Raw genomic sequence first — 56,787 nt, forward strand, 5'->3', positions numbered from 1 at the left:
CGCTCGTCGTCGTCATGACCTTTATAGCCGTGCCTGTTGGGCGACCTCGCGCTACGGCCAGAGTCGGTGATTGGGCGAGGAAGCACCTGGGTAAGTCCTTCGGTGCCGCAACCTCACAAAGTGGCCGCGGCGGGCCGGCAAGGCCAGCGGATAGCCAAGGAGGGCGACAAAGTGGGTATCGGTGGAAGTATCTTCCTCATCGCGATGGGCGCGATCTTCGCGTTCGCGGTGGACGTCGAGCTGGGTTGGCTCGATCTCAGCGTGGTCGGCTGGGTGCTGATGCTCGCCGGTCTGGTGGGCCTGATCATGACCGCGTGGCTGTGGCAGAGCCGCCGTCGTACGGTCGTCACCACTCCGGTCGAGGACACCCGAATCGTGCCGGTGCGCGACGACCGGGTGGTCGAGGAGTACCGCGAGGTGCGTCGCCCCGGCCACCCCATCTGAGCCAACCGGATAACCGGGTCCCGGGCCGACCGGTAATACGGCCCGACCCACCCCCTCGTAGCCGGCGCGGACCGTCCCCCCACGCGGTCCGCGTCGGTTACCCGTGTCCGAAAGCGGGATCCCGTCCCGCGAAGCGACGCTCAGGCGTACAGGGCGAAGTAGATCGCCACGTGGTGGCAGATCGCGGCGATCAGGGTGCAGGCGTGGAAGAACTCGTGGTGCCCGAAGACGGTCGGCCACGGGTTGGGGCGGCGCAGGGCGTAGAAGACGGCACCCACGCTGTACGCGAGCCCCCCGGCGACCATCAACACCAGTGTGGGCACGCCGCCGTACCGCAGGATGTCCGGGAGGACCGCGACGGCGACCCAGCCGAGACCGAGATAGAGCGGGGCGGAGACCCAGCGCGGCGCGTGCGGCCAGACCAGTTTGACCGCCACCCCGGCGAGCGCACCGGCCCAGACGATCGTGAGCAGGATGGTCGCGCTGCGCTGCGGCAGCAGCAGTACGCAGAACGGGGTGTAGGTGCCGGCGATGAAGATGAAAATCATCGCGTGGTCGAGTCGGCGCATGACCTGGAAGCCGCGTTCCGTCCACACCCGACGGTGGTAGAGCGCACTGGTGCCGAAGAGACCACAGACCGTGACGCTGTAGATGGCGCAACTGACCAGCGGTGCCCAGCCGGGCCGGGTGGCGGCGAGCGAGCAGAGCACCACCCCGCTGACAAGGGCGACAAAAAAGGCGTACGTGTGCAGCCAGCCCCGCATCCGGGGCTTGCCGATGTCGGCCGGTTTGATCCGCGCCGAAGCCGAGGTGGTCACCGCACCAGGCTACGGCAGCGTAAGTTACCTATGGGTAGTGGATTGGATCACTCCCGCGTGCCGGCCGGTTCACCGTCGCGTCCGGCAGGATGGGCGGATGCGAATCCGCCCGGTCGGCACCCACGCGCTGCTGCTCGAATGCGCGGACGGCGCCGAGGTGGAGCGGTGGCGGGCCGAGGTGTGGCGGCGCCGCGACGCCGGTGACCTGATCGCCGTGGACGTCGTGCCGGCCGCGCGTACCGTCCTGGTGGACGGCGTACCGGAGCCGGACCGGGCGGCGGAGCTGATCGCCGGCTGGACGCCACGGCCGGCCGCCGGTGCCGAGGACGGGCCGCTGCTCGACGTGCCGACGGCGTACGACGGGGAGGACCTGGCGGCCGTCGCGCAGCTGTGGCGAGTGGACGTACCGACAGCGGTCGACCGGATCAGCGGCACCGAACTCCGGGTCGCGTTCTGCGGTTTCGCCCCCGGCTTCGCCTACCTGACCGGGCTGCCCGAAGCGTGGGCGGTGCCCCGGCTACCCAGCCCCCGACCCAGGGTGCCGGCAGGGGCGGTCGCCCTCGCCGGCCCGTACGCCGGGATCTATCCGACCGCGTCGCCCGGCGGCTGGCAACTGGTCGGCCGGACCGAACTGACCCTGTTCGACGTACGCCGCGACCCGCCCGCCCGGCTGGTCCCGGGCACCCGCGTCCGGCTGGTGCCGGCATGAACACCACCGGGACGGTGCAGGTGGTCCGGGCGGGTGGACTCACCACCGTGCAGGACCTGGGGCGACCCGGCTGGGCGCACCTCGGCGTACCGCGAGCCGGTGCACTCGACCCGGCCGCCCTGAAACTGGCGAACCGGCTGGTCGGCAACCCGGAGCCGGCGGCCGCACTGGAGACCACGATGACCGGGTGCGCCCTGCGGCTCGCGCGAGCGGGCACGATCGCCGTCACCGGCGCGTGCGCCGTACTGCGGGTGGACGGGCGGGCGGTCGACACCGGCGGGCCGGTCGCCGTACCGGCGGGAGCCCTGGTCGAACTCGGGACCGCCCGGCACGGCGTACGCAACTACCTGGCCGTGGCCGGCGGGATCGCGGTCGAACCGGTGCTCGGCAGCCGGTCCACCGACACCCTCTCCGGACTCGGACCGGCCCCGCTGCGCAACGGCGACACCCTGCCCCTCGGGCCGGTGACCGCCCCACCGGCACCGGTGGACTTCCTGCCCGTCGGGCCCCCACCTGCGCAACTCGACCTGCCGGTACGACTCGGCCCCCGGCACGACTGGTTCACGCCCGCGGCCGTACGCACGCTGCTCGGCACCGCGTACACGGTCGGTGTGATGAGCAACCGGGTCGGTGCGCGGCTGGCCGGTGCGGCCCTGCCCCGTGCGGTGGCCGGCGAACTGCCGAGCGAGGGCGTGGTGCTCGGCGCGATCCAGGTGCCGGCCGACGGCCAGCCGCTGATCTTCCTCGCCGACCATCCGACGACCGGGGGTTACCCGGTGATCGCGGTACTGGACGACGTGCTGCCGCTCGCGCAGGCCCGACCCGGGACTATCGTGCGATTCCATGGACCGACCGCGCTCGATTGACCTGAACGCCGACCTCGGTGAAGGGTTCGCCATCTGGCAACTCGGCGACGACGAGGCGTTGCTCGACGTTGTCACCTCGGCCAACGTCGCCTGCGGCGGCCACGCCGGTGACCCCGGCACCATGCGCCGGGTCTGCATCGCCGCCGCCGAGCGGGGCGTCGCCGTCGGAGCCCAGGTCGGCTACCGCGACCTGGCCGGCTTCGGACGGCGGCGGATCGACTACGCCTTCGCCGAACTACGCGACGAGGTGACCTACCAGCTCGGCGCGCTCGACGCGTTCTGCCGGGTCGCCGGCACCCGGATGCGGTACGTCAAGCCGCACGGCGCGCTCTACAACGTCGCGGCGGTCGACCACACCCAGGCAGCGGCGGTGGTGGCCGCCGTCGCCGAGTACGACGCCGACCTGCCCGTACTCTGCCTGCCCGGATCGATGCTCGCCGAACTGGCCCGCGAAGCCGGACTCCGCCCGGTCGCCGAGGGCTTCGCCGACCGGGGGTACCAACCCGACGGCACCCTGGTTCCGCGTACGGCGCCGGGCGCGCTCGTCACCGCCGCCGAGCAGGTCGTGCAACGGGCCGTACGGATGGCCGTCGAGCAGGTCGTGGTGGCCGTCGACGGCAGCCTCGTACCCTGCCCGGTGGAGTCGATCTGCCTGCACGGGGACACGCCGGGGGCGGTGACCATGGCCCGTCAGGTACGGGCCGCGCTCCTCGCCACCGACGTCGAACTCACCCCGTTCACGTGACGGAGCGGCCGGTCGGGCTCACCCCGTTCACGTGACGCCGCGGTCGGTCAGTCGTCCAGGCCGCGCAGGATCAGCGGCAGCCGGTTCGCGCCGTCCGGGGTGATCCGCAGCGGGACGCCCCAGTCCTGCCGGGTCAGGTGGCAGGCCGCGTGCTCCGCCTCGGCGTCACAGGTCGCCGCCTGCGCGGTGATCTGCAGGACCCCGGCCGGCACCTCCGGGTTGAGGACGAGCTCGCGGGACAGGTCGGTGCTCACCCCGGCCCCGCCGAGCAGCAGCTCCGGCGGGGACGCGGACACCACCACCCGGGTCGACGGGCCGAACGACTCGTCCAGCTTCTGACCGGGCGCGGGCGTGAAGATGACGTCCAGGGTGATCGACCCGGCGGCCAGGTCGGTCGGCGGGCGTTCGGTCCGGTGCCGTTCGCCGCTGACCGTGCTCGCCCCGGCGGCCGAGAGGGCACCGGGCGCCAGCCGGGTCAGCCGGTGCGCCGCCGACTCGACCACGAGCACGTCGCCGTCGCCGGTCAGCAGCACGTCGCTCGGTTCGGCCAGCTCGTCCGCGACGGTGCTGACCAGCCCGGTCACCGGGTCGAACCGGCGCACCGCCCCGTTGTACGTGTCCGCGACCAGCACCGAACCGTCCGGCAGCGCGCACACCCCCAGCGGGTGCTGCAACAGTGCCTGGTCGGCCGGACCGTCGACGTGACCGAAGTCGAAGAGTCCCTGACCCACCGAGGTGTGCATCACCCCGTCCTCGATGTAACGCAGCGCGCTGGTCTCACTGTCCGCGATCCAGAGCCGCCGCCCGTCCGTCGACACCGACAGCCCGGACGGCTGCGCCATCCACACCTGGTCCAGGGGCCCGTCCTTGAGCGCCTCGACCGTGGTGCCGGCGTACATGCCGGCGGTCCGCTTGATCGGGTCGAACCACCAGAGCTGGTGGATGCCGGCCATGGCGACGATCACCTTGTCGTCGTACCAGGCGAGATCCCAGGGGGAGGAGAGGTCGATCGAGACCGCGTCGTGCGGGTGGTCGTCGACGGTCGAGCGCCACTGGCGGCCGGTGCCGGCGACCGTGCGTACCTCGCCGTTGTCCAGGCGTACGCCGCGCAGCAGGTGGTTCACCGTGTCAGCGACCACGAAGTCGTAACCGACCACCTCGGCCACGTGCGCCGGCAGCGGGCAGATCCCCTGCGGTTCGGCGAAGCGGGCATCGGCCGGCCCGCCGTCGGCCCGGCCCCGGTCACCCGAACCGATCCGGCGCAGCAGCGTCTCGCCGTCGGCGGCCAGCTCGACGATCGAGTGCCGGGACGAGTCGGAGACGAGCAGGGTGCCGCCGTCGAGCACCACGGCCTTGCCGGGGAAGCGCAGGCTGGTCGTCGGTTCGGCGGGCGGGACGTACGGGCCGTCGCCCCGGTGCAGGGTGCCCTTCGCCTCGTGGGTGGCGATCAACTCCTCGATCAGCCGGCCCAGCCCCTCGGCGTGCCCCTCGCCGGCCATCATCGCGACGACGTAACCCTCCGGGTCGACCACGGAGAGCGTCGGCCACGCCTTGGCCGCGTACTGCTGCCAGGTGTGCAGTTCGGGGTCGTCCAGCACCGGGTGGTGCACCTCGTACCGTTCGACGGCGGCGGCGAGTGCGTCGGCGTCCCGTTCGTGTTCGAACTTCGGCGAGTGCACCCCGACGACCACGAGTACGTCGCCGTACTTCTCCTCCAGCGGCCGGAGCTCGTCCAGTACGTGCAGGCAGTTGATACAGCAGAAGGTCCAGAAGTCGAGCAGGACGATCCGTCCCCGGAAGTCCTTGATCGAGTAGGACTTGTCCCCGGTGTTCAGCCAGCCACGACCCTGCAACTCTGGAGCACGGACCCGGGCCGTACGTATCTCAGCCATGCCCCCATCCTGCCCGACCCCCTCGCCCTCACCCTCGTTCCCCCCGGAACCCCTGCCATCCCGCAGGTACGACGACGTCCGGCGCCCGCCCCGGAAATCGGAGCGGGCGCCGGACGTTTTTCGACCTGCCTGACCTGTGCCGGTGCCGGTCAGCCGCCAGAGGCGGGCCGGAGGCAGAGCACCTGCTGCTTGCCGTCCTCGGTGGCGATGATGACTTTCGGTAGCGCCTGGTCGGCGCACTCCGCCTCGCTGGCCACCTTCGACACCACGGTGAACGAGCCGGGTTCGGTGCACGCGACCCCGATCGCCTGCTTACCGGACTGCTTGACACACTCCCCGACGGCGGGGTTGAACACGGGCTCGCTGCCGCCCTGGCCGATGAACCACAGCGCGCCGAGCGGGATGGCGAGCAGCAGTACCGCAGCGGTCAGCACCATCAGCAGTACCCGACCGTTGCGTACCTGGGGGGTCGGCGCCGGCTCGGGTTTCGCCTCGGCATCCGGCTTGAACGCGTCGAACCGGTTCTGCTCGGGCTCGCTCGGTGCCGCCTGGGTCGGCCAGGCGGCGGTGCCGGCGGAAGCCGGGTGGGGCGGCGGCATCGGCGGTAGCGCGGGAGCGGGCACCACCGGGGAAACGCTGGTCCGATCGTCGAGCCCGTCCATGCCGGCACGCCCGGACATGCTCGGCTGACCGTACTGCCCGGGGCCGGACGGGCGGGCCGAACCGGTTGCCGGACTGCCCGGCATCGCGTTCGGGCCCTCGCCGAGCAGGTCGCCGAAGGGCGCGCCGCCTGTGCCCGGGTACTGCGCCGGCTCGAACCCGCGCGGCTGGTTGTCGTAGCCCGTGGGCGGTCCGTCGAAGGCGCCCGGCGCCGGACCGAACCCGCCGGGTGGCCCGTCGAATCCGGTGGATGCCGGTGCGAATCCGCTCGGTGACCCGTCGAACCCGGCCGATGGTGGCGGGAACCCGCCGGCCGGCGGGTCGAATGCGGAGGGCGGGGCGTCGAATCCGGGCGGCGGGGCGTCGAATCCCGATCCCGGGGGCGGGGCGACCCGAGCGGCTCCGCTGGCCTGCGGTGCGGCCGCCGGGGAGACCGGGTGCTCGGCCGCCTCCTGGGGAACCGGCTGGACGGCCGCCGCCCCGTACGTGGTGGGGCCGCGTCGGGGTGCCGGCTCGGGGTACTCGGCCGGCTCGGTGTAGCCACCGGCGTCCGGGTGTCCGCTCGATGCCGGGGCGAACCCGGTCGGCTCGGCGTAGCCGGTGGGCTCCGGGTATCCGTTGTTCGGTTCGGGGTACTCGGCGGGCTCCTGGAAACCACCGGGCGCACCGTACGTGGTGGAACTCCGGCGGGCCGACGGGTCGTTCGCCGACCGGTTCGGGTCTGCGGCGACCTGCTGGTCGGGTTGCCCCACCGGGTCGGCGTCGACCGGCCGGCCGTACACCCGTGGCTGCGGGGCGGGTATGGCCGACGACCTGACGGCCTGGTCCGTCGGCGGCATGACCCGGCTGGCGAGTGGGACCGAGGCGCTACCCGAGACGGCCGCGCTACCGGAGACGGCGGCGCTGGCCGGGACGGCCGTGCCGGCCGGAACAGCGGCACCGGCCCGGATCTCGATGGGGTCGACCTCCTGGATCGGCTCCGGCTGCTCCAGACGGCTCAGGGACGGCATGGACACCCGACCGGAGATCCCCGACTCGGTCGACGTGCGGGGCTGCGGGACGACGGGAGGCGCCGGGGACTGCGGGGATTCGTCGCCACCGGGTCCGGAGTAGCCCTCCGGTGCCCAGGGCTGCGCCGACGGGACGTCCCGGCCGTCGTTGGACGGCTGGCCGTAGTCCGGTCCGGCGCCGTACCCGGCGCTGCCGCCACGACCGCCGCCGTTGTCCGGGTCGGGCCCGCCGTAACCGCCGGTCGCCGGAAAGCCGCTCTCGACGGCGGGCGGGTTCCCATAGGACGGCTCGACGGCGGGCGGGTTCCCGTAGGACGGCGGCTCGGTGGCGGGCGGGTTCCCGTAGGACGGCTCGGCGGCGGGCGGATTGCCGTAGGACGGCGGCTCGGCGGGCGCCGGGTTCCCGTAGGTCGGTGGTTGGTCGTAGTTGAGCTGCCGGGGGTAGCCGGGCGACGGCGGGAAGTCGATCTGCGCCGGGGCGTCCGGATAGTCGGGGGCCTCCGGGCGGCCGGGACGGTCGGCGTGCGGCGCCGGGCCGGTGGCCGCGGGGAAATCGTCGGCCGGCGGGTAACCGGACGCCGAAGCCCATCCGGTCGGTGCCGGATAGTCCGCCTGTGCCGAATAGTCCGGGCCGGCGGCCGGGTAGTCCGGAGCGGGCGGGGGGAAGCCGCCGGGTGCCGGGTAGCCGGCGGGCGGGGCCCAGTCGCCGGGGGGTGGGGCGTACTCGGCGGGTTGGGTGTAGTCCGAGGGCGGGGCGAAGTCGGCCGGCGGGGACGCGGCCAGGCTCGCGCCCGGAACCCGTGGCTCCTGCGGCGGCAGCGGGACCGCACCGGCGGGCGAGATGCCCGGCCCCGGAGCCGGCTGGTAGATCGGAGTCGGAGATCCGCCCGGTTGGGCGCCACGGTCCGGCGGCTCGCCCCAGGCCGGACGGCTCTCGGTGCCGGGATCCGGTGGGAACTGGTCGGCCGGGAAGGTCTCGGCCCCGAACCGTGCCCGTTCCCGTTGCGGCAACTCGGGCGGGGCGGCGCCTGGCTGGGGCACGCTGGCCCGGCCGGGCTCGGAGGCGCCCCAGGCCTCGCCGGGTGCCCACGGCTGGGCACCGGCGACCTCCGGCGGCAGTGGTGGCGGAGTCGGGCGAGGGCCCGCCGCCGCGCCACCCTGGGCACCCCAGCCGCCGGTCGACTCGGGCTGGGCCGGACCGGGCGGGTTGCCCGGCACACCCCACGGGCTGCCGGCGTCGGGACGATCCGGTCCGGGTGTCGCGCCCCAGGGGGTGGTCGCGGGGGATCCGCCGGTCGGCGCGGGCGGCGCCCAACCGGTGTCGTATCCGGGTGGGGCCGCGGGCGGGCTCGGATACCGCTGCGGGGGGTGTTGTTCGTGGCTGCCCTGCGGCGCTGGTCCCGCGGGGCCCGGCGCAGCCTGGTCCGGCTCCTGGCCGGGATGCTGCAGGTCCTCGGACGTCATGCGCGCGTCTCCTCCATGACATGTCGGCCGTGCCGACGCCGTCCGGACGTCACCGGCGTGCGGCCGGGGCGCCGGCCGGGGCGGCCGTGCAAGCTTCCCGCACGGTAACCGGTCGAGGCCGGTGCCGCCCGGTCAGCGCCGGCCGTCGGGCCCGGGCTGCCGGCGGGGAGTCGAGTCGGGTCTACCTACCCAGACATCCCGTCCGGCCCGGTCGGGTGACGACCGAGCCCAACCGTACCGGGCGCGTTGATGCGTGGTTATCCCGGTCTCGTGGCCGCGCGACGCCGATGACTGGGCGTGAAACGCCGATGACCCGCCTGGGTGAACAGGCGGGTCATCGATCTGGGAGGAAGAGGAGAAGGTCTGGTGGGCGTCAGCCGTAGTAGCGCTGCGCGATCGTGAGGATCTCGTCGCGGACGGCCGGTGAGTTGGCGGAACGGAGCGCGCGCTCGATGGCCCGTGCGCGGCGTGCGGCGTCCCGGCGACTGCGGAATTTGTCGATCATGCTCATGGTGTGCCCCTCTGGCTGGTTGTCCCCAGCCGTTGCGTACCTCCATTAAAGCGCACCGCCGAGCCGGCGACCAACGATTAGTAGGTGAGCTGAGACACTGGCCGAACAATCGAAGGCTGCGAGGCTATTGTGCTGACGTTTCGTGTTGCCTGACGGACACGGCCGGTGCCCCCGGGATTAACCCCGGGCACACCGGCCGGTTGGCTCGGTACCGCTCTCGCCGGGGCCGGATCGGACATCGGGTTCGATCCGGCCCCGGTTCGGGCGTCGGTCAGGTCCAGGCGAGCAGCGTCGCCTCCGGGTCGGCCAGGAAGGCGCCGATGTCGCGGAGGAACTTCGACCCGAGCTCGCCGTCGATGATCCGATGGTCGAAGGAGAGGCCGAGGGTGGTCACCTGGCGCACCTTGATCTTGCCCTTGTGCACCCACGGGGTGTCCCGTACGGCACCGAAGGCAAGGATCGCCGACTCACCGGGCGGCAGGATCGGCGTACCCGTGTCGACGCCGAACACCCCCACGTTGGTGATCGTGAGCGTGCCGCCGGACATGTCGGCCGGTGCCGTACGACCGGTCTTCGCGGTCTGGACCAGCGCGGTCATCGCGTCCGCCAGCTCGCGCAGGGAGAGCCGACCGGCGTCCTTGATGTTCGGCACGATCAGACCGCGCTCGGTGGCCGCCGCGATGCCCAGGTTGACGTACTCCTTGACCACGATCTCGTCGCCCGCCCAGGTCGAGTTGACCATCGGGTGCCGGCCGACGGCCAGCAGAACCGCCTTGGCGACCAGCAGCAGCGGGGAGATGCGTACCTCCCGCCACTCCGGCAGCGCCCGCAGCCGGTCGATCGCCTTCATCGAACGGGTCACGTCGACGGTCAGGAACTCGGTGACGTGCGGTGCGGAGAACGCCGACGCGACCATGTTCGCCGCGGTCAGCTTCCGTACCCCCTTCACCGGGATCCGCTGCTCGCGGTCGGGTCCGAAGGCCGGGGCCGAGGACCCCGCCACCGTCGCGACCACCGGCTCGGCCAGCGCCGGGGCACCGGCCGAGGCCCGGTGTACGTCATCGCGCGTGATCGAACCGAGCGGTCCCGACCCGGTCAGTACGGTCAGATCCACGCCCAGGTCCCGGGCGAGCTTGCGCACCGGCGGCTTCGCCAGCACCGGTCCACCGTTGACCAACGCGTTCGCCGCCCGAGCCGGCGCCTCCTGCACCCGTGGAGCGGGCGCCGGAGCCGGAGCGGGAGCGGGCTGGCGTACCGGGGCCGGAGCGGCCGGCGTCGGAGTCACCGCGCCCACCGGCTCGGCGGCGGCAGCGCCCTTGCGCGGCCTCCGCTTCGCGGCACCGGTCTTCGGCCCGTAACCCACCAGCACGGCGGTACGCCCACCCGGCGCCGGACCACCGATCAGGCCGGGCTCGATCGCGCCCTCGGCCGGGGCGATCTCCACCGCGGCCAGGGACTCGGCCGACGGCACCGGCAGACCGCCGTTGCCAGCGGAGCCGCCGTTGTCGCCGGAGTCGAGCGGCCCGGCTCCGGGCTGGGTGTCGATCTGGATGATCGGCGCGCCGACCTCGACCACGGCACCCTCGGCCTCGAAGATGGCGTGCACGACGCCACCCCACTTCGCCGGGATCTCGACCGCCGCCTTGGCGGTCTCGACCTCGACGATCGGCTGGTTCAGCTCGATCGTGTCGCCGACCGAGACCAGCCACTTGAGGATCTCGCCCTCGGTCAGGCCCTCGCCCAGGTCGGGCAGGTTGAACTGTTCGATCCGTGGCATCTCAGCTCACCATCCGAAGGTGCGGTCGACGCCGTCGAGCACCCGGTCGAGGTTCGGCAGGTAGTCCTCCTCGACCCGGGCGGCCGGGTACGGGGTGTCGTAGCCCGTCACCCGCAGCACCGGCGCCTCCAGTGAGTAGAAGCACTCCTCGGTGATCCGGGCGGCCAGCTCCGAGCCGAGGCCCAGGTTGCCGGGCGCCTCGTGCACCACCACGCACCGACCGGTCCGGCGGACCGAGTCGTAGACCGGGCGCAGGTCCAGCGGGGAGAGCGAGCGCAGGTCGAAGACCTCCAGGTCCCGGCCGTCCTCCTCGGCGGCGGTGGCCGCGTCCAGGGCGGTCCGGACCATCGGCCCGTACGCGAGCACGGTGGCGTCCCGACCGGCCCGTACCAGCCGGGTGGCGTGCAGTGGGTACGCGTCGGCGAGCGGGGCGTCGACGTCGACCGGACCCTTCTCGTAGTAGCGCCGCTTCGGCTCCAGGAAGACGATCGGGTCGTCCGAGAGCACCGCCTGCTGGATCATCGCGTACGCGTCCTGCGGGGAGGCGCAGCTCACGACCTTCAGTCCGGCGGTGTGCGAGAAGTAGGCCTCCGGCGACTCGGAGTGGTGCTCCACCGCGCCGATGCCACCGCCGTAGGGGATCCGGATCACGATCGGCAGTTTGACCTTGCCCTGCGACCGGTAGTGCATCTTCGCCACCTGCGACACGATCTGGTCGTACGCCGGGTAGACGAAGCCGTCGAACTGGATCTCGCAGATCGGCCGGTAGCCACGGATGGCCAGGCCGACGGCGGTGCCGATGATGCCGGACTCGGCGAGCGGGGTGTCGATGATCCGGTTCTCGCCGAAGTCCTTCTGGAGGCCGTCGGTGATCCGGAAGACGCCGCCGAGCTTGCCGACGTCCTCGCCCATGATGACGACCTTGGGGTCCTGCTCCAGCGCGCGCCGCAGGCCGAGGTTGAGTGCCTTGCCCAGGGTGAGGGTTTCGGTGGCCATCAGTGCGCACTCCCTTCGAACGACTCCAGGTACCGGGCTGCCTGCTCGCGTTGCGCGTCGAGCAGCGGCGAGCCGTGGGCGTAGACGTGGTCGAAGAGGGTCAGCGGTTCCGGGTCCGGCATGGCGAGCACCCGCTCGCGCAGGTGCAGGGACTCCCGCTTGGCCTGCTCGTCGATCTCGGCGAAGAACGCCTCGTCGGCGATCTGCTGCTTCTCCAGGAAGGCCTTGACCCGGGCGAGTGGGTCCTTGGCCCGCCACGCCTCGACCTCGCTGGCGATCCGGTAGCGGGTGGGGTCGTCGGTGGTGGTGTGCGCGCCCATCCGGTACGTGTACGCCTCGATCAGGGTCGGGCCCTGTCCGTTGCGCGCGTTGTCCAGCGCGTTGCGGGTGACGGCGTACGTGGCGAGCACGTCGTTGCCGTCGACGCGTACGCCGGGGAAGCCGAAGCCGGCGGCCCGCTGGTAGAGCGGGATCCTGGTCTGGCGCTCCAGCGGCTCGGAGATCGCGTACTGGTTGTTCTGGCAGAAGAAGACGATCGGTGAGTTGAACACACCCGACCAGACGAATGCCTCGTTGACGTCACCTTGTGAGGTGGCCCCGTCACCGAAGTACGCGATGACGGCTTCGCCCTCGTCGCCGCCGATCTTGCCGTCCATGGTGATGCCCATGGCGTAACCGGTGGCGTGCAGGGTCTGCGCCCCGATCACGATCGTGTACATGTTGAACTTGAACTCGTTCGGGTCCCAGCCGCCCTGGTCCACGCCCCGGAAGAGCCCCAGCGGCATGATCGGGTCGATTCCCCGGCAGTAGAGCACGCCGTGCTCTCGGTAGGTGGGGAAGGCCATGTCCTGCGGGCGCAGGGCCCGACCGGAGCCGACCTGGGCGGCCTCCTGGCCGAGCAGGCTGGCCCAGATGCCGAGTTCGCCCTGACGCTGGAGCGCGGTCGCCTCCGCGTCGAGCTTGCGTACCAGGACGAGGTCGCGGTAGAGCCCGCGGTACTCCTCGTCGGTGAAGTCGACCCGGTACTCGGTCCCGTCCGGGCCGGTCACCGAGTCGATCCGCTCACCCTCGGGGGTGAGCAGCTGCACCAGGTTGGGATCGCCCTTACGCGTCGCCCCCGGCTTTGCCGCCTTGGGCGCGGCCCGCTTGCCGCGGGCCGTGGCCCCGCCGTCGCCTCTCGCCATCCGTCTCTCCCTGTCGTGTGTGCGTCGGCCTCGGGGGTTTCCCGACCGCGCAGCTCAAGCGCCCGCCCGGCTGCTGCCGGACCGGGTAGTGGCCGCCACGCCTAGCCCCGGTGGGGGTTGCCGCGCGGCGTGAACCGGATTCTGGCCGAACCAGGTTCGGGAGTTGCCGGCGTCGAGCCGCGCCTGCCGCGGGGTACGCGGAGACCTTGGCTGCGTTGCCGTCAGGTCCATATTTGCAGAGGTGGTGAGCGCGCCCACAGGTCGGCCTCGCTCAGTGATCGACCGGCGTCGTCTTCATGAACTCCTGTCCCTTTTATGGTTATCGAGAGCGTCGACACCAAACTTCAAAAATTGACACGCTGTGGGGGGCTAGCCAACAAAGCGTTACTACGTCACTGTATGTGGCGGTGCTACCGCTGCGGTAGGGAGAACCTTCCCTGCCGCCCCGCCCGGTTGACGCCGCCGCACGTCGGCACCGGCGATGTCGCATGACCTCGATGTCGCCGGTGCCGGCGTCAGGCCTCGGGACCGGTGCGACCGACGGGGCCGACGAGGACGAGGCCGACCGGGACAACGAGGACGAGGAGAACGCCGGTGCCGAACCACGGTGTGGACCCCGTACCGTCGCTGCCGCCCCGCCACCGACGGTCCGGCCGTACGCCCGCGCGTCGGCGTACCGCCGGGGCGCACCGCGCCGAGGGGCTGGCCGGACCCACCCGGCGCTACCTGTTCATCGTCACCCTGCTGGCCAGCACCTCGTCGTTGCCGATCATCGCCGCGATCGGCGCCGGCTCGGCCACCGTCGGCACCACGCCGACCGGTACCACCCCGTTCATCGCCCCACCCTCGGTCGGGCCGGTCGTCCTGCCGCTGCCGCCGACGGCGCTGCCGGGCACCCTGCCGGCCGGTGCCGAGGCCCGGATCACCCCGTCGGTGCAACGACAGCCCGACCCGGTGGGCCCGGTGCCCCGGGGACCCGGACCGGCGCGGCCCGCCCGGCCCGAGCCGGGTCATCCGCCCCGGCCGGCACCGCCGCCGACCCGCCCGCCGGCACCGCCGCCCGTGCTGCCACCCAGCCCGCAACCGAGCGGGTCCGACCCCGCCCCGCAGCCGACCCCGACCGGGCCGCCCGATCCGACCCCCGGCCCGACTCCGGAACCGACGGTCAGCCCGGACCCGGAGCCGACACCCAGCCCGGATCCGACCGCCAGCCCGGCGCCGGAGCCGAGCGCCGAGCCGACCCCGGAGCCGACCGCGACCAGCACCCCCGACCCGACGCCGGAGCCGACCGGCAGTCCCGCACCGGGCCCCACGCCGGGCCCGACCCCCGGCCCGACCGAGAGTGACGCGCCGGGTCCGACGCCGGGTCCGACCATGAGCGGCCAGCCGGGTCCCACCGTGAGCGGCCAGCCGGGTCCGACGCCGGGTCCCACCGTGAGCGGCCAGCCGGGTCCGACGCCGGGTCCCACCGTGAGCGGCCAGCCGGGTCCGACGCCCGCACCGACCGGCACCGGTACGCCCGTACCCACGCCGTCCGCCCGGCCGACCCCGACCCCCGCGCCGCCTTCGCCGTCCCGCGTCGTGCCGATGCCGCGTCCGGCGCCACCCGTTCCGGCGCCCGCCGCGGACACCCGCTCCACGCCCTCGGCCCGCCCGGTCACCCCCGCCCGGCCGAGCCCGATCCCGTCCGCACGGGCAGCGGTCACCGGGCCGCCGGCCGTACCGGCCCAATAGTCCTGAGTGGACCGACGAACGGTGTGAAGTCGCGGGTCAGGGCACCGGAGAACGCTTCCGGTGCAGCACCGAAGCTGTCGGTTCGGCCGAGCGCCACACGGTGACGACTGACTATGCTGACCTCCTTCGATTGAACCCGGGATACCCCGGCGACTCGAACGGGAGGGCAGTGTGGCTCAATCCAGTCGTACCTGGCGTCGTCGTCTCCTGGCGGCCGGCACCGCGTTGGTGGTGGGTGTGGTCGTGGCGGCACCGCCGGCACAGGCCACCGGTGGGTCGTCAGGAGCGTTCCAGTCCTGGCTACTGCGCAAGGCGGTCACCGCCAACGGCGTCATGCACCATCTCAAGGAACTCCAGAAGATCAGCGACCGCAACGGCGGCAGCCGGGCCTCGGGCTCGCCGGGCTACGACAAGTCCGTCGCGTACGCCGAGAAGGTCCTGCGCAAGGCCGGCTACCGGGTCACCCGGCAGGCGTTCGACTTCCAGACGTTCCTCATCAACACCCCCTCCGAGCTGGAGCGGGTGTCACCGGCACCGGGCGACCTGGACCACCGGATCATGAGCTACTCGGGCAGCGGCGACGTCACCGCGCCGGCCAGCGTGCCGGTCGGTGACCCGCTCGGCTGCACGGCCGCCGACTTCGGTCCGGCCAACGTCGGCACGATCGTCGTGGTCAGCCGGGGCACCTGCCCGTTCGGGCAGAAGGCGACAACGGCGGCGGCGGCCGGGGCGGCCGCGATCGTCATGTACAACAACATCCCCGGTGCCCTGTCCGGCACGCTCGGCAACACGTTCACCGCCGACTTCGCCGCCGTTGGGGTGAGCCAGGCGCTCGGCCAGGAACTCGTCGCCCAGGTGCCCGCCGGGCTCACCCTGCGGGTCCGTACCGACACCTTCCGGGGCTGGGCCAGCACGGAGAACCTGGTCGCCGAGTCGCGCTGGGGCAACCCGAACAACGTGGTGATGGCCGGTGCGCACCTCGACTCGGTGCCCGAGGGGCCGGGCATCAACGACAACGGCAGCGGCAGCGCCGCGCTGCTGGAGGTCGCCGAGCAGATGAAGCGGGTGTACCCGAAGAACAAGGTACGGTTCGCGCTCTGGGCCGCCGAGGAGTCCAACCTGGTCGGCTCGACCTACTACATCGCCAACCTGCCGCAGGCCGAGCGGGACAAGATCGCGCTCTACCTCAACTTCGACATGGTCGGCTCGCCCAACTACGTACGGTTCGTCTACGACGGCGACAACTCGGCCTTCCCGCCGGGCACCGGTTCGGCGGTCGGACCGCCCGGATCGGGGGCGATCGAGGCACTCTTCCACGACTACTTCGAGTCCCAGGGGCTGGCGTCGGCGGAAACGCCTTTCTCCGGCCGCAGCGACTACGGCCCGTTCATCGCGGCCGGCGTCGACATCCCCTCCGGTGGCCTCTTCACCGGCGCCGAGGGGATCAAGACCCCGGCCGAGGCGGCCGTCTACGGCGGCACCGCCGGAGTCGCCTACGACGTCTGCTACCACCAGGCCTGCGACAACATCAACAACGTGAGCAAGAAGGCCATCGACGAGATGTCCGACGCGGTCGCGCACGCCGTGGTCACGTACGCCTTCGACACCCGCAGCCTGACCGCCCCGCGCACCGGGCCGGCGAGCGGTACGACCGCTCCCGCCGGTGGTGGCGGCGGACTGCACGACCACGAGCACGCCAGCTAGCACGGGAACGGGTACGGGGCGGCACCTGACTCGGTGCCGCCCCGTACCGCTGTCCGGGTTCGTACCCGCTGTCAGGCGGGCTCCTCGCCGAGCCGCTGCCGGTTCGCCTCGATCCAGGCGTCCAGCGCGTCCGGGTCGTCCGGGTCCACCCCGTCGGCCATCAACTGGGCCACCGCCGCCGTCGCCGGACTGCGCCGCTCGCCGGTGCTGTAGAGCCGGGCGAACTCCGGCACCATCTCCGCGATCGCCTCGTCGGTCTGCGGCACCGCCGACGCCGGCAGCCCCCGCCGACGCGCCGCGTACGCGGCCCAGGCGCGGACCGCGCGGGGCAGCATGGCCGCGTCGTCCATGTCCAGCACCGCGCGGCGGTGCACCCAGTCGAGCAGGAAGAGACCGGCGACCGCCGGGCTCCACCGCATCGGGTCCGCGTCCGGGAAGCTGGCCGAGTGGTCCAGCACCAGGCTGAGGCAGAAGTGCAGCGAGGCGAGGTCGGCCTCCGGCACGTCGGCCAACCCGAACCGGGCCGCCTCCGGCGAGTCGAGGAAGGTCCGGACCAGCGCCGAGCGCTGCTCCGGCGAGAGCGGTTCGGGCTCGTCCGGCACCGCCGTCAGCACCGACGCCGGCAGCAGCGCCAACCGGGCACCGACCAGGGCCCGGTCGGTGGCGAGCGAACCCTCCGCCGGCAGGTCCCCGAGCTCGTCGGTCACCTCCAGGTAGCGGACCACCTCGCGGCGCAGCCGGCGCGGGTCCTCCTCCCGGAACCAGGTCAGTTCGTCGTTGGCGCACATCTCGCGGACCTGACCGAGGATCCGTTCGGCCGGGCCGCCGACGAAGACGTCCTTCGTGATCCCGATGTTGTGGTCGACCAGGGCCACCACCGCGTGCTCCGGCCCGCCCGACTCACCGTCGTCGTACGCGAAGGTGGCGAGGTAGGACGTCTGGTCGCCGTACACGTCGCCGTAGGCGTAGCTGCCGGTCAGCCGGACCTTGCCGAGCTGCCCCGACCACGGCGGCGCGGTCGCGCCCTGCTTGACCGTGGCCGCGCCCTCGGCGTCCGGTACCAGGGTGGCGAACACGTTCCGGATGGTGGTCGCCGCGGCCGTGCGGCGCCGCGACGTCGCGGCGAGGAAACCGCCGACGAACTCGCGTACGGCGGTGCTGCGGTCTTCGTCGGCGATCGCGTAGACACTGCCCAGAAGTGCCGCGCCGAGCATTTCGGCGTCCAGTGCGCAGTCCAGCTTGGTTACGTCGCGGGCGGCGTGCAGCACCGCGTCGTAGGGGGTTTGAGGCGTCGCCATGGGTTCGACCCTACGCCCGAGGCCACCTCGTGAGCACCAGCAGCGCGCCCGGCGCGAGTACGCCCAGAGCGAGCGAGACGAGGCTCGCCACCAGCCCGCCACCGGCGAGCGTGCCGTGATGGGCCAGGTGGAAGGCGAGATGCAGGGCGGAGAAGAGCAGCACCCCGCCGAGTACCACCCTGGTCACCCGCTGGTCGGCGAGCCAGGCGGCGGCGAGCAGCAGAGCGCCCAGGGTCAGGAACGCCGCCCCGACGTCGGTCATCAGGTGCGCGTTGTACGGCGGGTACGCGGCCGTCCACGCCTGCCCGAAGCCGGGAAAGTGGTCGAAGAACCAGCGCGGGGCGGCCACCGCCGGCACACCCCACGACACGTGCAGCAGACCGAGCAGGAGCAGACCCGCCCGCAGCAGCGGCCCGGCCCACCGCTTCATCGACGCGGGGCGGCCAGGGCCAGCGCCTCGCGGGCCTGGGCGTACCGGCGCAGGACCTCGCGTACGGGTGTGACGACCAGTTCCCGGCCCACCTCGCCGACGCTGGTGTGCAGCCGCTCCTCGGCCCGTCCGCCGGCCCGCCGCGCCGCCCAGGCGATGATCGGCTTGACCAGCAGGGCGAGCACCACCCCGAGCAGCAGCCCGCCGAGCAGCGCAACGGTCGGCATCGGCACCACCCCGACGGTCGGGTAGTCCAGCGGCGGCAGCCCCAGCGCCCGCAGCGCGTACCCGAGCACCAGCCAGCCGAGGCCGCCCAACGCGGCCGCGATCGCCAGCCACTGCACCCCGCCGACCAGCCGCCACCAGAGCGGGCGACGGTCCATCCCGAGGTCGGTGCCGGCGACCGCCCGGTCGAGCGCGTCCGGCAGGTCGGTGAGGCGGGACCGGGCGGCGGCGCTCACCGCTGCCGTCCACGGGGCCGGCAGCGCGGCACCGGCCTGGTCGGCGATCGCCCGTACGGCCAGACCGACGGCGGCACGCTGGGCGGCGGTCGGATCGGGTAGCGAGGTGACCCCGAGCGGAGCGGGCGCGGTGCCGGGTTCGTCCCCGGCCGTCCCGTCCCGTCCGGAACCGGGCAGGTGCAGCCGGCGCAGCGGGTCGGGGCGCAGCCGGCGCCAGCCGCGTACGACCGGCCAGCCGGTGGCCCCGGCGGCCCGGTGCACGTACGCCCGACGGGTCGCCTCGGCCACCGCTGGCACCCCGGCCGAACCGGCGAGCGCCTCGGTGAGCCGGCGGATGGTCCGCCGGTCGATGTCGTTCTCGTTCGCCGGTGGACCCATCAGTTCGGCGAGTTCGTCTACGACCACGTCCACGTCGGCCCAGAGCCGGCTCAACGCCGCCTGCCGCTGCGCGACCGTACGTTCGAGGGCGGCCCGCAGGTCGGCGATGCCGGCCTGGTTGAGCGTGGAGGTGGCCAGCACCGGCACCTGGTCGAGCTGGTCGGTGGCGAGGATCCGGCGCAGGTCGGCCACGACCCGGGGCACCTCGGCCGGCGGCAGCCGGTCGGACTGGTTGAGCACCACCACGGTCACGTCCTGGTGCCGCTTGAAGTCGCGCAGGTAGTTGGCGTGCACCACCCGGTCGGCGTACTTCTGCGGGTCGACCACCCAGACGACCAGGTCGACCAGGCCGAGCAGCCGGTCGACCTCGGCCCGGTGGGTCCACTGGACCGAGTCGAAGTCGGGCAGGTCGAGCAGGACCAGGCCGTGCAGGGCGAGTTCGTCGTCGCCGTCGAGCGCGCTCTCCCGGACGAACCGGTGCCGGGGCAGCACGCCGACCCAGTCGAGCAGCTTGGCGGCGCCGGTCAGTGGCCCCCAGACGCAGGCGTGGGTGACGCCGGTGGTCGGCCGGCGTACCCCGACCGGGGACATCTCCCACCGGGCGAGCGCGTTGAACAGGCTCGACTTGCCGCTGCCGGTGGCACCGGCGAGGGCGACGACGGTGTGGTCCCGGGACAGGGCGAGCCGGGCCTCGGCCCGTTCGACCAGGGTGTGTGCGGCACCGAGGCGCTTTTCCGGCAGCAGTCCGTCGACGGCGCGCCGGAACCGGTCCACCGCTTCCAGCCGGTTCAGCAGCCGGTCGGCGTCGATCAGCCGGTCGCCGCGCAGCGCGTCGCGTACCTTGCCCGCGAGGTTGGTCACCGGGTTCCCTCCGGGCCGCCGGTGAGGCTGGTGCGGGCGCGGGCCCGTTCGACCGCCGCGCCGGCCGCGCGCAGCCGGGCGCCGGGTTCGGCGCCGACCTCGACGGTGGCGAGTTGGTCGAGGTAGCGGGCCAGTTCCTCGTCGAGCAGCTGATCGGCCAGGGCCAGCAGGTCGCGGCGGGCGCGGGCGGCCAGGGTACGGATCGCCTGGTCGCCGAAGATCGCTTCGAGCACCTTCTGGGCGGCGACGGTGGTGCCGCCGGCCGCGGCGACCTCCAACCCGGTCGGGATGAAGGCGGTCGAGGCGAAGACCGCCACCATGACCGCGAGCCCCATCGCGTTGACCGCGTACGCGGCGGTACGGGCGACGAACCGCTTGCCGCCGGCCTCGGCCCGGACCAGTTCCAGTACGCCCCGCTGCCAGTCCCGGATCAGTCGCTCGGCCCGGTCGGGCAGGTCGGTGCCGGAACGGCCGAGCGCCGGGGTGAGCAGGGCCGATCCGGACGGATGGGTGTGCCAGGCGTTGTACGCGCTCTCGGCGGCCTCGGCGGCGACCCCGCGCAGCAGGTTGACCAGTTGGGATTCGATCGCGTGCTGGAGTTGCCGGCCGGGTGCCGGGCGCCCGGTCACCGCCGCGACGACCCGGTCGCGCAGGCGCCCGATCCGTGCCTCCAGGGTGCGGAACAGTTCACCGGTGCCGACGAACTCCTGCCAGCGGTTGAGCACCTCGCCCCGGAGCAGCCGACCGTCCTGCAACCCGTGCTCGACCGTACGCCGGGCGCCCCGGTAGGCGGCTCGGGCGCGTTCGGCGAGGTCGTCGGCGGTGGCCGCCTGGTCGTCGGCGGCGGTGGCCAGACTCTCCACCGCCGGTCGCAGCGCGCTCAGGGCGCCGTCGAGGGTCTGCCGGACGACCGCCGCGCGGGCGTCGGCGTCGCTGGCGAGCCGGGCGAACCAGGAGCGCAGCGGCGCGGTGTACCGCTCCGGCAGCAGGCCCTGCCCGTCGACCGGGGTTTCGGGGAGCACGAAGAGCGGGGCGGCGCCGAGATGCTGTTCGGTGAGCATCTCGGTGAGGTGGTCGGCGACCTCGTCGGCGGCTTCGCGGGGCACCCGGTCGAGGACCAGGGCGATCACGGTGCCGCGTTGGCGGGCGGTGCGGAGCAGTTCCCACGGGACGGCGTCGGCGTACCGGGCGGCGGTGGTGACGAAGAGCCACAGGTCGGCGGCGGCGAGCAGTTGGGTGGCCAGGGCCCGGTTCGCGTCGACCACCGAGTCGATGTCGGGCGCGTCGAGGAAGGCCAGGCCGGGGGGAAGGGCCGGCGCCGCGATCAACTGGAGGGTGCCGGGGTCGTCGCTGGCGTCACCGGTACGGGTCAGTCCCGGCAGCAGGTCGCCCTGGCGGAACCAGGCGAGGTCGCTCGGGTTGCAGACCAGCACGGGTGCCCTGGTCGTCGGCCGGAGCACGCCGGTGGCGCTGACCCGTGCCTGGACCAGGCTGTTGACCAGGGTCGACTTGCCGGCCCCGGTGGAGCCGCCGACCACCACGAGCAGCGGGGCGTCGAGCCGGGCGAGGCGGGGCAGCAGGTAGTCGTCGAGTTGCCCGGCCACCGCCGCGCCGACCTGCCGGGCCTCGTCGGCCGAGGGCAGGACCAACGGGTACGCGGTCTCGGTGATCGCCGTACGCAGTCGTGCGAGCGCGGGGCGCAGGTCGTTTTCTCCGCTCGGCGTGTCTTTCGACCCGCTCTCGGCCGCTACCTGTCCGACCGGCGGGTTGGGTGCGGTCGGGTCGGTTTCGGTGGTCTGGGCCGGAGATTCGGATATTGTGGGAGGTTTCTCCACGAGAGCGGGCGCGCCGGGACCACTGGCGGGATCGCCGTGCGTCGTCACGGGTAAAGCCTGCCTGATGCATGCAAGACAGACAACAGGCACCCATCTCGGTCCGACCGTACCGGTCTCTCGGTCGGTGGCGTTCGGCCCCGGTCAGGAGCCCGATCGGGCGAGGTTGCGCGGATGTGACTCAACTCCAACTTGACGCCTGGGATCATCGTGGCACTATTGAGTCCGGTCCACTCAACTTGCGGTGGTGTGCTGCGGGCGGTGCCCGTCACCTGCCTAGTAACGAAGCGAGGAAGCAAAGATGGCACGTGCGGTCGGCATCGACCTCGGCACGACGAACTCCTGCGTCAGCGTTCTCGAAGGCGGTGAGCCCACCGTCATCGCGAACGCCGAGGGCTCGCGGACGACTCCCTCGATCGTCGCGTTCGCCCGCAACGGCGAGGTGCTCGTCGGTGAGGTCGCCAAGCGCCAGGCGGTGACCAACCCGGACCGGACCATCCGGTCGGTCAAGCGGGAGGTCGGCACCAACTGGTCGGTAGACATCGACGGCAAGAAGTACACCCCGCAGGAGATCTCGGCGCGCACGCTGATGAAGCTCAAGCGGGACGCCGAGGCGTACCTCGGTGAGCGGATCACCGACGCCGTGATCACCGTTCCGGCGTACTTCAACGACGCCCAGCGGCAGGCCACCAAGGAGGCCGGCGAGATCGCCGGCTTCAACGTACTGCGGATCGTGAACGAGCCGACCGCGGCGGCGTTGGCCTACGGGCTGGACAAGGGCTCCAAGGAGCAGACCGTACTCGTCTTCGACCTCGGCGGCGGCACCTTCGACGTGTCCCTGCTGGAGCTGGCCGAGGGCGTGGTCGAGGTCAAGTCGACCAGCGGTGACAACCACCTGGGCGGCGACGACTGGGACGAGCGGATCATCGACCACCTGGTCAAGACCTTCCGTGGCCAGCACGGCGTCGACCTGTCGCAGGACAAGATGGCGATGCAGCGGCTCCGCGAGGCGGCCGAGAAGGCCAAGATCGAGCTGTCCGCGGCGACCACCACCAGCATCAACCTGCCGTACATCACCGCCGGTCCGGCGGCCACCGACGGTGCCCCGTCGGCCCCGCTGCACCTCGACGCGACCCTGACCCGGGCCGAGTTCCAGCGCATGACGCAGGACCTGCTGGACCGGACCAAGGGCCCGTTCGAGCAGGCGATCAAGGACGCCGGGGTCAAGGTCGCCGACGTCGACCACGTGATCCTGGTCGGCGGCTCCACCCGGATGCCGGCCGTCACCGAGCTGGTCAAGCAGCTCATCGGCCGGGACCCGAACAAGGGCGTCAACCCGGACGAGGTCGTCGCGGTCGGTGCGGCACTCCAGGCCGGTGTGCTCAAGGGCGAGGTCAAGGACGTCCTGCTGCTCGACGTGACCCCGCTGAGCCTGGGCATCGAGACCAAGGGCGGCATCTTCACCAAGCTGATCGAGCGCAACACCACCATCCCGACCAAGCGCTCCGAGGTCTTCACCACGGCGGACGACAACCAGCCGTCGGTGCTGATCCAGGTCTTCCAGGGTGAGCGCGAGATCGCCGCCTACAACAAGAAGCTCGGCACCTTCGAGCTGACCGGTCTGCCGCCGGCACCGCGCGGGGTCCCGCAGGTCGAGGTCACCTTCGACATCGACGCCAACGGCATCGTGCACGTCAACGCGAAGGACCTCGGCACCGGCAAGGAGCAGTCGATGACGATCACCGGCGGCTCGGCGCTGCCGAAGGACGACATCGAGCGGATGATGCGCGACGCCCAGGACCACGCCGACGACGACAAGCGTCGCCGCGAGGAGGCGGAGACCCGCAACGTCGCCGAGCAGCTCCAGTGGCAGACCGAGAAGTTCCTGGCCGAGAGCGGCGACAAGCTCCCCGGCGAGTCCCGTGAGCAGATCAACGAGGCCCTCGGTGACCTGCGCAGCGCGCTCGGCGGCACCGACCTGGAGGCGGTCAAGACGGCGCACGAGAAGCTGGCCACGGTCTCCCAGCAGGCCGGCTCGCTGCTCTACACCCAGCAGGCGGAGCAGGGCGAGCAGCCCGGTGCCGCAGGCGCGGGTGCCGGTGCGACCGGTGCCGGCCCGACCGGCGGCAAGCCGGCCGGTGGCCCGGACGACGTCGTGGACGCCGAGATCGTCGACGAGGACGACAAGAAGTGACCCGTCGCCACCACGCCGGCCCGGTCGCCACCGGGCGACCGGGACCGGCGCTGCCCTCGACGCTGTCCGGCGCGAGGTAGTCGCGTGGCCGTACAGCGCAGGGTGATCGGCCAGCCCGGTCCCGTGGACCGGAGTCTGGACGAGCGGAGCGAGGAGAAGTCATGACGGAGAAGCCACAAGCCGCCGACCCGGAGACCACCGGGTCGACGCCGGGTGGCTCCGGCCCGGCGCAGGAGCAGGCTGACGAGCGGGTTGTCATCCGAGACGAACGCAACGACGACCGGACCGACGACGGTGCCGATCCGGACACCGACGATGCCGATTCGGCAGAGGTCGCGGCGTCGGTGAACGGGGCCGGGCCGGAGCAGCCGGACGACTCGGACGACGACGAGGGGCTGGTCGGCGAGTCCGACCAGTCGGGCACCCCGATCCTGGACGAGTTGGTCGAGGACGCCGAGGTCGAGGTCGAACTCGCGGACGGCAAGGCCCGTGGGCCGAAGCTGGGCCAGCCGAGCGGCCCCGAGGGTGCGGTGGTGGACGCGCCGGCCAAGCCGGTCAGCGGCGCACCCGGACCGCTCGGCGCCGAGTTGGAGGCACTGCGGGCCGAGCTCGACGAGCGGACCCGTGACCTCCAGCGGGTGTCGGCGGAGTACGCCAACTACCGCAAGCGGGTTGACCGGGACCGGGGACTGGCGGCCGAGCAGACCACCGGACAGGTGCTGACCGCGCTGCTGCCCGTACTGGACGACCTGGATCGGGCACGTGAGCACGGCGACCTGGTCGGGCCGTTCGGCAGCGTCGCCGAGCAGCTCAACGCGGCACTGACCCGGTTCGGCCTGACCCCGTTCGGGGAGAAGGGCGACCCGTTCGACCCGACCCGGCACGAGGCGGTGGCGCACCGGACCTCGTCCGACGTCACCGAACCCACCTGCGTCGAGGTCATGCGCCGGGGTTACCAACTCGGCGAGCGCCTGCTGCGGCCGGCACTGGTCGCCGTCGCCGATCCGGAGTAGTGGGATTCGACTGTCATGATCGGGGCGTACCGGTGACCGCTGCGGCGGGCCCGGTGCGCCCCGATCACGACGCGAGGAAGGGGGTGGACGACAGATGAGTTCCAAGGACTGGCTGGAGAAGGACTTCTACGCCGCGCTGGGTGTGGGTAAGTCCGCCTCCTCCGACGAGATCAAGAAGGCGTACCGCAAGCTGGCCCGCGAGTCGCACCCGGACCACAACCCGGGCGATCCGCAGGCCGAGGAGCGATTCAAGACGGTCTCCGAGGCGTACGACGTCCTCTCCGACGACCGCAAACGCCGCGAGTACGACGAGATGCGCTCGCTGTTCGGCTCGGGCGCCTTCCGGCGCAACGCGCGCAGCGGACAGCCGACCGCCGGTGGCGGTTACCCGTTCGACGTCTCCGACCTGTTCGGCAACGCCGGCCAGCCCGGTGCCGGCGGAGCCGGTGACCGCCGGTTCGGCGGCGCCGGATTCTCCGACCTGTTCAGCTCGATCTTCTCCGGTGGCGGTGCCGCCGGAGCACCGCCACGGGGTCGTGGTCCGGCCCGGGGACGCGACGTCGAGGCGGAGGTCGTACTCGACTTCAACGACGCCGTACGCGGGGTCACCCTGCCCCTGACCCTGCGGGCGCCGGGGGTCTGCGACACCTGCCACGGCGACGGCGCCAAGCCCGGCACCCAGCCGAGGGCCTGCCCGCAGTGCCACGGCGCCGGTGTGGTCACCCGCAACCAGGGCTCGTTCAGCTTCTCCGAGCCGTGCCGCGAGTGTCAGGGCGTCGGCACGGTGGTGGAGGAGAAGTGCCCGGAGTGCCTCGGCACCGGCGGGGTTACCAAGACCCGCACGCTGAACGTACGGTTCCCCGGTGGGGTGGCCGACGGCCAGCGGATCCGGCTGGCCGGGCGTGGTGAGCCGGGTGAGCGCGGCGGCTCCGCCGGTGACCTGTACGTGCTAATCAAGGTCCGCAACGACGAGCTGTTCGGGCGCAGTGGTGATGACCTCACGCTGACCGTGCCGATCACGTTCGCCGAGGCGGTGCTCGGCACCGACCTGCGGCTGCCCACCATGGACGGTGCGGTGACCCTGCGGGTGCCGCCGGGCACCCCGAGCGGCCGGACCCTGCGGGCGCGTGGCAAGGGCGTGGCCCGGCGCGACGGTCAGCCGGGCGACCTGCTCGTCACCGTCGAGGTCCAGGTGCCGGCGCAGCTCTCCGCCGAGGCCCGTGAGGCACTGGAATTGTTCGCCAAGCAGAGTCCCCCGGCCGGGCGGGAACATCTCGACGCCCGGGTGCGTCGAGTTAACTAGCGGTCAGTGATGCGGAGGTGAGTGGCGATGACTGAGGAATTCATCATCTCGGTCGAGACGTCGTCCGATGCCAAGGTACTGATGATCTCGGTAGCGGCCCGGATGGCGGGGATGCACCCACAGACCCTCCGCCAGTACGACCGGATGGGCCTGGTCCAACCCGGCCGGGCGGCGGGCGGCGGCCGGCGCTACAGCGTGCGTGACGTTGCCCTGCTGCGCGAGGTGCAGCGACTCAGCCAGGACGACGGGGTCAACCTCGCCGGGATCAAGCGGATCATCGGGCTGGAGCAGCTGGTCGACGAGTTGCAGCAGCGGATGGCGCAGATGGAAGCCGAGCTGGAGCACGCGTACCGGCGGGTTGCCGAGCTGGAGGCGGCGGCCACCGGCCCGTTCCCCCGTCGGGACCTGGTGCCGACCAACCAGGTGTCGACCGCCCTGGTGGTCTGGCGCCCCCGGCCCCGCCCCTGAGGTTGCCCACATCTCGGAACGCCCCGCATTTCCGCCCGGAGGTGCGGGGCGTTGGCCTAGTTTGAGGGATGCCGGTACGGGCCGGGATCCACGGGGGGTCCCGGCCCGTACCGTTCTCTTTGATCACCAGAGGGTCCGCCGGCTTCGGCGAGCCGAACTCTGCGTGATTACGTCTGTGGCCGTACGCGCTCCGCTGCCAAAGCAGGTTTTCTGCGTCTCTCGCTCGACATGGATGGGGGCTGGGCGGCCGGGGATCAGTTCGGGGAAAACGAGCTGGCAGTGCACGCATTCGGGGCCGGTCTTCCCGCTGTCGGTGGTCGTCATATCGACCTCAGTCGGCGACGAATGGGCGGGTCGTTGATCCAGTCGATGAATCTCGCCTCGATCTGCTCAGGGGTCAGTTCCGGTAGCGCCGGTGCCGCCCTGTCCCGGAAGTGCCGCATGAAGGCGGCGAGTCGTTCTGGTTCCCTCGGATAGAGCGCCCACATCCGGCGGCGAAAGACCGCACACGGCCAGTCCTCGTCGTCATCGAGGCAGCGCCAGTTATCGACGGAGGGACGGTGCGGAGCGGTCAGGTTGTCCTCGTCGGGCAACGCGGCACCCGCCTTTCGTCGTACGGGCACCCAGCCGATGAAGCGTTCGTACAGGGCGCGTGAGTCGGGCGGGCTACCCAGCTCGGGATCGATGGTGTGCAGGTCGCCCAGCGCCTCGATGAACTGGGCGCCGAGGAAGAGCGTCAGTGCGAGCGTCCGGTCCCGGAACTCGGCCACGAGGTCGAGTCGGGCGTCGGCACAGGGCCACGGTTGGGCATCGGTCCGGCAGATCCAGAGCGGGCGCAGGGGCACATGTTTCGCGGTCATCGCACCTCCTCGCTTTGAGTGGGGCCGCTCCGGTCCGATGGGGGCGGGCTGCGGGGCGGCCCCAGTTCCACCCGTCCACGTCCGGTCGTACGTACCGGGAGGATCCGAGCGGTTCCTTGGTGACACTGTGGTGGGTGAGCCCCTACTGTCGGAACAGCACAACCCGCTTCGTGGACGAACCAGCACCGCTGGTGACGGTCGATAGACAGAACCCGAAATCCTGGGAAGGTGTGGAACGCGTGGGAATCTCGCCGTCGGAGTATCTGGTCCGTGAAATCAGGCGCCGCCGGGTCGCCGCCAACATGACCCAGATAGCCCTGGGTCAACGGACCTTCTGCTCGGACTCGCATATCAGCAACATCGAGCAGGGAAAGGCACCGCTGGACGAGAAGTTCCTGGGGCTGCTGGACGAGGCCCTGGAAACCGGAGGCTTCTTCGTCAACCTCTGGACCGAGTTGGTGGTGGACTCCTTCTCGCCCGTCTGGCTGCGCGAGTGGCTGGAATACGAGCGCGAGGCAACCACCCTCCGCGGCTATGAGCCCGCCTTCGTGCCCGGTCTGTTGCAGACCGAGGCGTACGCACGGGCGCTGTTCCGGATCGGTGGCTTCTCCGGCGCCCGGCTGGACGAGAAGGTGGCCGAGCGGATGTCGCGGCAGGCGATCCTCGACCGCGATACTCCACCGGAGGTGTTCCTGGTGCTGGACGAGATGGTGCTGCGCCGGACGTGTGGCGGCCACGACGTGATGGCCCAGCAGATCGAGCATCTGCTCGACCAGGCCGAGCGACCCAACGTCCACATCGGCCTGATCCCGCTCGACCACGGCATCTATCCCGGACTTCAGGGCGGCTTTGTCATCGCCGACCTGCCGAGCGGCTCACGCGCCGGATACATCGACAATCAGCTTGAAGCGCAGGTCTTCGAGGGGCGGGCGGACGTTGTTAGGCTGAGTGTGCGGTGGGACGGGCTGACCAGCGAAGCTCTCCCCGGCAGGCAGACGCTGGACGTGGTGAGGGAAGTGGCCAAATCATGGATGTGACCGGCGCCCAGTGGCGGAAGTCGACCAGGTCGGGCACGAACGGCGGTAATTGCGTGGAGGTTGCCGACAACCTGCCGGGCCGGGTCCTGGTACGGGACAGCAAGGATCGTGACGGCGGCAGCCTGGCCTTCGGCCCGGTCGCCTGGCGGGCCTTCGTGGGACTCGCCAAGCAGCACTGAACCCAGCTCGACGTGCGCCCCGTACCGACTTCGGTGCGGGGCGTTGTCGTACGCAGGACAGTGTTGGTCATGATGTTTACATAAGTAGTTGACCGTCATATAGTCGCCACGTGAGTACGCGCATGAGGGAACCGACGTACTTCATCCTGGCCGCGTTGCAGGACGAGCCGTTGCACGGCTACGCGATCATGATCCGAGCCGGTGAGCTGTCGCAGGGGCGGATCCGTCTCGCCACCGGCACGCTCTATGCCGCGCTCGACCGCCTCACCGGCGAGGGCTACGTGGCGTCGACCCGCGAGGAGATCGTCAACGGTCGCGCCCGGCGCTACTACGCGCTCACCCCGGACGGCACGGCCGCGCTGCGAGCGGAGGCCGAGGCGATGGCGGCGGCGGCTCGGGTCGTGACCGACCGGCCGGTCCGTTCGTCGGCGCCGCGACCTGCGGCGGGTCTGGCATGACCGAGCCGGAGCGGCGGTAGCGGGCTGGCTGCCCCGCTGTTCCACGGCTTACTCGAAGCTGCCCGGGGCGGTCGGTAGTACCGACGGGGGGCTGCCGCCCGCCCCGGGTATTGGAGTGTCTGGGCTGTCGCCCGGTCAGCCGAGGCGGCGGCCCTGGCGGACCAGGCCGCCCTCGCACCAGTCGTGGTAGTTGAACAGCTTCGGATTGGCCAGCAGCATCCGGCTGTTGTACGCCCAGATCTGCATCTGCTCGTCGCCGCCCTGCTCGGCCCGCTCGACCAGCTTGCGCAGCCGCCGCTTCGGCTGGGCGCGAAACTTCGTCCGGATGCCGTCGCCCGCGTAGATGTAGAGGCAGTGCAGGGCGAACCGGCGGGCCGGGCAGGACCGGTCCATCGCCAGGTCGAACATGGTGGTGATGAGCCGGTCACCGGAGACCAGCAGGTCCCAGTCCTGCGGCATGGATTGCAGGGGTACGGAATCCGGTTGGTAGGCCCAGGCGCGTAACTCGGCGGGAGACGGGTCCACCGGGTTGGAGAAGCCTTGGAAGCCGGTCTGTTGCACGCTCACCGGGCCGACCTTCCGCTCTCGCGTGTGCGGGTCATTTCGGCGTCCCGCACACGCACCACCTGCTGTTGCGGCGACACGGTAGCGTGCCGCCGCTGATCTGGGGAAGAGCCCTGACGTGCCATTTCATCAAGCCGTTACGGCAAAAGTACGGAGGGTCTCCCCGTACCGGGGCGATTCAGTCCGTTGCCGGCGCGGGTTTGAGTGCGGTCGCCTGAGCCTTGCGGCGCAGCCACTCCTTGAACCAGCGCATGTCCGGCAGCCGGGCCAGCATCGGACCGGTGACCACGGTGATCAACACGTACGCCGTGGCGAGTGGGGCGAGCTGCGGTTCGATCGCGACTCCGGTGGAGGTGACCGCCAGGCCGGCGATGACGATCGAGAACTCGCCCCGTGGCATCAGCGCCAGTCCCGTACGCCAGCGGCCCGGTAGGGCGATCCCGACCCGACGGGCGGCCAGGTAGCCGGTCAGCACCTTCGTGCCCATCGTGACGATCGCCAGTCCCAGCGCCGGCAGCAGCACCGGCGGCATGTCGGCCGGGTCGGTGGCGAGTCCGAAGAACACGAAGAAGACGGCGGCGAACAGGTCCCGCAGCGGTGAGAGCAGTTCGGTCGCGTGGTGTGCGACCGGCCCGGAGAGCGCGATGCCGACCAGGAAGGCACCGACCGCTGCCGAAACCTTCAGCCCGGCCGCCAGGCCCGCCACCAGCAGGGTCAACCCGAGTACGCCGAGCAGCAGCGCCTCCGGGTCGGTCGGCGCGAACATGCGCGAGATGATGTGTCCGTACCTGATTGCCACGACCAGCACCACGACGACGGTGGCGACCGCGATGCCGAGTGCCTTGGCCCCGCCGAACAGCCCGATACCGGCGAGCAGTGCGGTCACCAGGGGCAGGTAGAGCGCCATCGCCAGGTCCTCGATGACCAGGATCGACAGGATGACCGGGGTTTCCCGGTTACCGAGTCGGCCCAGGTCGGCCAGGACCTTGGCGATCACGCCGGACGAGGAGACCCAGGTGATGCCGGCGAGCACCACCGCGGCGATCCAGCCCCAGCCGAGCAGCAGCGCGAACGCGGCTCCGGGCAGCGCGTTGAGCAACCCGTCGATCAGCCCGGCGGGGGCGGCGGCGCGCAGGTTGCCGACGAGTTCGCTGGCCGAGTATTCGAGGCCGAGCATGACCAGCAGCAGGATCACGCCGATCTCGGCACCGACGGCGAAGAACTCCTCGCTGGCCGAGAGCGGGACGATGCCGCCGTGGCCGAACGCCAGGCCGGCCAGCAGGTAGAGCGGGATCGGGGAGAGCCCGATCCGGCGGCTCAGTCGGCCGAGCAGGCCGAGCCCGAGCAGCAGCGCGCCGACTTCGACGAGCAGTACGGTCTGATCGTGCATCCGCGATCAGCCGTCCGGATCGCTGTCGGCGAGGATCGCGGTGACGCCGTCGAGACCCTTGCGGGTACCGACCACGACCACCACGTCACCGGCTTCGAAGCGGAACGAGGGATCGGGGGAGGCGATGACCTCACGCTCGCGCAGCACTGCCACGATCGAGGCGCTGGTCCGGGTGCGAGCCTTGGTTTCGCCCAACTTCCGCCCGACGTACGGTGACCCCGCCGGAATGGAGATCTGCTCGGTGAGCAGTCCGGCGGCCTGCTGGCGCAGCCCGGAGAGCTGACCGAGCATCAGCGAGGCGCCGAGGATGTCGGCCAGTGCCTCCGCCTCGTCGTCGGTCAGCGGGATGTCGGCCGTGCAGGCGTCTGGGTCGTCCTGGTCATATAACACCAGGTCGCGTCGACCGTTGCGATGGGTGACCACCCCGAGCCGGCGACCGGACGTGGTCACCATGTCGTGGCGCACGCCGATCCCGGGCAGGGCGGTTTGTTCTACGCGTACTCGCACGGCCGCAACGCTACCGTGTGCCTTCATACACCGCCCATGGGGCGAAAGTGTGCTGATCACGGTCTCGGTGGTGGCGGGATTCCGGTTTTCGGAGTGATCGACGTCACAGCGTAGAGTTGAGCGGAATAGACTCAACTCTGGTTGTGTCGTCACCAGTGGACACGCCGATCCAGGGGAGCCCATGAACGCCGAACGTCTCACCACCAAGAGCCGCGAAGTCATCACCGGCGCGGTCGCCATCGCCAACCAGCGCGGCCACGCCACCGTCGAACCGTGGCACCTGCTGCTGTCGCTGCTGGACACCGGTGGCTCGACCGCCGGCGGCCTGCTGCGCGCCGTGGGCGCCAACCCGGCGGACATCCGTCGGGCCGCCGCCCGCGCGGTGGAGAACCTGCCCGCCGCCCGTGGCGCCAGCGTCGCCGAACCCAGCCTCTCCCGCGAATTCGCCAACGCCATCGGCGCGGCCGAGCAGATCGCCCGGCCGCTCGGTGACGAGTACACCTCCACCGAGCACCTGCTCGCCGGCCTGGCCCGCGTGGGCGGCGTGGTTGCCCAGGCACTCAAGACCGCCGGTGCCACCGAGGAGAACCTGGTCGCGGCGTTCCCGACCGTACGCGGCGGCGACCGTCGGGTGACCACCGCCGACCCCGAGCAGACCTACCAGGCCCTGGAGAAGTACGGCGTCGACCTGACCGCCAGCGCCCGCGCCGGCAAGATCGACCCGGTGATTGGGCGCGACTCGGAGATCCGTCGGGTGATCCAGGTGCTCTCCCGGCGTACCAAGAACAACCCGGTCCTCATCGGCGAGCCCGGCGTCGGCAAGACCGCGATCGTCGAGGGCCTGGCCCAGCGCATCGTCGCCGGTGACGTACCGGAGTCGCTGCGCAACAAGAAGCTGGTCTCGCTCGACCTCGGCGCGATGGTGGCCGGCGCCCAGTACCGGGGCCAGTTCGAGGAACGCCTCAAGTCGGTGCTGGAGGAGATCAAGGGCTCCGACGGCCAGGTGATCACCTTCCTGGACGAGCTGCACACCGTCGTCGGCGCAGGCAAGGGCGAGGGCTCGATGGACGCGGGCAACATGCTCAAGCCCATGCTGGCCCGGGGCGAACTGCGGATGGTCGGTGCGACCACGCTCGACGAGTACCGCGAGCACATCGAGAAGGACCCGGCGCTGGAACGCCGGTTCCAGCCGGTGCTGGTCGGCGAGCCGACCGTCGAGGACACCATCGGCATCCTGCGCGGGCTCAAGGAACGCTACGAGGTGCACCACGGCGTACGGATCACCGACGCCGCGCTCGTCGCCGCCGCGTCGCTCTCCGACCGGTACATCACCGAGCGCTTCCTGCCGGACAAGGCGATCGACCTGGTCGACGAGTCCGCCTCCCGGCTCCGGATGGAGATCGACTCCCGGCCGGTCGAGGTGGACGAGATCGAGCGGGCGGTCCGCCGGCTCGAAATCGAGGAGATGGCACTGGCCAAGGAGCCCGACGCCGCCTCCGCCGAGCGCCTGACCCGGCTGCGCAAGGAGCTGGCCGACAAGCGCGAGCAGCTCACCGCGCTCAGCGACCGGTGGCGGCTGGAGAAGGAGCACATCACCCGGCTCTCCACCGCCAAGGAGGAGCTGGAACGACTCGGCGGCGAGGCCGAGCGGGCCGAACGGGACGGCGAGCTGGAGCTCGCCGCCGAGCTGCGCTACGGCCGCATCCCCACCATGCAGGGCGAACTCGCCAGGGCCGAGGCGGAGCTTGCCGTACTCCAGGCCGCCGGGGCGATGCTCAAGGAGGAGGTCGGCGCCGACGACATCGCCGCCGTGGTCGCCTCCTGGACCGGCATCCCCGCCGGCCGCCTGCTGGAGGGCGAGACCGCCAAGCTGCTCCGGATGGAGGAGTCCCTCGGCTCGCGCGTCGTCGGGCAGACCGAGGCGGTCGGCGCGGTCGCCGACGCGGTCCGCCGGGCGCGGGCCGGAGTCGCCGACCCGGACCGGCCCACCGGCAGCTTCCTCTTCCTCGGCCCCACCGGTGTCGGCAAGACCGAGCTGGGCAAGGCCCTGGCCGAGTTCCTCTTCGACGACGAGCGGGCCATGGTCCGCATCGACATGAGCGAGTACGCCGAGAAGCACTCCGTGGCCCGCCTGGTCGGTGCCCCGCCCGGCTACGTCGGGTACGAGGAGGGCGGCCAGCTCACCGAGGCGGTGCGCCGCCGGCCGTATTCGGTGGTGCTGCTGGACGAGGTGGAGAAGGCCCACCCGGACGTCTTCGACGTGCTGCTCCAGGTCCTCGACGACGGCCGGCTCACCGACGGTCAGGGGCGCACGGTCGACTTCCGCAACGCGATCCTGATCCTCACCTCGAACCTCGGCTCGGGGCAGATCTCCGACCCGACCCTCACCCACGAGCAGCGGCGCGACGCGGTGCTCGCGGTCGTCCGTACCCATTTCAAGCCGGAGTTTCTCAACCGGCTCGACGACATCGTGGTCTTCGCGGCCCTGACCGGCGACGACCTTCGGTCCATCGTGGACATCCAGCTCGACCGGCTGCGTCGGCGGCTGGCCGACCGGCGGCTCGCGCTGGTCGTCGACGACCCGGCCCGCGACTGGCTGGCCCAGCACGGGTACGACCCGATCTACGGTGCCCGGCCGCTGCGCCGGCTGGTCCAGTCGGCGATCGGCGACCGGCTGGCTCGGGCGCTGCTCAGCGGTGACATCCGCGACGGTGACGTGGTCCGGGTCGAGCTGGCCGAGAGCAAGGACGCGCTGGCGGTCTCCGCCGGCTGATCGGCCCTGATCCCGGTGGGGGCGGCTGCTGGACGGGCGGCACTCTCCACCGGGATCAGGGTTCGGAACGCCTCGATTGGGGCACAATCGAGACATGGCTGATTCCCCCGCACCGGGCGACGGCATCGCAGCGGCGGTGCACGAACTCCGTACCGCCGACGCGGTCGCGTTCGGCGGGGTGGGCTTCGCCGGCCGGATCATGCCGTCCACCGAGGCGTACAACACCCTTGAGGTGGCGCTGCCCAGCCGGTTGGACGAGGTCCGCCGGCACATATGCGAGCTGCTGAAGCACGGCTCCCCCGCCGGCAAGGTGTACGCCGCCACCCTGCTCACCCGCTTCGACCCGGCAGCCGCCCGCGCCGCCTGGGAGTCGCTGACCCGTGAACGGGCCGAGTTCACCACCTACACCGGTTGCCTGATCGACCAGACGACCGTCGGCGAGTACGCCGCCGCCCAGCTCGACCAGGGCTGACCCGTACGGCGTTGGTGAACGGCCCTTCGCCCACTGTCGCCGGAACCCGGTGATCGCTACCGTCACGCCGGTGAACTACGCGTGGCAGTACCCGCCGTCGGGCTTCCCGCCGCCCGGTCCCCCGTTCCAGCCGTACGCCACGTACCCGTCGCCGCCCCCGGCGCGACCGGCGGCCGTGACCGTGGCGGCCTGGTTGGCGTTGGCGGTCGTCGCCGTACTGCTGGTCGAGATCCTGCTCTCCGTGGTGTACGCGGTGCACTTCGCGGGGGTGATCGACCGGGTTGCCGGGCTGACCGACGCCCCGCCGTCCGAGGTGAGCGCCGAGCGGATCAACAACATCATGGGGCTGCTGTTCAGCGGCGTTCCGGCACTGGTGTTCGCGATCTGGCTCGCCAGCTGCGTCCCGCCACTGCTGCGGGGCCGCAACGCGGCCCGGATCCTCACCGTCATCCCGTCCGGGCTGATGCTGCTGACCTGTTGCGTGCCGGGGGTGCTCGGCGCGACGTTCGGACTGTTCCTGCTGGGCGGTTCGATGACGGAGGAGCCGACCGCGAGCGGGCCGTGGCCCGAGCCGGAATCGGGCGTGGATCCGGACTACCCGGTTGATCCGGACTTCCCGGCGTTCGAGGAGTCCGACTTCTACCAGATGCTCTACAGCGAGAGCGACCCGATACTCGACACCGTCTCGTTGGGCACTCCGCTGCTGGCCCTGCTGGCGTTCGGACTGGCGGTGGGGGCGGCGGTGCTGTTGCTGACGCCGGCCGCGAACCGGTTCTTCCGACCGCCGGCCCGCTGGCCCGGCTACGCCTATCCGGCCTATCCCGCCTATCCCGTCCCTGCGGCGTATCCGGTGACGGTGTTCGCCCAGCCCGGACCGCCCTTCCCACCGGCACCGGCGGGTCCGCCGGTGCCCGACGGTCCGTCCGGAGCGACCGAACCGACGGCAGCGCCGGCCGATCCACCCGCGTCGGGCGGTGCCTCCGCGTCGGGCGGTGCCGGGAGCGATTCGACCACCTGAGGTCGGGGCGGTCGGGAGCGGTCGTCGTGTTGATGGCGGTTGTTTCGTACGGGTGCGCGGGGTTGTTACCGTCGGCGCCCGTACAAGGTCGAGAGGAGTTGACCCGTTGAGTGGCGGGACTGCGTACCTGGTGGCAATTCTCGGTTGCCTCGTCGGAGTGGCGGGCGCGGTGATTGCCGTACTCGCCCTGCGGGCGAAGCGGCGGCAGGACCGCAAGACCGGGCAGACCGAGGAGCGGGATCCGTTCCGCCAGGCCGACGACGACGCCGACGCTCTACGGGGCGATCCGCGCAAGCTGCGCCCCGGTGACATCGTGGAAATTCGGAACACCCAGTACGGCGTACGCGGCACCCTGCGGTTCACCGAGGGCGACTGGGGCTGGTCCGAGCACCTGCTCGACGACGCGCACGGCGCGAAGGTCTGGCTGTCGGTCGAGGAGGATCCCGACCTGGAGCTGGTGTTCTGGACCGCGGTCCCGGGAACGGACGTCATACCGGTGCCCGGCCCGGCGCAGGTCGACTTCGACGGAGGCACCTGGACCAGTGACGAGTCTGGGCAGGCCCGCTACACCGCGACCGGCACCACCGGGCTCAACCCCAGCGGAACGGTCCGATACCACGACTACCTCGGAAACGGCGGTGCCCGGCTCGCCTTCGAGTCGTACGGCGACAGCCCCAAGTGGGAGGCGGCCCGGGGCGAGTTGCTGCAACGGTCCGAGGTGCGGGTCTATCCACAGTCGACCTCCGCCGCCGGTGGCGGACCGGCCGGACGGGTCGGCTGAAACGTGCTCGTCACCCTCGACGCCCCGTACGCCGACACCACCGCCGCCGAGCTGAGTCACGCACTCGGTACGCCGGAACTGCCGGCGCTGCACGTACTCGACCTGCGCCATCCCGACCGGCCGGGCGTGCACCTGCGGCTGCGCCTGCTGGGCGCCTCCCATCAGGTCGTGCTCCGCCGGGACGGCGACACCGGCCGGGGGCTCGACATCGACGGCGGGCGTGAGAGCCATGGCGGTGGCGACGACGGTGCCGGCGTCGACCGGCGACCGGCTTCGGCGGCTGAACTGGTCGAGACGGTTGCGTGCCTGCCGGGGCCGCGACCCGAACTACCGGCGGAGCTGGCCGACCCGGCGACCGGTTACCGGTTCACCGCCCGGGTGCTGCGGCTGGACCCGGCCGCCATGTCGGCCCGGACGGCGGTGCTGCGGCGGGAACTCGCCGACGACCCGTACGCGTTGATCGGGGTCTTTCCCGGCGGGCCGGAGGCGATCACCGCGCTGCGGCTGCACCGGAGCCGTACCCTCGCCGAGCGGGCCGGCGGTTTCGTGGCGATCGGCTGGAGCACCTGGCACGCGTACCCGCAGAGCGGTGAACTCGTCGAGACCGAGACGGTGGTGAGTACGGCATGACGTACCGCAGGTGGTTCATTGTCGGAGCGGCGTTCGCCCTGGTGGGCTCGTTGGTCGCCGGGTTTGCGATCTTCTACGGCAACTTCTCGCCCCGGGGGTACGTGCAGGACCACTATTCCCGCGCGGCGACCCGGGACATCGGTTCGCAGGCGATCGCCTACCGCTCGGACAAGGCACCCAGTGCGGTGGCCAAGGACGTCACCGGCCACTGGCGACCGGCCGACCAGTACGTCGACGCCAGCGGGGTCTACCTTCGCTACGACGACGACTCGGTGGTGATCCTGCCGCTGGCCGGTGGCTCGCTGATCCTGTTGGAAAAGCTCACCACCGCCCATGGGCGTTACCACTCCACCGTCGGCAACGCGTGGGGCTGGGGGCGGGGCGTGACCGTACGGGGCGGCGGTCCCGGCGCCGGCAAGTAGTTCGTTTCCCCTCCTCACCCCTCGGGAGCCTCATGTTGAGCACCCTCGTCAACGACCTGCTGGCCACCCTCGCCTTCGGCGTGGTCGGTGTGCTGCTGATGGGCGTCGGTTACGCCCTGGTCGACATGGCCACGCCGGGTCGGCTGCACGAGCTGATCTGGACCGATCGCAACCGCAATGCCGCGCTGCTGCTCACCTCGAACCTGGCCGGCGTCGGCATCATCGTGACCACCGCGATCGTGGCCAGTGAGGACGACTTCGTCGCCGGCCTGGTCGGCAGTGCCGCGTACGGGTTGATCGGGCTGGTCATCATGGCCGGCGCGTTCCTCCTGCTGGACATGGCCACACCGGGCCGACTGGGGGAGATCCTGGTCGACCCGGAACCGCACCCGGCGGTGTGGGTCTCGGCGGTGGTGCACCTCGCCACGGGCGCCGTGATCGCCGCCGCGATCAGTTGATGGCCCGGCCGACGTCGCGCGCCCAGCGGCGGCGGGACAACGAGCGGCGCCGGGCCACGGCTGATGCCGGCGGTCCCCGGCTCTCGCGGGACCAGCGGACCGCCCGGCGGATCAAGATCGGTGGCGCGTGGCTGGTGGGTGTCCTGGTCGCCGTCGGCGGGATCGCGATCGCCGTGAACAACGGTGGTGACGACGGGGGGAGCATCGTGCCACCGCCGGCGCCGAGCGAGCGGACGGATACCGTCACGCTGCTGGCCAACGCCCACCGGGCACAGGACATCTGCTACGGCTGGCACCTACAGGGCGGGGTCGACCCGGAGGTCAGTCTCGGTTCGAACCTCGGCGACGAGGTGGCGGTGGACACCGACCCTCGGCGGTGCCCGCGCTGGGTGAAGGTCAGCGCCGACATCACGTACGCCCCGGAGACCAGTGACAGCAACGACTACGCCTCGTTCTGGGTGACCAGCTCCGACGACCTGCCCGGACCCGACTACGTCGACGGGCTGGAGCGGTTGGGGCTGGGCGAGGAGGACTTCCTCGCCGATCCGGGCTGGGCGATCTCCCGCGCCGCCGTCTTCCTGCCGCTGTTGGTGGCGGAGTCCGGGGCGGCGCCGGCCGCGCCGGTGTCCACCTCCGGACCGGACCCGTCGGCTTCGGCGGCGCCGAGCCCGGCCGCGCTGCCCGATCCGGGCAGCGACTTCTGGCGGGACCGCTGGGCCTACCTTCTCGGCGCCGGGTTCCTCTTCCTGGTCACCGCGCTGCTGCTGGCTATCGGCTGGTTCGAACGACGGCACGAGCGTCAGGTGGCCCGGCGGAAGGCGGAACGCGCGGCGGCCCGCGCCGCCGCGAACCCCGACCCGTCCGGTAGCCAACAGTGACCGCCCCGGAGGCAACGACCGGCCCCGAAACGACGACCGGCCCCGAAACGACGACCGGCCCCGAAACGACGACCGGCTCGGGGGAGCCGGTCGGGGGCGGGGCGGCGGTGGACGGTCCGCCGGTCGCGGTGTCGCGTCCGCGCTGGCGCGGGTCACGGGCGGCCGTACTCGCGGCGGTTTTCGTCTGCGCCGCGTGCGGGCTGGTCTACGAGCTGGCGTTGGTGGCGCTGGGCAGCTACCTGATCGGGGACACGGTCGGCCAGGCGTCGATCGTGCTCGGCGTGATGGTCTTCGCGATGGGCATCGGGGCGCTCGCGGCGAAACCGTTGCAGTCCCGGGCGGCGGTCGCGTTCGCCGCCGTGGAACTCGCGCTCGCGTTCTTCGGTGGGCTCTCGGTGCTCGGCCTCTACGCCGCGTTCGCCTGGCTCGACCTGTACGTCCCGGCCCTGGTCGGCACCGCCTTCCTGCTCGGTCTGCTGATCGGGGCGGAGATTCCGCTGCTGATGGTGCTGCTGCAACGGATCCGGGCCCAGTCGGCCGGCAGCGCGGTCGCCGACCTGTTCGCCGCCGACTACGTCGGTGCCCTGCTCGGCGGGCTGGCCTTCCCGTTCCTGCTGATGCCGGTCTTCGGTCAGCTTCGCGGGGTGCTCGTGGTCGGCGTCGTGAACGCGATCGCCGGACTCGCGCTGGTCTACACCGTCTTCCGGCGCGAGCTGGGTCGGCGGGCCAAGCTCGGCCTGGCCGCCGGGTCCGTGGTGGTCGGGCTGGTGCTCGGGTACGCCTACGTGACCGCGTACGACTTCGAGGTGACCGCCCGGCAGCAGCTCTTCCGGGACCCCGTCGTGTACGCCGAACGGAGCCCGTACCAGGAGATCGTGCTGACCCGGTCGGTCCCGCTCGTGTCCCAGGGCGTCACCGACCTGCGGCTGTTCCTCAACGGGGACCTCCAGTTCAGCTCGGTCGACGAGTACCGCTACCACGAGGCGCTGGTGCATCCGGTGCTGCGCGGCAGCCGAGGATCGGTGCTGGTCCTCGGCGGCGGCGACGGGCTCGCCGTGCGGGAACTGCTGCGCTATCCCGACGTCGGTTCGGTGACGGTGGTGGAGCTCGACCCGGCGGTGGTTCGGCTGGCCCGGACCGAGCCGCAGCTGCGTACGCTCAACCGCGACGCGTTCACCGACCCCCGGGTACGGGTCGTCAACGCCGACGCGTTCCAGTGGATGCGTACCCAGGCGCAGCGGTTCGACGCGATCGTGGTGGACCTGCCCGACCCGGACGAGACGGCCACCGCCAAGCTCTACTCGGTGGAGTTCTACGCGCTGGTACGCGCCGTGCTGGCGGACGGTGGACGGATGGTCGTCCAGTCCGGTTCGCCCTACTTCGCGGCGCGGTCGTACTGGTGCATCGAGGCGTCGATCCGGGCTGCCGGGTTCGCCACCACGCCGTACCACGTGGACGTGCCGTCCTTCGGCGACTGGGGATTCGTGCTCGCGGCGGTGGGTTCGACCGCGCCGGTGCTGGGGCTGCCGGCCGAGGTGCCGCCGCTGCGGTTTCTCGACGCGGACACGCTCCGGCTGGCCGCGAACTTCCCCCCGGACCGGCGCCGGCAGGACCTGCCGCCGTCCACCCTGCTCCACCCGCGCGTGCTGGAGTACGCCCGCGCCGAGTGGCGCAGCTACTGAACCGCGTCGCAGGGCAGATGTATCGGTGTCTGTCGATGAGGTGCGGCGTGGCGTGGTCCGACACGCCGGTTTGACCCGACGGGCTGGTGGGGTACCGATACGGTGGTTCTCGATCTGTGGGAAGGAGCGCCGTGTCCGATCCATACAACCCGGCGGGAGCTGCGGCGAGGCCGCGCCCGAGCACCGTCACCGTCGCCGGCTACCTGCTCTACCTGGCCGCCGCACTCCAGCTGATCGGAGCGATCATCACGCTCCCGCTGATCGGCACCTTCAACGACGTCTACGAAGAGGCGTACGCCGGCAGTGACCTGGCGGGTGCCGGTGCGGTGGGCAGCGCGACCGTGATCGGTGGCGCGGTGATCGGGGTCATCGTCGCGATCGGGCTGGTGGTCCTCGCGCTGCTGAACAACCGGGGCAAGAACCCCGCCCGGATCGTGACCTGGGTGTTCGGTGGTCTCTTCTCCTGCTGCACGCTCGCGACCCTCTCGCTGAGCGCGGCCGGCAGCGCACTGAGCCCGTCCTCCGGCGACGCGAACCTGCCTGACGAGGCCGAGGTCCAGCGCATGCTGGAGGACCGCCTGCCCGGCTGGTACACCCCGGTGAGCACGCTGCTCAGCGTGCTCGCGCTGATTGCGGTACTGGTGGTCCTGATCCTGCTGGCCCTGCCACCGTCGAACGAGTTCTTCCGCAAGCCGCAGCCGGTCTGGCAGCCGCCCGTACCGGGCTCGGCCTACCCCGGTTACCCGCAGGCGACGCCACCGGTTGCCCCGCAGCAGTGGGCCGGGACGAGTCCCACCAACCCGTCGGCCGGCACGCCCAGCGGCGGCCCGGACGACCAACGGGACACCCCGCCGTCGGCTTCTCCGCCGTCGGGGCCGACCAACACCTGACCGGGGCACCGCTCGGCGACTCGGTTCGGCGACTCGTCGAATTGATCGGACCGGGATAGGGCTTTCGGTGGATCTCCCCGAGTAGGTTGCATTCCGACGCCTACTCGGGGAGATCTTCGTGTCGGACCCAGCGCACGTGTGGCCCGGTGGCATGGCTCCGCCGCCGGCCGGTTGGCCCGCCCCGACGCCGACCGTGGCACCGGAGCGGCGACCGGGGGCGGTCGTGCTGGCCGCCGCCGTGCTGGGGGTGATGGCGGTCGGAGGGCTGGTCCACGCGATCGTCGGACTGGCCACGTCGAGCGGCACGGTGGAGCGGCTCCGCGCCGCAGCCGGGCAGGCCGGTGTCGACCGGTCGGAGGTCGACGAGCTTGTCGCACTGCTCTGGACCGGCGCGGGGATCGGCATGGCCGTGGCCGTCGGGGCGGCGGTGCTGCTGGTCGGTCTGGCGGTGGGCAACCTGGGTGGCCGCAACCGGGTCCGGATCGCCACCTGGGTGGTCTGCGGGCTCGGTCTGCTCTGCGGTTGCGGCACGCTGGCGGCGCTGATCGCGCAGCGGGCGATACCGCTGACCAGCGCGGAGGACACCCAGATGTCGATCGAGCTGATCCGGGCACTGAGCGGCGCGTACCCGTCCTGGTGGGTTCCGTTGACGGCTGGGCTTTCGGTGGCCCAGGCACTCGGTTACTTTGTAGTAGCAATGCTGCTGGTGCTGCCCGCGGCGAACGCCTTCTTCCGTGGGCGGACGTCCGTGCCGGTGTGGCCACCGGTGCCACCGCCGCCCAACTGGTAAGGACCTGCCCGTGTCAGCAGTGCCCGTTCCGTCCGCTGGCGGTCCGGCGCGTGCCCTGGTGACGGGTGCGACCGCGGGAATCGGCGCGGCATTCGCCCGGCGGCTTGCCGCCGACGGCATGCACCTGGTGCTGGTCTCCCGCGATCCCGACCGGTTGGCCGGATTGGCGGCGGAGTTGACCGATCGGCACCGAATCCCGGTGGACGTCCTGGCGGCCGATCTCAGCACGGACGAAGGTTGCGTGAAGGTGGAACATCGGCTCGGGGATTCGACCGAGCCGATCGAACTTCTGGTGAACAGTGCGGGTATCAGTCTGGCCCGTTCGTTCCTCAAGTCGACAGCCGAGGAAGAGTCGCGGTTGTTACGGCTGAATGTCCACGCCGTGATGCGCTTAACCCTCGCGGCCCTGGCCACGATGACCGTACGGCGGCACGGGGCAGTGATAAATGTCTCTTCGGTTGCCGGCTTCGGACCTGTAATGCCGGGCTCCACGTACTCCGCGAGCAAGGCATGGGTGACCAATTTCAGCGAGTCCGTGGGGCAGTCCACCCGCCGCCACGGCGTACGCGTGATGGCTCTCTGTCCCGGCTTCACCCGTACCGAATTCCACCAGCGGGCCGGCATCGACGTGTCTAAAATGCCCGATTGGCTGTGGCTGTCAGCTGACAACGTGGTGGCCGAGGGCCTGCGTGACCTGCGGAAAGGCAGGTCCGTCAGCGTTCCGGACTGGAAATACAAGGTGATGGCGTTCGGGCTGCAACACGCGCCGCGTGGCCTGCTACGGACCTTCGGTGGCGGCAGTCGAGCCCGGATCGGCCGCGCCGAACGTTGATCTTGTGTCTCCGGACGACGGCCGTGGATGGCCGATCGGGGGATCCCGCGATCCGGTTCACCACACCGGAATCCGAGTACGCAGCGTAGTCGCGCACCCTCAATCCTGACCATCATCGCCAGCCGCAGATCGTCGTCCGGTCGGGTCCACCCAACGGCACCCAGCCACGAGCAGTACCCTTGGGCGCCATGGGGGACCACGACGACCTGCGTAAATTCATTTCTGACCTGGCCGTAGTACACGGCCGGGTGGTGCTGTCCTCCGGTCGTGAGGCGGACTGGTACGTGGATCTGCGCCGCGTGACGCTCCATCACGCGGCGGCACCGTTGGTGGGTCGGGTGTTGCTCGACCTGACCGCAGACTGGGATTTCGAGGCGGTCGGCGGTCTGACGCTCGGCGCCGACCCGGTCGCCGCGTCCATGCTGCACGCCGCCTCGGCGACGGGGCGCCGGCTGGATGCCTTTGTGGTGCGTAAGGCCGAGAAGACGCACGGCCTGCAACGGCGGATCGAGGGCCCGGAGGTGGCCGGTCGCCGAGTGCTGGCGGTGGAGGATACTTCGACGACGGGTGGCAGTGTGCTGACCGCGGTCGAGGCGTTGCAAGAGGCTGGGGCCGAGGTTGTAGGCGTTGCGGTTATTGTTGATCGAGGCGCGGGCGACGCCGTTCGAGCGGCCGGACTGCCATACCGAGCGGCCTATACGTTGCCTGACCTCGGCCTAGTGGCCTAAAAGTTTGACGATTCGGATCTGCTGATATGCAGGCGGGTCGATGCTGCTGGTGGAAGGATGGAAAACGTGGGAACTGCGTTGGCTGAAATGACTATGCCTCAGATCTCGCCGCTTGCCGGCGAGCCGATCGAACGTGCCGACGCCGAGCGACTTGCGGGGGTCCTCAAGGCCCTCGCCGACCCCGCCCGGCTGCGGCTGCTCAGCCTGATCCAGTCGGCGCCCGAGGGCGAGGCGTGCGTGTGTGATCTCACCGCACCTCTCGGTCTCTCGCAGCCGACGGTCAGTCACCACCTGCGTATCCTCACCGAGGCCGGCTTGCTGGAGCGGGAGAAGCGCGGCGTGTGGGCGTACTACCGGCTGGTGCCGACGGCGATCGCTACGATCGCCGACCTGTTGACTCCGCCTCGTAAGCGAGCCACCAAGAAGGCTCGCTGAATCAGCGAGCGGCCCGTCTGGTGCCCGCCCCTGTCCGGGTGGCACCAGACGGACCGACGGCTGTCCGGGCGGAGTCGACCGTGCGGGGTTCGTTGGGGTGAACGACGACCTCAACGGTGACCTGCGCGCGCGGCTCGCCCGGGTCGGTCGCGATGTCGTGCGGTCCGGCCTAGTGGTGGGCTCCGGCGGGAACCTCTCCGTCCGGGTGCCCGGCACGGATTCCTGCTGGGTGACTGCGGCAGGCACGTGGCTGGACCGGCTCGACCGGTCCGACTTCGTCCTGGTCGACATCGGTGACGGCACCGTGCACACCGACGATGACTGCGGTGTGCCGACGAGTGAGTTGGCGCTGCACCTCGCCACCTACCGGGCCCGCCCGGACGTACGGGCGATCGTGCATCTGCACCCGCAGCATGCGCTGCTGCTCGACGCGCTGGGCGAACGCGTCCGGTTGGTCACCACCGATCATGCCTTCTATCTGCGTCGGGTGGTCCGGGTGCCGTTCCGGCCACCGGGTTCGGTGGAATTGGCGGAACTGGCCGCCGAGGCGGCTGCCGGCGGCACCGACTGCCTGGTGTTGAGTCGGCACGGCTGCTCGGTGCTGGCCGACAGCGTGGAGTTGGCCCACAAGCGGGCGGTCAATCTCGAAGAAGCGGCTCGGCTGACCTATCACGCCCTGGCCGCCGGTCGGCTCGACGACCTGACCGAACTGTCACCGGATCTGCTCGACCGGATCTGAGCGCGTACCGAACCTGGGATCAGGGGCGGTGCTGCTGGCTCTCCCGAGCGGCCTCGTCCAGCGCGGCCTGCTCGGCCGGGGTGGTGCCCCGACGGGCCGCCATCCGGGCCCGGAGCAGCTCGATCACGATCGGCACCACCGAGATGACCACGATCAGGATCAGGATGATCTCGATGTGTTCCTTGACGAAGTCGATCTGACCGAGGAAGTAGCCGAGCAGCGTGACTCCGGTGCCCCAGAGGACGCCGCCGATCATGTTGTAGACCACGAACGTCCGGTAGTTCATCTTGCTGACCCCGGCCACGATCGGGGTGAAGGTCCGAACGATCGGCACGAACCGGGCCAGCACGATCGACCGGGCGCCGTACTTGTCGAAGAACTCGTGCGCCTTGAGTAGATTCTCCTGCTTGAACAGGCGTGAGTTCGGGCGGCGGAACAGCGCCGGTCCGACCCGCCGACCGAACAGGTAACCCACCTGGTCACCGGCGATCGCCGCGATCGTGATCAGCAGGCAGACCAGCCAGATCGGGTACGTGAGGTACTGCCCGTCGGAGGTCAGCAGGCCGGTGGTGAACAGCAGCGAGTCACCGGGCAGGAAGAACCCGATCAGCAGCCCGGACTCGGCGAACACGATGGCCAGGATGCCGATCAGCCCGAAGGTCGAGATCAACCACTCCGGGTCCAGGAACTGAGGGCCCATGGCCAGCGTGGTGGTGGGCGTCGGCACGGGGTGACCTCCGAAAGTTTCCCGGTCGGGTAGCGACTTTCCGCGCATCGGCGGACATTCCGAGCAGGGTACGACCCTCCGCCACCGGCGGGGGCACTCCCGCAGTCTAGGCGGCGGTGACGGGCGCCCGCCCGCCGACGTCATCCCCGGCCGGCGGGCGCCCCACCCGTGCGGGTGACTTCGCTTACAACCGGGGGTCGACCGGCTCGGACTCGCAGGCCAGGATGGCGAAGACCAGCTCGTGCCGGCGCCACAGCGGGGCGCCGTCGGCCAACCGGTCGAGCGCGGCCAGCCCGAGTCCGTGCTCGCGCAGTGCCAGCCCGCGCTTGCGCCCCAGCGAGCGCTTGCGCAGCACCGCCAACTGTTCCGGCTCGGTGTACTCCGGCCCGTAGATGATCCGCAGGTACTCCCGGCCCCGGCACTTCACCCCCGGCTGGAGCAGCCGACCCCGCCCGTCGACGGCGGCCAGCCCGGCGTACGGCTTGACCACCATGCCCTCGCCCCCGGCGGCGGTCAGCGCCAACCACCACTCGGTGGCCTCGCGCACGGCCACCTCGTCGGCGAGGTCGACCACCCGGCGCCGGGTGGGGGTGAACAACACCGGGTCGGCGTCGTGCAGCCGGTCGGCCATCGCCAGGTGCCAGCCGTGGTCCCGACCGGTGTGCGTCGCCCCGGCACTGGCCAGCAGCGCGAACGGCGCGAGGGTCACCCCGTCGAGGCCGTCCGACGGGCGTACGTAGGCCCGGTAGGCGTCGGTGTAGCGGGCCAGGTCGGCCGCCCGGCCAGCCATCCGCTCACGCAGGTCGGCCAGGGGCAGGCCACGAGCGGCACCGGCGTCCAGCGCGTCGAGCACCGCCGGCAACACCGCCCCGCCGGCCGCGCCGACACTCGCGTACTGCTCCCGGATCAGGCCGGTCGCCTTCGCCGACCAGGGCAGCAGCTCGGTGTCGAGGAGCAGCCAGTCGGTGTCCAACTCGGCCCAGAGCCCGGCGGCGGTGGCCGCCGCCCGCACCTTCGCCAGCAGGTCCCCGTCCAGCGGCGCGCCGAAGAACGGCCGACCGGTACGGGTGTAGACCGCACCACCCGCCGGACCGAACCGGTTGTCGTCGGCCAGTCGGCAGACCAGCACCACCGCGCGGGAGCCCATGTGCTTCTCCTCGCAGACGACCCGGTCGACGCCGGCCGCCCGGTAGTCGCCGAACGCCTGCGCCGGGTGCTCCAGGAACCCGTCCACCTCCGCGGTCGAGCAGGGTGCCATGGTCGGCGGCAGCCACGGCAGGGCGCGCGGGTCCACCGCGAACCGGCTCATCACCTCCAGTGCGGCGGCGGCCTGTTCGGCGTCGACGGTCAGGGTGCCGTACCCGTAGTCGAGGTGCCGGCGCCCGGTCACGTCACCCAGGTCGAGCGTGCCCTCGGCCCGGTCCGGCTCCGCCGCCGGCACGCTGACCAGGGGCCGGGCCGGGGCGTAGTACTCCTTCGCGGCCGGCACCGAGACCAGTTCCCGTTCCGGGTACCGCAACGCGGTCAGGGTGCCACCGAAGACGCAGCCGGTGTCGATGCAGATGGTGTTGTTGACCCATTCCGGGGTCGGGGTCGGGGTGTGGCCGTAGACGACCATCGCCGAACCCCGGTAGTCACGGGCCCACGGGTAGCGCACCGGCAGGCCGTACTCGTCGGTTTCGCCGGTCGTCTCGCCGAAGAGCGCGAACGCCCGTACCCGTCCGGAAGCCCGGCCCTGGTACTCCTCCTTGAGCCCGGCGTGCGCGACCACCAGCCGGCCGCCGTCGAGCAGGTAGTGGCTGACCAGGCCGTCGATGAACGCGGCGGCCTCGGCGACGAACGTCGGCTCCTCGTGTTCGAGCTGCGCCAGCGTCTCGGCGAGGCCGTGGCTGACCTGCACGTTGCGCCCGCGCAGCTTGCGCAGCAGCTTCTGTTCGTGGTTACCCGGCACGCAGATCGCGTGCCCGGCCGCCACCATGCCCATCACCAGGCGGAGCACACCGGGCGAGTCCGGGCCGCGGTCGACCAGGTCACCGACGAAAACGGCGGTACGCCCGTCCGGGTGCGTCGCGTCGAGCGGCCGCCCGTCCGGGTCCCGGTGCAGCGCCCAGCCGAGCCGTTCCAGCAGCGCCTCCAGTTCGAGCCGGCACCCGTGCACGTCGCCGACGATGTCGAACGGGCCGGTCACCTCCTTGCGGTCGTTGAACATCCGCTCGTACCGGATGGTGGCGGCGTCGATCTCCTCGATCCCGCGCAGGACGTGCACCTTGCGGAAGCCCTCGCGGGTCAGCTGGCCGATCGAGCGGCGCAGGTCGCGCTGCATCCGACCGAGCACCTGCCGGCCGAAGGTCCGGTCGGTCCGGGCCTGGGTCCGTTCCCAGCAGAGCGGCTCCGGTGCGTCGAGCACCACCGCCACCGGCAGGACGTCGTGCTCACGGGCCACCCGGACCAGGCCGGCGCGGGCGTGCGACTGGAGGTTGGTCGCGTCGACCACGGTCAGCCGGCCGGCCCGCAGTCGCTTGCCGGCGACGTAGTGCAGCACGTCGAACGCCTCGGCGGAGGCGGACTGGTCGTTCTCGTCGTCGGCGACCATCGCCCGGAACGCGTCCGAGGAGAGCACCTGGGTGGGCGCGAAGTGCCGGCGGGCGAACGTCGACTTGCCCGAGCCGGAGATGCCGACCAGGGCGACCAGGGCCAGTTCGGGGATGTCGAGGGCGGTCATGCGGACTCCTGGATCGCGGCGACGGTGGAGCGGGTGAAGACGGCCAGCTGGGTGGGGGCGCCGACGTCCGGGTCGTCGTCACCGACGCCAGTGATCGTCGCGGTGTAGCCGTACGCGGTGGCGACCCGGCTCACCCAGTCGGCGAACTCGGCCCGGTTCCATTCGAACCGGTGATCGTCGTGTCGCATCGCACCGGCAGCCAGACCCTCGTACCGGACGTTGTACTCGGAGTTCGGGGTGGTCACCACGACCGTGGTCGGCTGGGCGTGCCCGAAGACCGCACCCTGAAGCGCCGGCAGCCGGGGCGGGTCGAGATGCTCGACGACCTCCATCAGCACGGCCGCGTCGTACCCGCGCAGTCGGTCGTCGCGGTAGGTCAGCGCCGATTGCCACAGCTTGATCCGGTCCCGCTGCCGCTGCGGCAGCCGCTCCAGCCGCAGCCGGCGTTCCGCCATCGCCAGCGCCCGGTGCGCCACGTCGGTGCCGACGATCTCGGTGTAGCGCCGGTCGGAGATCAGGTCGGCCAACAGCGCACCGCCACCACAACCGAGGTCGAGTACGCGGGCCGCCCCCGCCTGCTTCAGCGCCGCCAGTACGGCCGCCCGGCGGCGTACGGCCAGTGGCTGGTTTCGTGCCCCGGCGGGCAGGTTGGCGTCCTCGTCGGTGCCCCGGTCCTCGGCGGTGTCGACGGTGTCCGGGTCGGCGTTGTCGTCGATCAGCCGCAGCTCGGCGAGCCGGGCCAGGGCCGTTCCGGCCAGTGCCCGGCGGTGGGCCAGGTAGCGGCGGGTGATCAGGCCCCGCTCGGGGTGTCGGGCGAGCCAGCCCTCCCCGGCCCGGAGCAGCTTGTCGATCTCGTCCGGGGCCACCCAGTAGTGCTTGGCGTCGTCCAGCACCGGCAGCAGCACGTAGAGCTGGTTCAGCGCGTCGGCCACCCGCAGCGTGCCGCGCAGGGTGAGGGCGACGTACCGGCTGTCGCCCCAGTCGGGACGGGTCGAGTCGAGCGGGATCGGGTCGGCGGTGACGGTCCAGCCGAGCGGGGCGAACAGCAGCTCCGCCAACTCCGCCCCGCCCCGGCAGCGCAGCACCGGCACGCCGATCTCCAGCGGGATCGGGGTGGCGGCCAGCTCCGGTCGGTCCTTCGAGTTGCCGTGCAGGGCGGAGCGGAACACCTTGGCCAGGGCCGAGGAGAGCAGGCTCGACGCCGCGTACGGGCGGTCGTTGACGTACTGGCCGAGGGTGAAGCCCTCGGGGGTGCTGCCGGTGCCCCGGCCACGGCCCCGCCCCCGCGCGGCGGTCAGCCGCAGCGGGTCGACGTCGAGCAGCAACGCGGCGGTGCACCGGTCCTCGTCCGCCTGTGGGTAGAACACGTGCGCCGTGCCCGTCGGCACGTCGAACGAATGCTGCCGGTCCGGGTGCTTGACCAGGAGGTAGCCGAGATCGGTCGCGGGCCGGTGGGTGGTGGTGAAGGTGAGCAGCACATCAGGAATGATCTCAGCCAGCACCGGTCCCGTCGCCCGAATTCGCTCGGAACGGGTACGTGCGGCGAGTACGGGGGCCCGGCGATGGTGAGCCGGCAGAGTTGATGAAACCGTCACCGGGAAAATTGCAGCCTTTCCCGGGTCTCGACTCGTCAATACTTATGGCAGTGCGACGCGACAGGGAATCCGGACGGTGACGATGCGGGCTCGCAGGGGCAGCGACTCGGGCGGGGACGACAAGCGGAAATCGAAGCGGTCGGGGCAGTCGAAACGACCAAAGCAGGCAACACAATCGGGGCGGTCGAAGCGGACACCGCAATCGAAGCGGCGGCCGGTCGCCCCCGGAGTCGCCGCGACAACCAATGGCTCCGATGTGGACATCACGACGGTCGACTCGGCGGTGGGCGCCGAACCGGTCGATTCCGGGACGGACGCGGTGGTCGATTCCGGGACGGACGCGGTGGTCGATTCCGGGACGGACGCGACGGTTGATTCCGGGACGGACGCGGTGGTCGGTCGCGGTTCCGGTCGGGCCGGACGACGGCGGACTCCGTTGTGGACGAAGGTGCTGGTCGCCACGGGATCCCTGCTGCTCGTGATGAGCGGTGGGGCGTACGCGCTCACCCAGGTCGCGATCGACAAGGCGACGTCGAAGATCACCCAGGCCACCCTGCTCGACGGCGAGGCGGTGGCGGTGCCGGTGGAGACCCCCGGCCCGACCGGGAAGAAGATCGAGGGGCCGCTCAACCTGCTCCTGGTCGGGATCGACGTCCGACCGGACTGGGACGCCGGTGCCCGGTCCGACACGATCATGATCGTGCACATCCCGGCCAGCCACGACCAGGCGTACCTGATCTCGATCCCCCGGGACTGGCGGGTGCCGATTCCGGCGAACCCGGAGACCAACTACCGGGGCGGCACCGACAAGATCAACGCGGCCTTCGAGTTCGGCTACCGGGGCGGGGGTACGGAGATCGAGAAGCGGGCCCGTGGCTTCAAGCTGCTCGCCCGGACCCTCAACAAGCAGACCGGCATCACCTTCAACGGTGCCGCGTTGATCGACTTCCAGGGCTTCCAGGCGGTCATCCGGGCCCTGGGTGGCGTCGACATGTGCATCGACCAGCGCGCCTCCTCGATCCACTACGCGTACGACCGGAACGGCAAGATCGTGCCGATCAAGTTCGACGAGGCGTCGCGCAGGGTCTTCGACCTACCGCCGGGCGGAAAGGTCGTCGTGCACGAGGTCGGCTGTCGGCCGATGTCGGCCGAACTCGCCCTCGACTACGCCCGGATCCGGTACGGCCTGCCGAAGACCGACTACGACCGGCAGCGCCACCAGCAGCAGCTGATCAAAGCCATCGTCAAGAAGGCGACCAGCGCGGGTGTGCTCACCGATCTCGGCAAGATCAATCGAGTGATCACCGCCGCCGGCAAGGCGTTCATCCTCGACACCCAGGGCGTCTCCATCACGGACTTCCTGTTCACCCTGAGGGGTGTCGCCGCCAACGACATGGTCGTACTCAAGACGAACCAGGGCAACTTCGCCGAATTGAAGATCAACGGCATTTCGTACCAGAAGCTGACCACCGAGTCGATGGACATGCTCCGTGCCGCGCGCGACGGCAAGCTCGGCGAGTTCGTCCGCACCCATCCGGGGGTGGTCGCGTCGAAGGACGAGGGACCCGGTACGGATCAGACCCCGCCGCCGACCGGTAAGGCCACGGTCACCGGTAATCGTCCTCCGGACCGATGATCCGGGCCTGCTCCAGGGCGTCCCACTCGTTCACCTCGATGCCCCGGAGCAACTGCTCGGAGTCGGTCGCCGACGGTGGACCGTCATCGGTCGGGTCCGCGGCGGATGCCTGCTCGACAGCGTCGTCGGCGGGCGCCTCCGGGTCCCGTTCCTCCGGGTCGAGGTGATCGCCGGGGGCGAACTCCTCGCCCCGGACGAAGTCGTCGTCGGGCTGGGTCATCGTCGCCTCCTCCGGTCCGCGGTGCTGTTTTCACCGTACGGGTTGGCCTGCGGGTCCGCCGGGTACGTGCCGGCAAACGCGAGCCCCTTCGGGTGAAGCCCGGCCCGGTGGCGGCGCCAGTCGGACGGAATGGCACCCCACCGGGCGGCGGCAATGACACGATGTGCCGGTGGGCTACCTGATCCGGCTGGTGATCACGGCGGTCGCGCTGTGGGTCACCACGCTGCTGGTGCCCGGCATCGACGTGTCCGGCCGGTCGGGCACGGAGAACGCGCTGACGCTGCTGATCGTGGCGGTGATCTTCGGCGTGGTCAACATGGTGCTGAAGCCGATCATCCGCGTGGTCGGCTGCGTGTTCTACATCCTCACCCTGGGCCTGTTCGCCCTGGTGGTGAACGCGCTGCTGTTCCTGCTGACCGACTGGATCGCCGGCGAGTTCGACCTGCCGTTCCACGTGAACGGCTTCGGGGCGGCCTTCTGGGGAGGCATCGTGGTGGCGGTGGTGAGCTGGTTGATCAGCCTGTTCGTACCGGACCGACTGGAGGGCCGGTGAGCCGTTCCGGTCCGCGGTGAGCGGGGCGATCCGGGTCGGTTGTGTCGGCAAGGGCGCCCTGCGGGATACTGCCCGCGAAGGACAGCGCGGTCCGGCGCGTACACGTGAGACAGCGGCCGTTGCGGCCGAAGTGGTTAGTAAGGAGCGTTTCGACATGCCCATTGCTTCCCCCGAGGTCTACGCGGAGATGCTGGACCGCGCCAAGGCGGGCAGGTTCGCATACCCCGCGATCAACGTGACGTCCTCGCAGACTCTGAACGCCGCGCTGCGCGGATTCGCCGACGCCGAGAGCGACGGCATCATCCAGGTCTCCACCGGCGGCGCCGAATACCTCTCCGGCCCCTCGGTCAAGGACATGGTCACCGGCTCGGTCGCCTTCGCGCTGTTCGCCACCGAGGTCGCCAAGAAGTACGGCGTGAACATCGCGCTGCACACCGACCACTGCCCCAAGAACAAGCTCGACGGGTTCGTCCGCCCGCTGATGGCGCTCTCCAAGGAGCGGGTGGCCCGTGGTGAGGCCCCGCTGTTCCAGTCGCACATGTGGGACGGCTCGGCCGTACCGGTGGCGGAGAACCTGGAGATCGCCGCCGGCCTGCTCGACGACGCCGCTGCCGCGCACGTCGTCCTCGAAATCGAGGTCGGCGTCGTCGGCGGCGAGGAGGACGGGGTCGAGGGCGCGATCGACGACAAGCTCTACACCACCGTCTCCGACGGTCTCCAGATGGTGGAGGCGCTCGGGCTGGGCGAGAAGGGCCGCTACATGGCGGCGCTGACCTTCGGCAACGTGCACGGCGTCTACAAGCCGGGCAACGTCAAGCTCCGGCCGGAGATCCTCAACGAGATCCAGCAGGCGGTCGGCGCCAAGTACGGCAAGGACAAGCCGCTCAGCCTGGTCTTCCACGGCGGCTCCGGCTCGCTGCTGGAGGAGATCCGGGAGGCGCTGGACTACGGCGTGGTGAAGATGAACATCGACACCGACACCCAGTACGCGTTCAGCCGCCCGGTCGCCGACCACATGTTCCGCAACTACGACGGCGTACTCAAGGTGGACGGCGAGGTCGGCAACAAGAAGATGTACGACCCTCGCGTCTGGGGCAAGGCGGCCGAGTCCGGTCTCGCCCAGCGGGTGGTCGAGGCGTGCGAGCACCTGCGCTCCACCGGCACCACCCTCGCCCGCTGACCCGTTTCCGCTGATCGAACGCTGACGGCCGGTCCCCGATGACGGGGACCGGCCGTTTCGCGTACCGGTCAGTCGTGGACGAGCAGCCGTACCGCCTCGTGCACGTCGTCGGTCACGTGGATCGAGCCGGTCAGGTCGCCGAACGGGGTGAGCGCGAACAGCGGCCGCAGCAGCGACTCGATCGGCAGCGTCTCGGTCCAGAAGGCCCGGTCGAGGAAGACGTACGCACCGCTGGATCCGTCGGTGCCGTAGAACGTCTTCGTCGCCGCCTGGAACACCTCCTGCACCGTCCCGGCCCGGCCGGCGGCGAAGACGATCCCGCCCCGGGCGAGTCGGAGCAGGGTGTCCTCGCGGATGGCGTTCGAGAAGTACTTGGCGATCCGGCCCGCGAACAGGTTCGCCGGCTCGTGCCCGTACAGCCAGGTGGGGATGGAGAGGCCACCGCGCCGCGCCCAGCCGACGGTGTCGGCCACGACGGACCGCTCGCCGTCGCGCTGCGTCGGCGCGGTCCCGGCGGCCGGCGGCGATTCGCCTCCGGCCGGTGCCGCGCCGAGCCTGGTGGTCGAGCCGGGCCCGTCCGGATCCGGGCCGAACTCGGCCCGGACCCGCAGCGCGGCGGCCGTGTAGCGGTCGTGGTCGGTGAAGTCGGGCGCGGCGGCGAGCAGGTCGATGGCCGCCGCCAGTTCCTCCGGGGTACGGCCGGAGAGGTACGCGCCGAGGTTCGCCGCCTCCATCACACCCGGCCCGCCACCGGTCACCACCAGCCGGTCCGCCCGCGCCAACTCCCAGCCCAGTGTCGCCGCCAACCGGTACGCCGACGTCCCGCGCGGTACGGCGTGCCCGCCCATCACCCCGATCACCGAACCGGGACCGTGGATGGCCAGCCAGCTGCGGGTGGCGTCGGCGAGCGCGTTGTCGACTCCGTGGTCGTGCATCCGCTGGGCCAGCGCCTCCCGGACCGGCGGCAACGCCCCGCCATGGGTCCGGAAGTGCTCGTAGACCACCGAGTCGAACATCCCGGCGAAGCCCCCGGTGCCGAACCCGGCGACCAGGTCGTCCGGGGTGTAGAGCCGGGGCGGCTGGGTCGAGTACGGCAGGTCGGCGAAGGGCGGCAGCAGGTGCGCGCCGCGCCGGATCAGGTCCGCCTCGACCTGCCGGTCGGCGAACCGGCAGCCGATGAAGAGGGCGCCGGTCAGCTCGACGGCGGCGAGGTCGGGCACCGGGTCGAGATCCAACCGCAGCCCCTGCACGGTCAGCCCGGCCAGGCTGCCGGCGGAGAGGTGACGGTCGAGTTCGGCGCGGGACTCGATCTCGGACTCCGTGGTGTCGTCCGGTTCGAGCAGGTGGGTCGAGGGTGGTGTGGGCACGTCCGCCATCCTCCTCCGCCCCGGCAACCATCGCCCACGGGCCGGCCGACGTCGGGTCCCGCCGGACGTGGTTTCGCCGGACGCCGGCCCGGACGGGACGCCGTCCCGACGGCGAGAGCCCGGTGACCGAGGTCACCGGGCTCTCCTTACCGGGTCCTGGGGAGGCTCCGGACCTCTATTTCTAGTCGAGTCGACCATTCCCCGCACCGGCCGCACGCGTGACCGAAGCCTCAGCCTTTCAGCCAGGCCGAAAGGCATCCCGCCTCGCCACCGCCCAGGTCGGGCAGGTTCAATGGGCCGATGCAGAGTCTGTTGCCCGAACCGCCGGCCACCCTCCTCCCCGGCGACGACGCGGCCGAGGCGGCCCTCGCCGAGGCCATCGAGGCCGACACCGACGAGGCGTACGCCTCGGCCGCCGCGCGCTTCCCGACCTCCAGCGCCGCCTGGGGCGCACTGGCCTCGCGGGCGCTCGCGTCCGGGCAGGTCGTCACCGCGTACGCGTACGCGCGTACCGGGTATCACCGGGGGCTGGACCAGCTCCGCCGCAACGGCTGGAAGGGGCACGGCCCGGTGCCCTGGTCGCACGGCCCCAACCAGGGGTTCCTGCGCTGCCTGCACGTGCTGTCCCGGGCTGCCGGTGAGATCGGCGAGTCGGACGAGGCGGCCCGGTGCGCGCAGTTCCTGCGCGACTGCGACCCCGAGGCCGGGGACGCCCTCGCCGGCTCCTGAGCCGCCGCCCACCCGCCGCCGGGCTCGCTCGACGGTTCCGCTCCCCGCCCCGGTCGTGCCGGGGCGGGGAGAACCCGCCAGCGTCGTGGCGAGGCTGTCAGAGGCCCTCGGCCACCGCGGCGGCGATCTTCAACCAGGCGTCCCGGCTGGCGGCGGAGAGCTGCCCGTACCGGATCGGTTCGCCGGTGTCGATCAACCGCTCGTACGGCGCCAGCAGCACCGCCCTGGTCCGGGCGGCGAAGTGCCGCTGGATCGCGGGCAGGTCGATCTCCTTGCGCGACGGTGGCATCGACACCACCGTCACCGCCTGCCGGACCAGCCGCTGCCGGCCGCTCTGCTCTAGGTGGTCGAGCATCCGGGCGGCGGTCTCGGCGGAGTCGTTCCGCGCGGACATGGTGATCAGGAGCTGGTCGGTGGCGTCGATGGCGGCCTGCCAGTTCTGCGCGCGTACGTTGTTGCCGGTGTCCACGAAGATCAACTTGTAGAACCGGCTGACCACCTCACGGATCTCCGCGAAGGCGGTCGCGGTCAGCATCTCGCCACCGGTCGCCGACTCGTCCGAGGCGAGTACGTCGAACATCCCCTCGCCCTGCGACCGGACGTACTGCGACAGGTCACCGATCCGCCCGTGCGACGCCTGGAACTGCCCCAGGTCACGCAGCATGTCCCGGACCGTACGGGAGTGGAAGTCCTGCTGCGCACGCATCCCGAGGGTGCCCTGCGTCTCGTTGTTGTCCCAGGCCAGCACGTATCCACCGCGCTTCTGACCGAAGGTCATCGCGA

At 71.4% G+C, this 56,787-nt stretch carries 53 protein-coding genes (1 of these 53 running past the window's edge); 32 read left to right on the plus strand and 21 right to left on the minus strand.

Annotated features, from left to right (window positions below; genetic code table 11):
• The first annotated feature begins 171 nt into the window (after window positions 1-171).
• Window positions 172-444: a DUF6458 family protein gene (locus ACZ6QQ_RS01520; protein WP_465873771.1), complete on the plus strand. Its 273-nt coding sequence runs from the start codon at window positions 172-174 to the stop codon at window positions 442-444.
• Between the two features lie 140 nt (window positions 445-584).
• On the opposite strand, the gene trhA is transcribed toward ACZ6QQ_RS01520, so the two are convergent.
• Window positions 585-1,262 carry a PAQR family membrane homeostasis protein TrhA gene (gene trhA / locus ACZ6QQ_RS01525; protein WP_465873391.1) on the minus strand — a complete coding sequence of 226 codons (678 nt, stop codon included), beginning with the start codon at window positions 1,260-1,262 and terminating at the stop codon, window positions 585-587.
• 97 nt (window positions 1,263-1,359) lie between these two features.
• On the opposite strand from trhA, the gene ACZ6QQ_RS01530 reads away from it, so the two are divergent.
• Genes ACZ6QQ_RS01530 through ACZ6QQ_RS01540 form a run of 3 tightly spaced genes read left to right on the plus strand, consistent with a single transcriptional unit; the run spans window position 1,360 to window position 3,582 of the window.
• Window positions 1,360-1,971 carry a 5-oxoprolinase subunit B family protein gene (locus ACZ6QQ_RS01530; protein ID WP_465873393.1) on the plus strand — a complete coding sequence of 204 codons (612 nt, stop codon included), beginning with the start codon at window positions 1,360-1,362 and terminating at the stop codon, window positions 1,969-1,971.
• The gene (locus ACZ6QQ_RS01535) at window positions 1,968-2,837 is read left to right on the plus strand and encodes a 5-oxoprolinase subunit C family protein (protein WP_465873394.1); all 870 of its coding nucleotides are present in this window, start codon (window positions 1,968-1,970) and stop codon (window positions 2,835-2,837) included. Before ACZ6QQ_RS01530 ends, ACZ6QQ_RS01535 begins: the two co-directional genes overlap by 4 nt.
• Window positions 2,833-3,582, plus strand: a complete 750-nt coding sequence (locus tag ACZ6QQ_RS01540; protein ID WP_465873772.1) for a LamB/YcsF family protein — start codon at window positions 2,833-2,835, stop codon at window positions 3,580-3,582. The genes ACZ6QQ_RS01535 and ACZ6QQ_RS01540 overlap by 5 nt, the downstream gene beginning before the upstream one ends.
• A 47-nt stretch (window positions 3,583-3,629) precedes the next feature.
• On the opposite strand, the gene ACZ6QQ_RS01545 is transcribed toward ACZ6QQ_RS01540, so the two are convergent.
• The 6 genes from ACZ6QQ_RS01545 to pdhA all read right to left on the minus strand — a co-directional run bounded on the left by ACZ6QQ_RS01545 (window position 3,630) and on the right by pdhA (window position 13,076).
• Window positions 3,630-5,474, minus strand: coding sequence for an NHL domain-containing thioredoxin family protein (locus ACZ6QQ_RS01545; RefSeq protein ID WP_465873396.1), 1,845 nt, complete (start codon window positions 5,472-5,474; stop codon window positions 3,630-3,632).
• Between the two features lie 149 nt (window positions 5,475-5,623).
• The gene (locus tag ACZ6QQ_RS01550; protein ID WP_465873398.1) at window positions 5,624-8,608 is read right to left on the minus strand and encodes a hypothetical protein; all 2,985 of its coding nucleotides are present in this window, start codon (window positions 8,606-8,608) and stop codon (window positions 5,624-5,626) included.
• A gap of 373 nt (window positions 8,609-8,981) precedes the next feature.
• Window positions 8,982-9,119 carry a hypothetical protein gene (locus tag ACZ6QQ_RS01555; protein ID WP_363595796.1) on the minus strand — a complete coding sequence of 46 codons (138 nt, stop codon included), beginning with the start codon at window positions 9,117-9,119 and terminating at the stop codon, window positions 8,982-8,984.
• A 271-nt stretch (window positions 9,120-9,390) separates the two neighbouring features.
• Entirely contained in the window at window positions 9,391-10,896 is a 1,506-nt protein-coding gene (locus ACZ6QQ_RS01560; protein WP_465873400.1) for a dihydrolipoamide acetyltransferase family protein, read from the minus strand.
• Window positions 10,897-10,902: 6 nt separating this feature from the next.
• Window positions 10,903-11,892, minus strand: a complete 990-nt coding sequence (locus ACZ6QQ_RS01565; protein ID WP_465873401.1) for an alpha-ketoacid dehydrogenase subunit beta — start codon at window positions 11,890-11,892, stop codon at window positions 10,903-10,905.
• Complete coding sequence (pdhA, locus tag ACZ6QQ_RS01570) at window positions 11,892-13,076, minus strand: pyruvate dehydrogenase (acetyl-transferring) E1 component subunit alpha (protein WP_465873403.1); 1,185 nt, start codon at window positions 13,074-13,076, stop codon at window positions 11,892-11,894. The genes ACZ6QQ_RS01565 and pdhA overlap by 1 nt, the downstream gene beginning before the upstream one ends.
• Before the next feature lie 594 nt (window positions 13,077-13,670).
• Between pdhA and ACZ6QQ_RS01575 the strand changes: the two genes are divergently transcribed.
• Together ACZ6QQ_RS01575 and ACZ6QQ_RS01580 are read left to right on the plus strand one after the other, a co-directional pair.
• Window positions 13,671-14,810, plus strand: a complete 1,140-nt coding sequence (locus tag ACZ6QQ_RS01575; RefSeq protein ID WP_465873404.1) for a hypothetical protein — start codon at window positions 13,671-13,673, stop codon at window positions 14,808-14,810.
• A gap of 171 nt (window positions 14,811-14,981) precedes the next feature.
• A complete protein-coding gene (locus tag ACZ6QQ_RS01580) occupies window positions 14,982-16,514 on the plus strand; it encodes a M28 family metallopeptidase (protein WP_465873406.1) in 1,533 nt (510 codons plus the stop codon).
• A gap of 71 nt (window positions 16,515-16,585) precedes the next feature.
• Here the strand turns inward: ACZ6QQ_RS01580 and ACZ6QQ_RS01585 are convergent, their stop codons facing one another.
• Genes ACZ6QQ_RS01585 through ACZ6QQ_RS01600 form a run of 4 tightly spaced genes read right to left on the minus strand, consistent with a single transcriptional unit; the run spans window position 16,586 to window position 21,825 of the window.
• Window positions 16,586-17,812, minus strand: a complete 1,227-nt coding sequence (locus tag ACZ6QQ_RS01585) for a hypothetical protein (RefSeq protein WP_465873408.1) — start codon at window positions 17,810-17,812, stop codon at window positions 16,586-16,588.
• Window positions 17,813-17,822: 10 nt separating this feature from the next.
• Window positions 17,823-18,242, minus strand: coding sequence for a hypothetical protein (locus ACZ6QQ_RS01590; RefSeq protein ID WP_465873410.1), 420 nt, complete (start codon window positions 18,240-18,242; stop codon window positions 17,823-17,825).
• Window positions 18,239-19,942 (minus strand): GTPase, encoded by a 1,704-nt coding sequence (locus tag ACZ6QQ_RS01595; RefSeq protein ID WP_465873411.1) that lies wholly within the window; start codon window positions 19,940-19,942, stop codon window positions 18,239-18,241. The genes ACZ6QQ_RS01590 and ACZ6QQ_RS01595 overlap by 4 nt, the downstream gene beginning before the upstream one ends.
• Entirely contained in the window at window positions 19,939-21,825 is a 1,887-nt protein-coding gene (locus ACZ6QQ_RS01600; RefSeq protein ID WP_465873413.1) for an ABC transporter, read from the minus strand. Before ACZ6QQ_RS01600 ends, ACZ6QQ_RS01595 begins: the two co-directional genes overlap by 4 nt.
• 250 nt (window positions 21,826-22,075) lie before the next feature.
• Between ACZ6QQ_RS01600 and dnaK the strand changes: the two genes are divergently transcribed.
• The 4 genes from dnaK (at window position 22,076) to ACZ6QQ_RS01620 (ending at window position 26,752) form a co-directional block, all read left to right on the plus strand.
• On the plus strand, window positions 22,076-23,968 hold the full coding sequence (dnaK, locus tag ACZ6QQ_RS01605) for a molecular chaperone DnaK (protein WP_465873415.1): 1,893 nt from the start codon (window positions 22,076-22,078) through the stop codon (window positions 23,966-23,968).
• A 161-nt stretch (window positions 23,969-24,129) separates the two neighbouring features.
• A complete protein-coding gene (locus ACZ6QQ_RS01610; RefSeq protein WP_465873417.1) occupies window positions 24,130-24,981 on the plus strand; it encodes a nucleotide exchange factor GrpE in 852 nt (283 codons plus the stop codon).
• Between the two features lie 94 nt (window positions 24,982-25,075).
• Entirely contained in the window at window positions 25,076-26,284 is a 1,209-nt protein-coding gene (dnaJ, locus tag ACZ6QQ_RS01615) for a molecular chaperone DnaJ (RefSeq protein ID WP_465873419.1), read from the plus strand.
• Window positions 26,285-26,311: 27 nt separating this feature from the next.
• Window positions 26,312-26,752 carry a heat shock protein transcriptional repressor HspR gene (locus ACZ6QQ_RS01620; protein WP_465873421.1) on the plus strand — a complete coding sequence of 147 codons (441 nt, stop codon included), beginning with the start codon at window positions 26,312-26,314 and terminating at the stop codon, window positions 26,750-26,752.
• A 320-nt stretch (window positions 26,753-27,072) separates the two neighbouring features.
• On the opposite strand, the gene ACZ6QQ_RS01625 is transcribed toward ACZ6QQ_RS01620, so the two are convergent.
• Window positions 27,073-27,612 (minus strand): hypothetical protein, encoded by a 540-nt coding sequence (locus tag ACZ6QQ_RS01625; RefSeq protein ID WP_465873423.1) that lies wholly within the window; start codon window positions 27,610-27,612, stop codon window positions 27,073-27,075.
• A gap of 170 nt (window positions 27,613-27,782) precedes the next feature.
• Here ACZ6QQ_RS01625 and ACZ6QQ_RS01630 point away from each other — a divergent pair, with 170 nt between their 5' ends.
• The 3 genes from ACZ6QQ_RS01630 (at window position 27,783) to ACZ6QQ_RS01640 (ending at window position 29,286) form a co-directional block, all read left to right on the plus strand.
• Window positions 27,783-28,649: a helix-turn-helix domain-containing protein gene (locus ACZ6QQ_RS01630; RefSeq protein WP_465873425.1), complete on the plus strand. Its 867-nt coding sequence runs from the start codon at window positions 27,783-27,785 to the stop codon at window positions 28,647-28,649.
• Window positions 28,640-28,828, plus strand: coding sequence for a DUF397 domain-containing protein (locus tag ACZ6QQ_RS01635; protein ID WP_465873426.1), 189 nt, complete (start codon window positions 28,640-28,642; stop codon window positions 28,826-28,828). Before ACZ6QQ_RS01630 ends, ACZ6QQ_RS01635 begins: the two co-directional genes overlap by 10 nt.
• Before the next feature lie 110 nt (window positions 28,829-28,938).
• Complete coding sequence (locus ACZ6QQ_RS01640) at window positions 28,939-29,286, plus strand: PadR family transcriptional regulator (protein WP_465873427.1); 348 nt, start codon at window positions 28,939-28,941, stop codon at window positions 29,284-29,286.
• Between the two features lie 135 nt (window positions 29,287-29,421).
• On the opposite strand, the gene ACZ6QQ_RS01645 is transcribed toward ACZ6QQ_RS01640, so the two are convergent.
• The 3 genes from ACZ6QQ_RS01645 to ACZ6QQ_RS01655 all read right to left on the minus strand — a co-directional run bounded on the left by ACZ6QQ_RS01645 (window position 29,422) and on the right by ACZ6QQ_RS01655 (window position 31,747).
• Window positions 29,422-29,853, minus strand: a complete 432-nt coding sequence (locus ACZ6QQ_RS01645) for a hypothetical protein (protein ID WP_465873429.1) — start codon at window positions 29,851-29,853, stop codon at window positions 29,422-29,424.
• 175 nt (window positions 29,854-30,028) lie between these two features.
• On the minus strand, window positions 30,029-31,240 hold the full coding sequence (locus ACZ6QQ_RS01650; protein WP_465873430.1) for a cation:proton antiporter: 1,212 nt from the start codon (window positions 31,238-31,240) through the stop codon (window positions 30,029-30,031).
• Between the two features lie 6 nt (window positions 31,241-31,246).
• The gene (locus ACZ6QQ_RS01655) at window positions 31,247-31,747 is read right to left on the minus strand and encodes a cation:proton antiporter regulatory subunit (protein ID WP_465873432.1); all 501 of its coding nucleotides are present in this window, start codon (window positions 31,745-31,747) and stop codon (window positions 31,247-31,249) included.
• Between the two features lie 181 nt (window positions 31,748-31,928).
• On the opposite strand from ACZ6QQ_RS01655, the gene clpB reads away from it, so the two are divergent.
• The 15 genes from clpB to ACZ6QQ_RS01730 all read left to right on the plus strand — a co-directional run bounded on the left by clpB (window position 31,929) and on the right by ACZ6QQ_RS01730 (window position 45,275).
• Entirely contained in the window at window positions 31,929-34,520 is a 2,592-nt protein-coding gene (gene clpB, locus ACZ6QQ_RS01660) for an ATP-dependent chaperone ClpB (RefSeq protein WP_465873434.1), read from the plus strand.
• A gap of 94 nt (window positions 34,521-34,614) precedes the next feature.
• Entirely contained in the window at window positions 34,615-34,992 is a 378-nt protein-coding gene (locus tag ACZ6QQ_RS01665) for a hypothetical protein (protein ID WP_465873436.1), read from the plus strand.
• 70 nt (window positions 34,993-35,062) lie between these two features.
• Window positions 35,063-36,010, plus strand: a complete 948-nt coding sequence (locus ACZ6QQ_RS01670) for a hypothetical protein (RefSeq protein WP_465873438.1) — start codon at window positions 35,063-35,065, stop codon at window positions 36,008-36,010.
• 106 nt (window positions 36,011-36,116) lie between these two features.
• Window positions 36,117-36,791 (plus strand): DUF4178 domain-containing protein, encoded by a 675-nt coding sequence (locus ACZ6QQ_RS01675; protein ID WP_465873440.1) that lies wholly within the window; start codon window positions 36,117-36,119, stop codon window positions 36,789-36,791.
• A gap of 3 nt (window positions 36,792-36,794) precedes the next feature.
• Entirely contained in the window at window positions 36,795-37,421 is a 627-nt protein-coding gene (locus ACZ6QQ_RS01680; RefSeq protein ID WP_465873442.1) for a DUF2617 family protein, read from the plus strand.
• Window positions 37,418-37,843, plus strand: a complete 426-nt coding sequence (locus ACZ6QQ_RS01685; RefSeq protein WP_465873443.1) for a DUF4247 domain-containing protein — start codon at window positions 37,418-37,420, stop codon at window positions 37,841-37,843. Before ACZ6QQ_RS01680 ends, ACZ6QQ_RS01685 begins: the two co-directional genes overlap by 4 nt.
• A 32-nt stretch (window positions 37,844-37,875) precedes the next feature.
• Window positions 37,876-38,301, plus strand: coding sequence for a DUF350 domain-containing protein (locus ACZ6QQ_RS01690; protein WP_465873445.1), 426 nt, complete (start codon window positions 37,876-37,878; stop codon window positions 38,299-38,301).
• Window positions 38,301-39,179 carry a hypothetical protein gene (locus ACZ6QQ_RS01695; protein WP_465873447.1) on the plus strand — a complete coding sequence of 293 codons (879 nt, stop codon included), beginning with the start codon at window positions 38,301-38,303 and terminating at the stop codon, window positions 39,177-39,179. Before ACZ6QQ_RS01690 ends, ACZ6QQ_RS01695 begins: the two co-directional genes overlap by 1 nt.
• Window positions 39,180-39,286: 107 nt before the next feature.
• Window positions 39,287-40,861 (plus strand): polyamine aminopropyltransferase, encoded by a 1,575-nt coding sequence (locus ACZ6QQ_RS01700; protein ID WP_465873449.1) that lies wholly within the window; start codon window positions 39,287-39,289, stop codon window positions 40,859-40,861.
• A 131-nt stretch (window positions 40,862-40,992) separates the two neighbouring features.
• On the plus strand, window positions 40,993-41,751 hold the full coding sequence (locus ACZ6QQ_RS01705) for a hypothetical protein (protein ID WP_465873450.1): 759 nt from the start codon (window positions 40,993-40,995) through the stop codon (window positions 41,749-41,751).
• 118 nt (window positions 41,752-41,869) lie between these two features.
• Complete coding sequence (locus ACZ6QQ_RS01710) at window positions 41,870-42,541, plus strand: hypothetical protein (RefSeq protein ID WP_465873451.1); 672 nt, start codon at window positions 41,870-41,872, stop codon at window positions 42,539-42,541.
• A 19-nt stretch (window positions 42,542-42,560) separates the two neighbouring features.
• Window positions 42,561-43,373, plus strand: a complete 813-nt coding sequence (locus tag ACZ6QQ_RS01715; protein WP_465873774.1) for an SDR family NAD(P)-dependent oxidoreductase — start codon at window positions 42,561-42,563, stop codon at window positions 43,371-43,373.
• Between the two features lie 188 nt (window positions 43,374-43,561).
• Window positions 43,562-44,101, plus strand: a complete 540-nt coding sequence (gene pyrE, locus ACZ6QQ_RS01720) for an orotate phosphoribosyltransferase (protein WP_465873453.1) — start codon at window positions 43,562-43,564, stop codon at window positions 44,099-44,101.
• A 57-nt stretch (window positions 44,102-44,158) separates the two neighbouring features.
• A complete protein-coding gene (locus ACZ6QQ_RS01725) occupies window positions 44,159-44,536 on the plus strand; it encodes an ArsR/SmtB family transcription factor (RefSeq protein WP_076468717.1) in 378 nt (125 codons plus the stop codon).
• A gap of 97 nt (window positions 44,537-44,633) precedes the next feature.
• Window positions 44,634-45,275 (plus strand): class II aldolase/adducin family protein, encoded by a 642-nt coding sequence (locus tag ACZ6QQ_RS01730; protein ID WP_465873455.1) that lies wholly within the window; start codon window positions 44,634-44,636, stop codon window positions 45,273-45,275.
• Window positions 45,276-45,294: 19 nt separating this feature from the next.
• On the opposite strand, the gene ACZ6QQ_RS01735 is transcribed toward ACZ6QQ_RS01730, so the two are convergent.
• The 3 genes from ACZ6QQ_RS01735 to ACZ6QQ_RS01745 form a co-directional block, all read right to left on the minus strand.
• A complete protein-coding gene (locus ACZ6QQ_RS01735; RefSeq protein WP_465873457.1) occupies window positions 45,295-46,002 on the minus strand; it encodes a DedA family protein in 708 nt (235 codons plus the stop codon).
• A 184-nt stretch (window positions 46,003-46,186) separates the two neighbouring features.
• Complete coding sequence (locus tag ACZ6QQ_RS01740) at window positions 46,187-48,724, minus strand: polynucleotide kinase-phosphatase (protein WP_465873459.1); 2,538 nt, start codon at window positions 48,722-48,724, stop codon at window positions 46,187-46,189.
• A complete protein-coding gene (locus ACZ6QQ_RS01745; RefSeq protein ID WP_465873776.1) occupies window positions 48,721-50,202 on the minus strand; it encodes a 3' terminal RNA ribose 2'-O-methyltransferase Hen1 in 1,482 nt (493 codons plus the stop codon). The genes ACZ6QQ_RS01740 and ACZ6QQ_RS01745 overlap by 4 nt, the downstream gene beginning before the upstream one ends.
• A 373-nt stretch (window positions 50,203-50,575) precedes the next feature.
• Here ACZ6QQ_RS01745 and ACZ6QQ_RS01750 point away from each other — a divergent pair, with 373 nt between their 5' ends.
• Window positions 50,576-51,955 (plus strand): LCP family protein, encoded by a 1,380-nt coding sequence (locus ACZ6QQ_RS01750; RefSeq protein ID WP_465873460.1) that lies wholly within the window; start codon window positions 50,576-50,578, stop codon window positions 51,953-51,955.
• Here the strand turns inward: ACZ6QQ_RS01750 and ACZ6QQ_RS01755 are convergent.
• Window positions 51,927-52,175 (minus strand): hypothetical protein, encoded by a 249-nt coding sequence (locus tag ACZ6QQ_RS01755; RefSeq protein ID WP_465873462.1) that lies wholly within the window; start codon window positions 52,173-52,175, stop codon window positions 51,927-51,929. The two genes, ACZ6QQ_RS01750 and ACZ6QQ_RS01755, sit on opposite strands and share 29 nt — an antisense overlap.
• A 169-nt stretch (window positions 52,176-52,344) precedes the next feature.
• On the opposite strand from ACZ6QQ_RS01755, the gene ACZ6QQ_RS01760 reads away from it, so the two are divergent.
• Together ACZ6QQ_RS01760 and fbaA are read left to right on the plus strand one after the other, a co-directional pair.
• Entirely contained in the window at window positions 52,345-52,728 is a 384-nt protein-coding gene (locus ACZ6QQ_RS01760; RefSeq protein ID WP_465873463.1) for a phage holin family protein, read from the plus strand.
• A gap of 154 nt (window positions 52,729-52,882) precedes the next feature.
• On the plus strand, window positions 52,883-53,908 hold the full coding sequence (gene fbaA / locus ACZ6QQ_RS01765; RefSeq protein WP_465873464.1) for a class II fructose-bisphosphate aldolase: 1,026 nt from the start codon (window positions 52,883-52,885) through the stop codon (window positions 53,906-53,908).
• 68 nt (window positions 53,909-53,976) lie between these two features.
• On the opposite strand, the gene ACZ6QQ_RS01770 is transcribed toward fbaA, so the two are convergent.
• Window positions 53,977-55,284 (minus strand): LOG family protein, encoded by a 1,308-nt coding sequence (locus tag ACZ6QQ_RS01770; protein ID WP_465873466.1) that lies wholly within the window; start codon window positions 55,282-55,284, stop codon window positions 53,977-53,979.
• Window positions 55,285-55,575: 291 nt separating this feature from the next.
• On the opposite strand from ACZ6QQ_RS01770, the gene ACZ6QQ_RS01775 reads away from it, so the two are divergent.
• Window positions 55,576-56,004, plus strand: coding sequence for a DUF3151 domain-containing protein (locus ACZ6QQ_RS01775; RefSeq protein ID WP_465873467.1), 429 nt, complete (start codon window positions 55,576-55,578; stop codon window positions 56,002-56,004).
• Window positions 56,005-56,101: 97 nt separating this feature from the next.
• On the opposite strand, the gene ACZ6QQ_RS01780 is transcribed toward ACZ6QQ_RS01775, so the two are convergent.
• A protein-coding gene (locus tag ACZ6QQ_RS01780) for a MinD/ParA family ATP-binding protein (protein WP_465873777.1) crosses the window boundary here: on the minus strand, window positions 56,102-56,787 show its final stretch. It continues 1,261 nt past the right edge of the window; 686 of the gene's 1,947 nt are visible here — the last part of the coding sequence; its start codon lies beyond the right edge, outside the window — the gene reads right to left on this strand; the stop codon is at window positions 56,102-56,104.

It is taken from the genome of Micromonospora sp. NPDC049529 (genome assembly GCF_055586685.1).

Coding starts and splice junctions, on each gene's coding strand:
- ACZ6QQ_RS01530 (WP_465873393.1), top strand. CDS start 1,360: ATGCGAATCCGCCCGGTCGGCACCCACGCGCTGCTGCTCGAATGCGCG.
- ACZ6QQ_RS01535 (WP_465873394.1), top strand. CDS start 1,968: ATGAACACCACCGGGACGGTGCAGGTGGTCCGGGCGGGTGGACTCACC.
- ACZ6QQ_RS01545 (WP_465873396.1), bottom strand. CDS start 5,474: ATGGCTGAGATACGTACGGCCCGGGTCCGTGCTCCAGAGTTGCAGGGT.
- ACZ6QQ_RS01550 (WP_465873398.1), bottom strand. CDS start 8,608: ATGACGTCCGAGGACCTGCAGCATCCCGGCCAGGAGCCGGACCAGGCT.
- ACZ6QQ_RS01555 (WP_363595796.1), bottom strand. CDS start 9,119: ATGAGCATGATCGACAAATTCCGCAGTCGCCGGGACGCCGCACGCCGC.
- ACZ6QQ_RS01560 (WP_465873400.1), bottom strand. CDS start 10,896: ATGCCACGGATCGAACAGTTCAACCTGCCCGACCTGGGCGAGGGCCTG.
- ACZ6QQ_RS01565 (WP_465873401.1), bottom strand. CDS start 11,892: ATGGCCACCGAAACCCTCACCCTGGGCAAGGCACTCAACCTCGGCCTG.
- pdhA (WP_465873403.1), bottom strand. CDS start 13,076: ATGGCGAGAGGCGACGGCGGGGCCACGGCCCGCGGCAAGCGGGCCGCG.
- ACZ6QQ_RS01585 (WP_465873408.1), bottom strand. CDS start 17,812: ATGGCGACGCCTCAAACCCCCTACGACGCGGTGCTGCACGCCGCCCGC.
- ACZ6QQ_RS01590 (WP_465873410.1), bottom strand. CDS start 18,242: ATGAAGCGGTGGGCCGGGCCGCTGCTGCGGGCGGGTCTGCTCCTGCTC.
- dnaK (WP_465873415.1), top strand. CDS start 22,076: ATGGCACGTGCGGTCGGCATCGACCTCGGCACGACGAACTCCTGCGTC.
- ACZ6QQ_RS01610 (WP_465873417.1), top strand. CDS start 24,130: ATGACGGAGAAGCCACAAGCCGCCGACCCGGAGACCACCGGGTCGACG.
- dnaJ (WP_465873419.1), top strand. CDS start 25,076: ATGAGTTCCAAGGACTGGCTGGAGAAGGACTTCTACGCCGCGCTGGGT.
- ACZ6QQ_RS01620 (WP_465873421.1), top strand. CDS start 26,312: ATGACTGAGGAATTCATCATCTCGGTCGAGACGTCGTCCGATGCCAAG.
- ACZ6QQ_RS01625 (WP_465873423.1), bottom strand. CDS start 27,612: ATGACCGCGAAACATGTGCCCCTGCGCCCGCTCTGGATCTGCCGGACC.
- ACZ6QQ_RS01635 (WP_465873426.1), top strand. CDS start 28,640: ATGGATGTGACCGGCGCCCAGTGGCGGAAGTCGACCAGGTCGGGCACG.
- ACZ6QQ_RS01650 (WP_465873430.1), bottom strand. CDS start 31,240: ATGCACGATCAGACCGTACTGCTCGTCGAAGTCGGCGCGCTGCTGCTC.
- clpB (WP_465873434.1), top strand. CDS start 31,929: ATGAACGCCGAACGTCTCACCACCAAGAGCCGCGAAGTCATCACCGGC.
- ACZ6QQ_RS01665 (WP_465873436.1), top strand. CDS start 34,615: ATGGCTGATTCCCCCGCACCGGGCGACGGCATCGCAGCGGCGGTGCAC.
- ACZ6QQ_RS01685 (WP_465873443.1), top strand. CDS start 37,418: ATGACGTACCGCAGGTGGTTCATTGTCGGAGCGGCGTTCGCCCTGGTG.
- ACZ6QQ_RS01690 (WP_465873445.1), top strand. CDS start 37,876: ATGTTGAGCACCCTCGTCAACGACCTGCTGGCCACCCTCGCCTTCGGC.
- ACZ6QQ_RS01695 (WP_465873447.1), top strand. CDS start 38,301: ATGGCCCGGCCGACGTCGCGCGCCCAGCGGCGGCGGGACAACGAGCGG.
- pyrE (WP_465873453.1), top strand. CDS start 43,562: ATGGGGGACCACGACGACCTGCGTAAATTCATTTCTGACCTGGCCGTA.
- ACZ6QQ_RS01725 (WP_076468717.1), top strand. CDS start 44,159: ATGGAAAACGTGGGAACTGCGTTGGCTGAAATGACTATGCCTCAGATC.
- ACZ6QQ_RS01740 (WP_465873459.1), bottom strand. CDS start 48,724: ATGACCGCCCTCGACATCCCCGAACTGGCCCTGGTCGCCCTGGTCGGC.
- ACZ6QQ_RS01755 (WP_465873462.1), bottom strand. CDS start 52,175: ATGACCCAGCCCGACGACGACTTCGTCCGGGGCGAGGAGTTCGCCCCC.
- fbaA (WP_465873464.1), top strand. CDS start 52,883: ATGCCCATTGCTTCCCCCGAGGTCTACGCGGAGATGCTGGACCGCGCC.
- ACZ6QQ_RS01770 (WP_465873466.1), bottom strand. CDS start 55,284: ATGGCGGACGTGCCCACACCACCCTCGACCCACCTGCTCGAACCGGAC.
- ACZ6QQ_RS01775 (WP_465873467.1), top strand. CDS start 55,576: ATGCAGAGTCTGTTGCCCGAACCGCCGGCCACCCTCCTCCCCGGCGAC.